Annotated in this window: 54 protein-coding genes and 1 other RNA gene (1 of these 55 running past the window's edge); 23 read left to right on the forward strand and 32 right to left on the reverse strand. The window is 45.2% G+C overall.

Annotation, left to right across the window (positions count from 1 at the left end):
* Positions 1-344: 344 nt before the first annotated feature.
* On the reverse strand, positions 345-1,937 hold the full coding sequence (locus LGT40_RS10240; RefSeq protein ID WP_226070574.1) for a tetratricopeptide repeat protein: 1,593 nt from the start codon (positions 1,935-1,937) through the stop codon (positions 345-347).
* Positions 1,938-2,113: 176 nt separating this feature from the next.
* On the opposite strand from LGT40_RS10240, the gene LGT40_RS10245 reads away from it, so the two are divergent.
* Positions 2,114-3,139 (forward strand): metal-dependent hydrolase, encoded by a 1,026-nt coding sequence (locus LGT40_RS10245; RefSeq protein WP_226070576.1) that lies wholly within the window; start codon positions 2,114-2,116, stop codon positions 3,137-3,139.
* A gap of 41 nt (positions 3,140-3,180) precedes the next feature.
* On the opposite strand, the gene LGT40_RS10250 is transcribed toward LGT40_RS10245, so the two are convergent.
* Complete coding sequence (locus LGT40_RS10250; protein ID WP_226070578.1) at positions 3,181-4,545, reverse strand: ATP-binding protein; 1,365 nt, start codon at positions 4,543-4,545, stop codon at positions 3,181-3,183.
* Positions 4,532-5,203 carry a response regulator gene (locus LGT40_RS10255; protein WP_226070580.1) on the reverse strand — a complete coding sequence of 224 codons (672 nt, stop codon included), beginning with the start codon at positions 5,201-5,203 and terminating at the stop codon, positions 4,532-4,534. Before LGT40_RS10255 ends, LGT40_RS10250 begins: the two co-directional genes overlap by 14 nt.
* Positions 5,204-5,412: 209 nt before the next feature.
* Between LGT40_RS10255 and LGT40_RS10260 the strand changes: the two genes are divergently transcribed.
* Both LGT40_RS10260 and LGT40_RS10265 read left to right on the forward strand, forming a co-directional pair.
* Entirely contained in the window at positions 5,413-8,568 is a 3,156-nt protein-coding gene (locus LGT40_RS10260; RefSeq protein WP_226070582.1) for an efflux RND transporter permease subunit, read from the forward strand.
* A 10-nt stretch (positions 8,569-8,578) separates the two neighbouring features.
* Positions 8,579-9,685: an efflux RND transporter periplasmic adaptor subunit gene (locus tag LGT40_RS10265; RefSeq protein WP_226070583.1), complete on the forward strand. Its 1,107-nt coding sequence runs from the start codon at positions 8,579-8,581 to the stop codon at positions 9,683-9,685.
* A gap of 76 nt (positions 9,686-9,761) precedes the next feature.
* Here LGT40_RS10265 and LGT40_RS10270 read toward each other — a convergent pair whose 3' ends face one another.
* On the reverse strand, positions 9,762-10,481 hold the full coding sequence (locus LGT40_RS10270) for a Crp/Fnr family transcriptional regulator (RefSeq protein ID WP_226070585.1): 720 nt from the start codon (positions 10,479-10,481) through the stop codon (positions 9,762-9,764).
* 401 nt (positions 10,482-10,882) lie between these two features.
* Between LGT40_RS10270 and LGT40_RS10275 the strand changes: the two genes are divergently transcribed.
* Positions 10,883-12,280: a diguanylate cyclase domain-containing protein gene (locus LGT40_RS10275; RefSeq protein ID WP_226070587.1), complete on the forward strand. Its 1,398-nt coding sequence runs from the start codon at positions 10,883-10,885 to the stop codon at positions 12,278-12,280.
* Positions 12,281-12,444: 164 nt separating this feature from the next.
* Here LGT40_RS10275 and LGT40_RS10280 read toward each other — a convergent pair whose 3' ends face one another.
* From LGT40_RS10280 to LGT40_RS10295, 4 genes are all read right to left on the reverse strand, one after another.
* Positions 12,445-13,686 (reverse strand): SLC13 family permease, encoded by a 1,242-nt coding sequence (locus tag LGT40_RS10280; protein ID WP_226070588.1) that lies wholly within the window; start codon positions 13,684-13,686, stop codon positions 12,445-12,447.
* A 120-nt stretch (positions 13,687-13,806) separates the two neighbouring features.
* The gene (locus tag LGT40_RS10285) at positions 13,807-15,084 is read right to left on the reverse strand and encodes a Y-family DNA polymerase (RefSeq protein ID WP_226070590.1); all 1,278 of its coding nucleotides are present in this window, start codon (positions 15,082-15,084) and stop codon (positions 13,807-13,809) included.
* A complete protein-coding gene (locus LGT40_RS10290; RefSeq protein ID WP_226070592.1) occupies positions 15,084-15,692 on the reverse strand; it encodes a LexA family protein in 609 nt (202 codons plus the stop codon). The genes LGT40_RS10285 and LGT40_RS10290 overlap by 1 nt, the downstream gene beginning before the upstream one ends.
* 71 nt (positions 15,693-15,763) lie before the next feature.
* On the reverse strand, positions 15,764-16,339 hold the full coding sequence (locus tag LGT40_RS10295; protein WP_226070594.1) for a YqaA family protein: 576 nt from the start codon (positions 16,337-16,339) through the stop codon (positions 15,764-15,766).
* 171 nt (positions 16,340-16,510) lie between these two features.
* On the opposite strand from LGT40_RS10295, the gene LGT40_RS10300 reads away from it, so the two are divergent.
* Together LGT40_RS10300 and LGT40_RS10305 are read left to right on the forward strand one after the other, a co-directional pair.
* Positions 16,511-17,827 carry a mechanosensitive ion channel family protein gene (locus LGT40_RS10300; RefSeq protein WP_226070596.1) on the forward strand — a complete coding sequence of 439 codons (1,317 nt, stop codon included), beginning with the start codon at positions 16,511-16,513 and terminating at the stop codon, positions 17,825-17,827.
* A gap of 192 nt (positions 17,828-18,019) precedes the next feature.
* Positions 18,020-19,162, forward strand: a complete 1,143-nt coding sequence (locus LGT40_RS10305; RefSeq protein ID WP_226070598.1) for a baeRF3 domain-containing protein — start codon at positions 18,020-18,022, stop codon at positions 19,160-19,162.
* Positions 19,163-19,223: 61 nt separating this feature from the next.
* Here LGT40_RS10305 and LGT40_RS10310 read toward each other — a convergent pair whose 3' ends face one another.
* From LGT40_RS10310 to LGT40_RS10320, 3 genes are all read right to left on the reverse strand, one after another.
* Entirely contained in the window at positions 19,224-19,781 is a 558-nt protein-coding gene (locus LGT40_RS10310; protein ID WP_226070600.1) for a hypothetical protein, read from the reverse strand.
* Between the two features lie 150 nt (positions 19,782-19,931).
* Complete coding sequence (locus LGT40_RS10315; RefSeq protein WP_226070602.1) at positions 19,932-20,123, reverse strand: hypothetical protein; 192 nt, start codon at positions 20,121-20,123, stop codon at positions 19,932-19,934.
* A 163-nt stretch (positions 20,124-20,286) separates the two neighbouring features.
* Positions 20,287-21,609, reverse strand: a complete 1,323-nt coding sequence (locus LGT40_RS10320; RefSeq protein WP_226070604.1) for a PQQ-dependent sugar dehydrogenase — start codon at positions 21,607-21,609, stop codon at positions 20,287-20,289.
* 219 nt (positions 21,610-21,828) lie between these two features.
* Here LGT40_RS10320 and LGT40_RS10325 point away from each other — a divergent pair, with 219 nt between their 5' ends.
* From LGT40_RS10325 to msrA, 4 genes are all read left to right on the forward strand, one after another.
* A complete protein-coding gene (locus LGT40_RS10325; protein WP_226070606.1) occupies positions 21,829-22,146 on the forward strand; it encodes an HPF/RaiA family ribosome-associated protein in 318 nt (105 codons plus the stop codon).
* 325 nt (positions 22,147-22,471) lie between these two features.
* Positions 22,472-22,927, forward strand: coding sequence for a hypothetical protein (locus LGT40_RS10330; RefSeq protein WP_226070608.1), 456 nt, complete (start codon positions 22,472-22,474; stop codon positions 22,925-22,927).
* Positions 22,928-23,114: 187 nt separating this feature from the next.
* Positions 23,115-23,576, forward strand: coding sequence for a peptide-methionine (R)-S-oxide reductase MsrB (gene msrB, locus LGT40_RS10335; RefSeq protein ID WP_226070610.1), 462 nt, complete (start codon positions 23,115-23,117; stop codon positions 23,574-23,576).
* Positions 23,573-24,079: a peptide-methionine (S)-S-oxide reductase MsrA gene (msrA, locus tag LGT40_RS10340; protein WP_226070612.1), complete on the forward strand. Its 507-nt coding sequence runs from the start codon at positions 23,573-23,575 to the stop codon at positions 24,077-24,079. The genes msrB and msrA overlap by 4 nt, the downstream gene beginning before the upstream one ends.
* 96 nt (positions 24,080-24,175) lie before the next feature.
* On the opposite strand, the gene LGT40_RS10345 is transcribed toward msrA, so the two are convergent.
* From LGT40_RS10345 to smpB, 3 genes are all read right to left on the reverse strand, one after another.
* On the reverse strand, positions 24,176-24,316 hold the full coding sequence (locus LGT40_RS10345; RefSeq protein ID WP_226070615.1) for a hypothetical protein: 141 nt from the start codon (positions 24,314-24,316) through the stop codon (positions 24,176-24,178).
* Between the two features lie 641 nt (positions 24,317-24,957).
* Positions 24,958-25,318, reverse strand: a transfer-messenger RNA (tmRNA) gene (ssrA, locus tag LGT40_RS10350).
* Between the two features lie 54 nt (positions 25,319-25,372).
* Positions 25,373-25,864 (reverse strand): SsrA-binding protein SmpB, encoded by a 492-nt coding sequence (gene smpB / locus LGT40_RS10355; protein ID WP_226070617.1) that lies wholly within the window; start codon positions 25,862-25,864, stop codon positions 25,373-25,375.
* A gap of 77 nt (positions 25,865-25,941) precedes the next feature.
* Here smpB and LGT40_RS10360 point away from each other — a divergent pair, with 77 nt between their 5' ends.
* From LGT40_RS10360 to LGT40_RS10370, 3 genes are read left to right on the forward strand one after another with little or no spacing between them, the layout of a single operon-like run.
* The gene (locus LGT40_RS10360) at positions 25,942-27,318 is read left to right on the forward strand and encodes a sodium-dependent transporter (RefSeq protein WP_226070620.1); all 1,377 of its coding nucleotides are present in this window, start codon (positions 25,942-25,944) and stop codon (positions 27,316-27,318) included.
* A 32-nt stretch (positions 27,319-27,350) separates the two neighbouring features.
* Complete coding sequence (locus LGT40_RS10365) at positions 27,351-27,791, forward strand: type II toxin-antitoxin system RatA family toxin (protein ID WP_226070622.1); 441 nt, start codon at positions 27,351-27,353, stop codon at positions 27,789-27,791.
* The gene (locus tag LGT40_RS10370) at positions 27,778-28,104 is read left to right on the forward strand and encodes an RnfH family protein (RefSeq protein ID WP_226070624.1); all 327 of its coding nucleotides are present in this window, start codon (positions 27,778-27,780) and stop codon (positions 28,102-28,104) included. Before LGT40_RS10365 ends, LGT40_RS10370 begins: the two co-directional genes overlap by 14 nt.
* On the opposite strand, the gene LGT40_RS10375 is transcribed toward LGT40_RS10370, so the two are convergent.
* Both LGT40_RS10375 and LGT40_RS10380 read right to left on the reverse strand, forming a co-directional pair.
* Entirely contained in the window at positions 28,101-28,913 is an 813-nt protein-coding gene (locus LGT40_RS10375) for a ferritin-like domain-containing protein (RefSeq protein WP_226070626.1), read from the reverse strand. The two genes, LGT40_RS10370 and LGT40_RS10375, sit on opposite strands and share 4 nt — an antisense overlap.
* Positions 28,906-29,886 (reverse strand): ABC transporter permease, encoded by a 981-nt coding sequence (locus tag LGT40_RS10380; protein ID WP_226070697.1) that lies wholly within the window; start codon positions 29,884-29,886, stop codon positions 28,906-28,908. The genes LGT40_RS10375 and LGT40_RS10380 overlap by 8 nt, the downstream gene beginning before the upstream one ends.
* A gap of 222 nt (positions 29,887-30,108) precedes the next feature.
* On the opposite strand from LGT40_RS10380, the gene LGT40_RS10385 reads away from it, so the two are divergent.
* The 4 genes from LGT40_RS10385 to LGT40_RS10400 all read left to right on the forward strand — a co-directional run bounded on the left by LGT40_RS10385 (position 30,109) and on the right by LGT40_RS10400 (position 32,907).
* Positions 30,109-30,465 carry a rhodanese-like domain-containing protein gene (locus tag LGT40_RS10385; RefSeq protein ID WP_226070628.1) on the forward strand — a complete coding sequence of 119 codons (357 nt, stop codon included), beginning with the start codon at positions 30,109-30,111 and terminating at the stop codon, positions 30,463-30,465.
* A 42-nt stretch (positions 30,466-30,507) separates the two neighbouring features.
* Positions 30,508-31,257 carry a hypothetical protein gene (locus LGT40_RS10390; protein ID WP_226070630.1) on the forward strand — a complete coding sequence of 250 codons (750 nt, stop codon included), beginning with the start codon at positions 30,508-30,510 and terminating at the stop codon, positions 31,255-31,257.
* 74 nt (positions 31,258-31,331) lie between these two features.
* A complete protein-coding gene (locus LGT40_RS10395) occupies positions 31,332-32,180 on the forward strand; it encodes an HvfB family MNIO-type RiPP peptide maturase (protein ID WP_226070632.1) in 849 nt (282 codons plus the stop codon).
* Positions 32,164-32,907 (forward strand): HvfC family RiPP maturation protein, encoded by a 744-nt coding sequence (locus LGT40_RS10400; RefSeq protein ID WP_226070634.1) that lies wholly within the window; start codon positions 32,164-32,166, stop codon positions 32,905-32,907. Before LGT40_RS10395 ends, LGT40_RS10400 begins: the two co-directional genes overlap by 17 nt.
* 58 nt (positions 32,908-32,965) lie before the next feature.
* Here the strand turns inward: LGT40_RS10400 and LGT40_RS10405 are convergent, their stop codons facing one another.
* Both LGT40_RS10405 and edd read right to left on the reverse strand, forming a co-directional pair.
* A complete protein-coding gene (locus LGT40_RS10405; RefSeq protein ID WP_014707368.1) occupies positions 32,966-33,598 on the reverse strand; it encodes a bifunctional 4-hydroxy-2-oxoglutarate aldolase/2-dehydro-3-deoxy-phosphogluconate aldolase in 633 nt (210 codons plus the stop codon).
* 32 nt (positions 33,599-33,630) lie between these two features.
* Positions 33,631-35,454 (reverse strand): phosphogluconate dehydratase, encoded by a 1,824-nt coding sequence (gene edd / locus LGT40_RS10410; protein ID WP_226070636.1) that lies wholly within the window; start codon positions 35,452-35,454, stop codon positions 33,631-33,633.
* A gap of 144 nt (positions 35,455-35,598) precedes the next feature.
* Here edd and LGT40_RS10415 point away from each other — a divergent pair, with 144 nt between their 5' ends.
* From LGT40_RS10415 to LGT40_RS10430, 4 genes are all read left to right on the forward strand, one after another.
* A complete protein-coding gene (locus LGT40_RS10415) occupies positions 35,599-35,886 on the forward strand; it encodes a hypothetical protein (protein ID WP_226070637.1) in 288 nt (95 codons plus the stop codon).
* The gene (gene trmB, locus LGT40_RS10420) at positions 35,879-36,565 is read left to right on the forward strand and encodes a tRNA (guanosine(46)-N7)-methyltransferase TrmB (RefSeq protein ID WP_226070638.1); all 687 of its coding nucleotides are present in this window, start codon (positions 35,879-35,881) and stop codon (positions 36,563-36,565) included. The genes LGT40_RS10415 and trmB overlap by 8 nt, the downstream gene beginning before the upstream one ends.
* A gap of 79 nt (positions 36,566-36,644) precedes the next feature.
* A complete protein-coding gene (locus LGT40_RS10425; protein WP_226343200.1) occupies positions 36,645-37,937 on the forward strand; it encodes an OmpP1/FadL family transporter in 1,293 nt (430 codons plus the stop codon).
* A 2-nt stretch (positions 37,938-37,939) separates the two neighbouring features.
* Positions 37,940-39,745, forward strand: a complete 1,806-nt coding sequence (locus LGT40_RS10430) for an AMP-dependent synthetase/ligase (protein WP_226070640.1) — start codon at positions 37,940-37,942, stop codon at positions 39,743-39,745.
* Here LGT40_RS10430 and folC read toward each other — a convergent pair.
* The 13 genes from folC to LGT40_RS10495 form a co-directional block, all read right to left on the reverse strand.
* A complete protein-coding gene (gene folC, locus LGT40_RS10435) occupies positions 39,737-41,041 on the reverse strand; it encodes a bifunctional tetrahydrofolate synthase/dihydrofolate synthase (RefSeq protein ID WP_226070641.1) in 1,305 nt (434 codons plus the stop codon). The genes LGT40_RS10430 and folC overlap by 9 nt on opposite strands.
* Positions 41,042-41,051: 10 nt before the next feature.
* A complete protein-coding gene (accD, locus tag LGT40_RS10440) occupies positions 41,052-41,909 on the reverse strand; it encodes an acetyl-CoA carboxylase, carboxyltransferase subunit beta (RefSeq protein ID WP_226070642.1) in 858 nt (285 codons plus the stop codon).
* Positions 41,910-41,928: 19 nt separating this feature from the next.
* Positions 41,929-42,756, reverse strand: coding sequence for a tryptophan synthase subunit alpha (trpA, locus tag LGT40_RS10445; RefSeq protein WP_226070644.1), 828 nt, complete (start codon positions 42,754-42,756; stop codon positions 41,929-41,931).
* Positions 42,757-42,766: 10 nt separating this feature from the next.
* Positions 42,767-43,987 (reverse strand): tryptophan synthase subunit beta, encoded by a 1,221-nt coding sequence (gene trpB, locus LGT40_RS10450; RefSeq protein WP_226070646.1) that lies wholly within the window; start codon positions 43,985-43,987, stop codon positions 42,767-42,769.
* The gene (locus LGT40_RS10455) at positions 43,980-44,594 is read right to left on the reverse strand and encodes a phosphoribosylanthranilate isomerase (protein ID WP_226070648.1); all 615 of its coding nucleotides are present in this window, start codon (positions 44,592-44,594) and stop codon (positions 43,980-43,982) included. The genes trpB and LGT40_RS10455 overlap by 8 nt, the downstream gene beginning before the upstream one ends.
* Positions 44,595-44,632: 38 nt before the next feature.
* On the reverse strand, positions 44,633-45,412 hold the full coding sequence (gene truA, locus LGT40_RS10460) for a tRNA pseudouridine(38-40) synthase TruA (protein ID WP_226070650.1): 780 nt from the start codon (positions 45,410-45,412) through the stop codon (positions 44,633-44,635).
* Positions 45,413-45,423: 11 nt separating this feature from the next.
* The gene (locus LGT40_RS10465) at positions 45,424-48,279 is read right to left on the reverse strand and encodes a FimV/HubP family polar landmark protein (RefSeq protein WP_226070651.1); all 2,856 of its coding nucleotides are present in this window, start codon (positions 48,277-48,279) and stop codon (positions 45,424-45,426) included.
* 33 nt (positions 48,280-48,312) lie between these two features.
* Complete coding sequence (locus LGT40_RS10470) at positions 48,313-49,335, reverse strand: aspartate-semialdehyde dehydrogenase (RefSeq protein WP_226070652.1); 1,023 nt, start codon at positions 49,333-49,335, stop codon at positions 48,313-48,315.
* Positions 49,336-49,355: 20 nt separating this feature from the next.
* Positions 49,356-50,426 (reverse strand): 3-isopropylmalate dehydrogenase, encoded by a 1,071-nt coding sequence (leuB, locus tag LGT40_RS10475; RefSeq protein WP_226070653.1) that lies wholly within the window; start codon positions 50,424-50,426, stop codon positions 49,356-49,358.
* A 32-nt stretch (positions 50,427-50,458) separates the two neighbouring features.
* Positions 50,459-51,097, reverse strand: a complete 639-nt coding sequence (gene leuD, locus LGT40_RS10480) for a 3-isopropylmalate dehydratase small subunit (RefSeq protein WP_226070654.1) — start codon at positions 51,095-51,097, stop codon at positions 50,459-50,461.
* 205 nt (positions 51,098-51,302) lie between these two features.
* Positions 51,303-52,199 (reverse strand): MotB family protein, encoded by an 897-nt coding sequence (locus LGT40_RS10485; RefSeq protein WP_226070655.1) that lies wholly within the window; start codon positions 52,197-52,199, stop codon positions 51,303-51,305.
* A 23-nt stretch (positions 52,200-52,222) separates the two neighbouring features.
* Positions 52,223-52,996 carry a flagellar motor protein PomA gene (gene pomA, locus LGT40_RS10490; protein ID WP_226070656.1) on the reverse strand — a complete coding sequence of 258 codons (774 nt, stop codon included), beginning with the start codon at positions 52,994-52,996 and terminating at the stop codon, positions 52,223-52,225.
* Positions 52,997-53,084: 88 nt separating this feature from the next.
* Positions 53,085-55,241 (reverse strand): ABC transporter substrate-binding protein, encoded by a 2,157-nt coding sequence (locus tag LGT40_RS10495; RefSeq protein ID WP_226070658.1) that lies wholly within the window; start codon positions 55,239-55,241, stop codon positions 53,085-53,087.
* Positions 55,242-55,361: 120 nt separating this feature from the next.
* Between LGT40_RS10495 and LGT40_RS10500 the strand changes: the two genes are divergently transcribed.
* Both LGT40_RS10500 and LGT40_RS10505 read left to right on the forward strand, forming a co-directional pair.
* On the forward strand, positions 55,362-56,150 hold the full coding sequence (locus LGT40_RS10500; RefSeq protein ID WP_226070660.1) for an enoyl-ACP reductase FabI: 789 nt from the start codon (positions 55,362-55,364) through the stop codon (positions 56,148-56,150).
* Between the two features lie 72 nt (positions 56,151-56,222).
* Positions 56,223-57,440, forward strand: coding sequence for a dicarboxylate/amino acid:cation symporter (locus LGT40_RS10505; RefSeq protein ID WP_226070662.1), 1,218 nt, complete (start codon positions 56,223-56,225; stop codon positions 57,438-57,440).
* A gap of 45 nt (positions 57,441-57,485) precedes the next feature.
* Here the strand turns inward: LGT40_RS10505 and LGT40_RS10510 are convergent, their stop codons facing one another.
* A protein-coding gene (locus LGT40_RS10510) for a SurA N-terminal domain-containing protein (protein ID WP_226070664.1) crosses the window boundary here: on the reverse strand, positions 57,486-57,671 show its 3' end. It continues 1,707 nt past the right edge of the window; only the last 186 of its 1,893 coding nucleotides appear in the window; its start codon lies beyond the right edge, outside the window; the stop codon is at positions 57,486-57,488.

A 57,671-nucleotide genomic window follows, 5' to 3' on the forward strand; every position in this document is an offset into this window, starting at 1 on the left:
TTACAATCATGTCCGGCCACATAGCTCACTGAATTACATGTCGCCAGTTGAATATGCAAAACAGGCCGCATAAAGTAACCAAATCTCATCAAGGGATTAGTACTAACTCAGGGGAAAGGTCATTCGCAGTACTTTCCTGATTGATACCGATGGCAAACTGATTCATGAGTGGCGTAATGTGAAAGTTAAACAGCATCTTGATGAAGTGCTGGAAGTGGTTAAAAGCCTCTAATGTAAAAACGAAAGATAACAACGCATCATTTTTAACAATTTTCTATTTCGTAAGACACCGCATTACTCAGTGCGGTGTCTTTTTTGCTTCAACTGGACTCTACTAATTTTGCTCAGGCTGGTTTCAGATCAAATGCTATGCAGATCCGTTCCTCATCCGAAGTAAAGGGGATAGTGCGGTGAAATACTGAAGATGGAAACATGACAATATCCCCAACTTCCGGTGCAATCGTTTTGCTGGGGAAATTGTCATGTTGTTTGGGATAGTCATCACCATGCGTACTCAGTTCAATACTGCCCTCGTCCGGGTGACTTTTTTGTTTGGGCAAAGCCAGATAAAGCGCGCCACTTACCCAGCCTTCTTCATGAATATGTGATGTCAAATGCCCGCCGGTTTTCATTTTCACGTACCAGGAACTGGCAAATACCGTTTGCTTAGGAAAGCTTTTGGCAAAAATACCGGTTTCACCTTTGAGCGTTTGTCGATAATCATCGATAGCCCGGGCGACAAGTTTGGCAATTTGCTGAAAACTGGCTTCCGAACGTTTAAACAGATTTCCGGCAGATTGCACTCCATTATGCAAGCGGCCCTGACTTTTCTCTTCAATATCGGCCTGCTCGATGTCAGCCAGCAATTGTTTCAATAATTCGCTATCACCTTTTAATTCCGGAACCTGAACGTGGCAAACCAGATCCAGAGGATTTTTACAAAAATTATAGTCATTGACTGTGCCAAAATTTTCAGCGTAATGCCCTGCCAATGTCGCGAGAAATGGTGAATTGTGCCGGGCTTTTTTCAGTTGATCCAAACCCTGTTTGAATTCATCAAAACAGCCGGTTTTATAGAGACAATACAATGAGCGTTCCTGCCAGTCAGCATATTGAGAGCGCTGAAAATACTGCAATGCCTGTGCTAAATCGCCACTATCGTATAAATAGACTGCCAAACTGTAGTTTGCCAAAGGCAAACTGGGGTCGAGCTCTAATGCACATTTGTAGGCGGCCACTGACTCCTCGTAACGCCCTTGATCACGTAATACTTCACCAATATTGCTATGTACCTCAGCATAATCTGGCTTAAGCTCTAAAGCCTGATTATAGATAGTGATCGCTTCAGCCAGTTTTCCCTGATTTTTGACTGCTGTGGCCAGATTGAAATACAACTTGGCATCTTTGGAAATCGTCAACGCTCTCTGATAAACCGCTACAGCTTCATCTAACCTCCCTTGTTCTTGCAAACAAACGCCTAGATTAGCAATAGCTTCGAGAAAGTTTGGTTGTTGTTCAATCGCTTTTTGATAGTACTCCCCCGCTTGTGCAAAACGGTTTTGGGATTGCAATGCATAGCCCAGGTTATATAAGGCATCCGTGAGCTCTGGTTTCAATCTCAGTACTTTTTTATAACTATTAATGGCTTCATCAACCCGGTTAAGGTTGGTCAGCAAAATCCCCATATTGAAGTATATCTCGGGTACATTAGGGTCAATTTCAGTTGCTTTGCGAAAAATGCTGACGGCATCTTTGTATTTGTTTTGGGCCGCCAAAGCATTGCCATACAGATTTAAAACCGGAAAAGATCGCGGGTAGGATTTCAGTAATTTTTTGGCTGCAGATTCAGCAAAGCCGACCTGTCCCGTATTCAAGGCATGGATAATAGATTGTAAATCGGCCTGTCCCGGCGTTGGGCTTGGCTGTGGGTGCTTCATAGTGGTTCATCCAATAAATCAGGAGGTATTTCCTGCAATTTACAGGACTAATTCCTATATGCGCAAGATATCTTCCTGAAATTTTATTGCTGTGTATAACTCAAGTTGACCATTGAACCTTCAGGACACTATTAAAGTCTGCTTAGCATTCGTTTACAAAGGATTTATCAAACTTCATGGATACACTTACCCAGGCACTACTTGGTGGCGCAGTTGGTTACTGCGTAGCAGGACGTAAAGCTCCGCGAGCCTCTGTTTTATACGGAGCAGCTTTAGCCATTTTACCCGATTTGGATGTTTTCATTCCTTACGCCAATGATTTGGACGCGATGACCCTGCACCGCAGTTGGAGTCATTCATGGATTGTGCAAAGTTTACTCGCCCCTCTAGTGGCCTGGTTAATAAGTAAAGCGGATCGTCGATTAACCTTCTCATGTTGGCTGACTCTGATTTGGCTGGCCTGGGTCACCCATAGCGGACTCGATGCCATGACCGTTTATGGGACACAATTATTCTGGCCATTTATGCCACCACCTGTCTCGATTGGTAGTGTGTTTATCATCGATCCGTTATACAGTCTGCCGCTTGCCACGGGTTTTCTGGCGATACTGATCGCTGCAAGGCAAAAATGGAGTCAGCTGATCATGCTGGGTGGATTAATCTTTAGCACAAGCTATCTTCTCTGGAGTGTGGGTGCGCAATTCTGGATAACACAACAAACGCAACAAGCCTTATCAACACAACAGATTCAATATGAACATCTGAAAATCACTCCAGCCCCGTTAAATACGCTGTTATGGCGAATCGTGGTTATTGACAATGACGTGTATTACGAAGCGTTTCGCTCGGTATTTGATGGCGATGCGCCCATTGAATTTGCCCGATTTCAGCGAGGCACGAAACTTCAGGACATGCTTTCCGACCAAACCTCTATTGAGCGCATAAGCTGGTTTACCCGAGATAATTTTAAACTTGAACTCTTCAACGACAGTCTTATAGCAACTGATTTACGTATGGGCATGGAGCCCAATTATTTCTTTCGTTTTCAACTTGCCGAAATTCGCGATGGCGAGGCGATGACTTTAGTCCCGCATCAGTTGAAGATGCCACGCAATGTCAAGGCAGGATTGCATTGGGTCTGGCAGCGTATATGGACACCACGGCCAGGTCCGCTGATGGTCAGTGAAACACTGAATAATTAGACTCTGGAGCAGTCAACCTCTCACCTGCTGATTGCTGACAGTTATTTCAAAGAAGATGGCAGAGGAATTTTGATGGTGACTCGCAGCCCTTTTGTCGTACCATTTTCAATGTTCAGTTGCCCTTTAAAACGTCTGACAATCGCATCCACTATGGCCAGCCCCAAACCACTTCCATCACTGTGATGCCCGTGGACAAACCGTCGAGTAAGTTCAGTAAGCAGTTTTTCGGACACGCCCGGGCCCTCGTCTTCGACTGTCCAGCATAAGTGGTGCTCATCCAAGATCACTGACAGGGTCACCACGCTATTCTCTGGAGCATGGCGGATGGCATTTTCCAGCAGATTCCGTAACGCAGCTGATAAGAGTATGGCGGAAGCCTGAACCTTTTCATCCACCTCTTCATTGCAGCGTAATGTGACGTGATGTTGTCTTGCCAGATGTTGCACGTCACTTAATGCCATATTGTTAATTTCAGCAACGGGTAAACAGGTACTTTCGGCTAATTGACTGTCCCCTTCGACCCTGGCCAGTAATAACAACTGATCCAGAGTGCGTTGTAATCGGTCCGTAGCTTTTTCAGCCTGCAGCAGGGCATGCATGGCCTGTCCACCCTGCGTTAACCTGGCAACCTGTAGCTGAGTTTTAATGCCCGCTAATGGTGTACGTAACTCATGTGCCACATCACCGGTAAATCGCCGCTCGCGCAGCAACGATTGCTGCATGCGTTGCAGCAAACGATTGATCTCATCCACCAGCGGACGTACTTCAGCAGGACGTTGCTCCCAAACCAAAGCCGTGAGATCTTCAGTATTACGTCTTGCCATATTCTGACTCAGGCTGTGTAGTGGTTTAAAACCATGCAATATGCCAAACCAGACCACGGCCAGTGTTCCTGCCAAACTGATAAAAAAAGGTACTCCGGCGGCAATAACCACCGAACGCATTAATGTATCTCTGGTTTCCAGTCGCTCAGCGGTGGTAATGGTTAATCCTGCTTGAGACAGATTAAACACCCGCCAAGGCTCACCATCCTGCATACGATTTTGATAACCCTGCACAGTGGTGGTCAGAGCACTTTCCGGCGCATCATGTGAAACAGCAATAATATCCCCGGCCACGTTAGCGACCTTGCAAGCTAATGTAGCAGGTAAATCCGGATTTTGAGCCGGATCAAATAATGCATTGCGCTGACCACCATTCACCAAGGGATCCAAGTCATACTGCGACATCAAAGACATCAGCATCTTGGCAGAAGCCGCCAGGCGATTGTCCAATGTATTTTGCATTTCTTTCTGCACGCTCAGCAGCAGCCATGGTGCCAATAACAGCCACATCAACAACACGGAAATACCAATACGCCAAAGTAACTGCCAGCGTAAATAATCTTTGGCTTTAGCGGGATTCATTCACCGCTCCCAATCGATAGCCCATGCCCCGTACTGTTTCAATCCATTCATCGCCGAGTTTACGGCGTAAGTTATGAATATGAACAGCTACAGCGTTACTTTCGATACCTTCTGCCCAACCATATAAGCGATCTTGTAATTGTGCAGCCGTAACCACCCTTCCCGGCTGCTGTAACAATGATTCCAATACCGTGATTTCACGACGTGACAAATTTAAAGGCTTATTATTCAAAGTAACTTGTAATGTAGCCGGATCAAACTGCAAATTGCCATGCTGAATGGTCTGCGTGGAGCGACCAGCTGCCCTACGGCTAAGTGAATGCAGGCGAGCAGCAAGTTCGGTCAAGTCAAAGGGCTTGCTCATATAGTCATCTGCACCAGCCTGCAAGCCACTTACCCGGTCAGGAACCGCATCACGTGCGGTTAAAATTAATACCGGTAAATTATTACCACGCTCGCGCCAACGGCTGAGCAAATGCATACCATCTTCATCTGGTAGTCCGAGATCCAATACCACAGCATCAAAACTTGCCGTAGCCATGGCTGTTTCAGCACCTCCGGCATTTCTGACCCACTCGGCCTGAATGCCCAATGCGGTCAGTCCGGCCTGGATGCCCTCGCCCATTAATGCATCGTCTTCCACAATCAGTACGTACATTGCCCACTACCCGAAATAAAAACAACATAGTCATTTATTTGAATTAAGACAACGTTAACATTCTCTTAATTTTGTCGCTTCACTCTAAGCAGGGTCTGTTTCTTTCAGAGGCGGCTCTGAAAGATAAATAGACACTGAAAGAAAAACTGATTAAGTATCGTCGCTGCAGTCAGTCACCCCAACCCAACAATTAACACGAGAAGCTATTTATGTGGCTGGTCCGTTACGCCTTAACCCGACCCTATTCTGTAGCAGCTTTAAGCTTGCTCATTTTTGCAGCCGGGCTTATCAGTTATATGAGACTGCCAGTGGATGTTCTGCCAAGTGTGAATATTCCATCAATAAAAGTAGTTTGGACATACAACGGTCTCAATACCAATGAAATGGCATCGAAAATCACCACTTTCAGTGAAGTGGCGATTATGAATAACGTTGATAACCTTAAGGAAATACGATCTCAAACCCTTAATGGCGTATCGGTTATTCATATCGATTTTCATCCTGAAGTCGATATTGCAAACGCGATGGCACAGGTAACGGGCGTGTCACAAACCATTCGACGAAGAATGCCGGAAGGTACTTCCCCGCCTTTAGTAGCGGAATACAACCAATCCAGCACCCCCATTATTCAACTGGTTATGTCTTCGGACACTCTGACGGATGGTCAATTGGCTGACTTTGCCCGTTTACAGTTGCGTGGCATGGTGCAATCCATTAATGGTATTCGTATGACACTGCCTTACGGTGGTGCCACAAGACAAATTATGGTGGATCTGGATCCCGAGGCGTTATTCGCTCAAGGCTTAACCGCTAGTGATGTGACCCGTGCGATTAATGAGCAAAACCTCACGCTGCCCTCAGGGAGCATTCGTGAAGCACAGAATGAACTGCAAATCACGGTAAACGCCAGTCCACAAGCCGTGGCCGACTTTGAAGACCTGCCCATTCGTTCCCGCGATGGCGAGCTCATATTACTGAGAGATGTGGCAGATGTGCGTGATGGCACGGCTTTGCAGACAAATATTGCAAGGGTAAACGGCGAAAATGCAGTGATGGTCTCGCTGATAAAACTCGGTGGTGCATCCACCGTGGACATTATAAATGAGTTAATGGAGCGCTTACCTTCGATTCAGGCTGCTGCCCCTGAAGGCATTACCATTTCACCTATTTTCGATCAGTCAGTGTTTGTCAGTACGGCCCTGCATCATATCGAGATGGAAATTATTATTGTCGGCTCTTTGGTCGCGTTAATGGTTTTACTATTTCTGGGCTCATCACGCGCCACGCTAATCGTACTGACCTCGATACCGCTCTCCTTGCTGACAGCAGTGTTTGTCTTAAATCTCACAGGCAATACGCTGAATCTGATGAGTCTCGGCGGACTGGCATTAGCGATCGGTATTCTGGTCGATAATGCCTTGGTGGAAATCGAAAATATCAAACGACATTTGGCTGATGGAATGGAACCCAGCCGTGCCATTCTCACCAGTGCCAGTGAAGTCGCCTTTCCGGAATTTGTTTCCACCCTCTCCACCTGTATTGTCTTTTCACCGATATTTTTATTAACCGGTGTTGCAGGCTTTATTTTCCAGCCTATGGCGATTGTGGTCATAGCTTGTTTGGCCGCCTCGTACTTATTATCTCGAACCGTTGTACCGACTCTGGCAAAGTTATTACTGGGCAATGAAAAAGTATTAAGCAAACAGTCTAAAAATCCTTTGGTACATTTACATCTTGGACTGGAGCAACGCCTGCACAAGGGCCAACAACATTTGCAAAATACAATTGGCCGACTGCAACGACATGTGTTGATTGCACCGCTGATAGGTATTGTGATTGTGACGGCTGCCGGCTTTGCCTTACAAGAGATTGGCCGCGATTTCTTTCCCAAAACTGATGCGGGCTTGATGCGCTTTTACATGCGGGTGGATACCGGTTCACGAATCGAACAGACAGCCGAGAAATTTGCCCAAATTCAGCAGGAAATACGCAAAATCATTCCAGAAGATGAGCTGGATTTTGTGTTTGAAAATATTGGTATGCCAGACTCGATAAACCGTGCCTGGATAGAAAGTTTTACCATTGGTACTTACGATGGTGAGTTGCAAATCCAATTGGCTAAAGGCCATCAGCCGAGCAGTCAATATGAGTCGGCCATCCGGCAAATGCTCAAAGAGAAATTCCCCGAAGTGACGTTATTCTCACAAGCGGCAGATACCACTAATCAAACGCTTTCCGGCAGCACGCCAACCGCATTGGACGTCAGGTTTACTGGACGTAATTTGCCCGCCAGCATTGCCAAGGCCGAAACCCTGATTGAAAAAATGCAAAATGTCGAAGGCGCAGTGGATATCGGCTTTCAACAGGTCTTTGCATTGCCTGAATACTACGTCAATCTGGATCGCAAACGGGCGGCAGAACTAGGCGTGACGACTCAGGCAGCGATAAACAGCCTGCTGGGCGCATTGGGTTCGGCAGGCACTGTCTCCCCAAGTTTTTGGTCAGATCCGGTGTTTGGTTTTTCTTATGAAGTACAAACCCGTACACCTTTACACAAATTAAGCAGTACGGATGATTTGATGAATCTGCAGGTGCAAACGGACGATCCCGATATCACCGTACCTCTGGCCAGTATCGCCAGTATTACCCCTCGCAATGTCGCGGGCAGCATTGGTCGAACGATGCTCAAACCTACGGTAAACGTGTTAATCAATACCGAAAACACCGACTTGGGCTCGGTTTATCAGGCCACGCAGCAGATTGTGGATGAACTGAAACAAGACATGGTTCCAGGCAATGATATTGAAATCATGGGTCAGGCCGCCGCCATGGATGAAGCTTATCAAGATCTGTTATTTGGCTTCTTACTGGCTATATTCTTTATCTACATCATCATGCTGTTTAACTTTGCCTCATGGATATTGCCTTTGGTCGCTTTATCCGGCGCACCTATAGCCATTTCGGGTGCCATTATTGGCTTAATGCTGACAGGCACTACCATCAGCGTGCCCGCGTTAATGGGGTTCATCATGGTCATTGGCGTATCGACGGCCAATAGCGTTTTGGTGACAACATTTGCCCGTGATCAATGGGTGGCCGGTAAATCGGCATTTGAAGCCGCTCGCGAAGCTGCATCGACACGGCTGAGACCAGTCTTAATGACTGCCTTGACCATGATTATCGGTTTATTACCAATGGCCTTGGCGCTGGGCGAAGGCGGTGAACAAAATGCACCGCTGGCCCGAACCGTTATTGGCGGCTTGATGCTGGGCACATTTGCTTCCCTGTTTTTAGTGCCCTGGACTTTCAGCATGATCATGCAATTTATTAAACGTCCGCAGCCCGTGAAGCTGCCGGCTATTTGAGGAACTCACCATGTCAAATGTAACCAAGACAATTTTAGTTGCTGCAGTAATCGCTGTCCCTGCATGGTTTTTTATTCAACCTCAAAGCGAAGCGAATATGAAACAAGCAACAACCTCTAACACACCTGAAGTCCTTTCAGTACGTGTGGCTCAACCCAGGCCGTTGTCCGATTATCAACCTTTGGTTTTCAATGCCCGTATTGAGGCCATCGAGCAATCCGATATTTTTGCCCGTGCTGATGGTTATGTGGAAAGTCGCTATGTCGATATTGGTGATGCGGTGAAACAAGGTGATTTGTTAGCCAGGCTATCCTCGCCCGAATTGGAGCAGGAAATTCTGCAAGCCAAAGCGGAAATCAATCGACAAAAAGCCATGCTGGATTTAACCGAGAAAGTCGCCAAGCGTTACACCAATCTGCGCGATTCCGGTGCGGTAAACGCAACCGAGGTCGATGAGCGCGAAGCAGAGTTGGCTGTAGCCAAAGCGACCTTGGCAACTTATCAGGCCCGTCTGGAGCAGTTGGAAAATGAATTTGCCTACACCGAAATTGTCGCTCCCTTTGACGGTATTATCACCCGTCGACAGGCGGAACGTGGCAATCGTATTACCCGAAGTGATGTTACCCCATTATTCCGTATCAGTCGTAGCGATAAACTAAGAGTGATTGTGGATATACCACAGACGCAGTTATTTAGTATTGATCAGCAAAAACCTGCCCGGTTAACCTTGCCCGATATAGCCAATAAACAAATCGAAGTGCCTATTTCTCGTACTTCCGGTGAAGTTAATCGCGAAACTGGCACCATGCGGGTGGAATATCTATTAGACAACGCCGAGCTGGGTTTACCAGCCGGTTTAAGTGGTGAATTGGCGATCCAGGTGCAGAAAAAAGCCGAGGCAGTGCACATTCCTGTCAATGCGCTGAAAACCATTCAAGGCAAGCCATCAGTGATGCTGGTTAATGACGAGAGTCAGGTTGAAATCAAAACTGTGCGTGTAGGTCGGCTCGATAACAGTGAAGTTGAGATTTTATCGGGTCTTATCATTGATGACAGAGTAATTCTTAATCCTAATGCCAGATTGACTGAAGGCAAAAATGTGAGCGTGCTTGAGTAGTTAGCCGATGTGATGAGTTGCTAGGAGGCGTGATTGCAAATATTCGACGACCATTAATAACAAAGATATCGGCTATTTAATTTTTGTATGCATTATTCATTATTCGGTCCGTTTCATTAACTACTGTGCGATAACACTCACAAACACGTTTCTCTAAGCCAGCTCTATCCAAGACAGTTATTCTACCCCGGGAATAACGAATCAGTCCTTCTCGTTGGATTGCTCCAGCAGCCTCGGTCACGCCCTCGCGCCTTACACCGAGCATATTGGCAATAAGTTCCTGGGTCATATTTAGCTGATTATCTGGTAAACGATCAATATTCAATAACAGCCAACGGCATAACTGCTGACTGAGCGTGTGGTGACGATTACATACTGCGGTTTGGGAAATCTGCGCCATGAGAGTCTGTGCATAACAGAGCAGTAGATGTTGAAACGTTCCGCTGCGGGCAAATTCTTTCTTCAGAATGTGTCTTGAAAGGCGATATGCATATCCTGCACTTTGCACAACGGCCCAGTTACTAGAAATTTTAGTGCCCATAAACAAAGGTACACCGGCTATTCCTTCTTTTCCTATTAACCCCAGCTCAGTGGTCGCACCGTTTTCCATAACATGGAGCAGCGACACGATCATGGAGGTCGGGAAGTAAGCGTATTGAATTTGCTTGAAGGGAGCATAGATAGGGACTTCGAGAGACATTTCGACTAGTTGCAGATGCGGTAGTAAACGTACCCGTTCAGCTGGAGCCAATGCGGCTAATAGCTGGTTTTCAATTGGGTCGTGCTTTAAGCTCATAATTCTCGCCATATTGATTATGCTGAAAGGCGGTCTTTTTTGAGCTTTTTGGTAGCCACAACTTTTTATCGTTAGTGATTCAACTCAACAATCCTTTGGTATTTATTAACGCATAAACAATTGTCGGTTGTTTGTACGGATCCGCACATAACTCGTTTATCAATCACATTACACTTATTTCCTAAGCGTTATTGGTTTTAATGATTTAGATAAGCCAACTGAGCTAAAAATCATACACAGCAATAACCTATCCTCCCCAGCACCGAACGCTCTATAAAAGGAACTTCCATGATTAGCACCCAAATTATTTCTTGTGAATCTCCTGTTTTATTTAACAAACCCGTTATGAATAGTGATGAAACTAAACTTTTTCCGAAACTTTTTTATCAAGGAGGAACTGAATGATGGGATCAATGAATAGACGAGCTACCGATAAACAATTTATGGGTCAGGCCATCTCCCAAGAGAATGTTGAGAACTTTGGCTTTGGAGATTTAAAAAATTTGTGCGATGGCTTTCCGCTTGGAATTATCTTTTGTGACGATGAAAATCGTTGTCTCTATTCCAACCAGGCGTACCATAAAATAACAGGCTGTGATGCCCAAAAATTACTGGGACAAACCTGGTATCACAATGTGTATGCAGAAGACAGGCAAGAACTGAGTAGCAATTGGAAATCCTCTATAGAGAATCACACGTTTCTGCAGCAGGATGTTCGTTTGATCCGCGCCAATGGTCAGGTTATCTGGGTGCGTATTCGCGCCATGATAATGGAGGACTTGAGCCAACCCTCCTTTAACAGCAGTTTGCTTATGATTGAGGATATTTCAAAGAATCAAGCCATTCAAAATACTCTATCCGAGATGGAAAAAACCTTACTGGAAGAAAAGCAACGCAGCCTTATTACACTGGATCATATCGGTGATGGAGTTATTACCACCGATTTAGATGGCAATATTGTAACGATCAATCTTGAAGCCGAACACTTAACTGCATGGGATCGCGAGGAAGCTATCGGTAAACCCGCATCAATCGTGTTCAATGTCATAGATAGTGAAACACGGGAAAAAATCAATCCTGCCGCCATCGCTATCAACGAAAATCGATGTGTGGCTCTGTCTATTGGAAGCGTTTTAATCACGCATGATGGTACCGAAATTGAAATTGAAGACTCGGCTTATCCGCTGCATAACCAGCAAAACGAAATGATTGGTGCCGCGATTATCTTTCACCATGTTTCCAAATCATCCACAATGATTGAAAAGACCAGTCGCTTAGCCTGGTATGACCATCTAACCGGTTTACCTAATCTTGCGATGTTCAACGAATGCATATCGCAATCCATTAGCATGGCCACACGGCATTCCAAACGCATTGCATTGCTATTTCTCGATATGGATGATTTCAAAGCGGTCAATGATACTTTTGGTCATCTATTTGGAGACAAAATATTACAATCCGTTGCACTTCGTCTCACCACATGTATACGCGCTTCAGACATAGTTTGTCGTCGTAGTGGCGATGAGTTTCTAATCTTGCTTGGCGAAATAGAACGGGCTGAAGACGCTATTCTGGTTGCTCAGGAAATTCTCAAATCTATTTCAGCCCCACACAAGATCCAAGGTGTGACAATATTGGTTTCTGCCAGCATTGGTATTAGCGTTTTTCCTGAAGATGCTCAGAATGTCACTTCATTGATGAAATATGCCGACACTGCCATGTACGTCGCTAAACAAAGTGGACCAAATCAATATTATTGTACAAATGGTAGTCTCAATGAAAAGAATGAGAGTCATTGAAGGGATACAAGCGACTAACATTTAAGTAAAAATCGCTGTGAATAAAGAGCAGGGATTAACTTTTTATGGTGTTGTCAGTTTATTCGAGATGAATGGTGCGGTCGTCATTACTTAATATACCTTCGGATAAAATCTGTTAAAAACATGATACAGGTGAAATAAACTTACCAACGCATTCCAGTCGCCCAGCTGAACCAGAGGGCGGCTGGGATCATGCTCAGTAAAGTGATGGGCACACCAACCCGCATAAAATCCATAAAGCCAAGTTTTATTCCCTGACTGGCAGCACGTTCGGCAACAATGATATTGGCCAGACTGCCGGTTAATAGAAGATTCCCGGCCAGCGTTGAAAATAACGCAAGTCCTTGTAAGGTCGTGACTGAAAGGTTTTCGGTCACGCCCAGCAGCAACATGACAGCTGGTACATTGCCAATCGTATTGCTGGCAATTAGTGAAAATGGAATTAATACGGCCAACCTATCCGGCAACCAGCCCAGCGTTTCCAGATAACTCACCGCTGAGCCTGTCATCGGTAAAGCGCTAAAAGCGGCTGTCACCACAAATAACGACGCAATTAATACCAATAACGGCAAATCGACCTCGCTCAGTAATCTCTCGGTTTTAATCACCCGGCCGAGTAATAAAAACAACACCACACCTAACGCTATCTGATAACGATAGTCAGAAAATAAAATCAGCAAGCCAATGAGCCCCAATGTAGCCAGCAGGCTTTTAATCAATAACCAGCGGTCTGCTGAATGCGTTTCTTGCCAGTAGTGAACGTTGGTGGCTTGTTGTAACTGATGTTGCCATACCCGGTAAACCACCATATAAACCACACCAAGAGCAATCAGCACCGGGATGATAGTCAGCAGAAAATAGGTATGAATAGAAAGCTCTCCCACACTTCCGATGAGAATATTTTGTGGGTTACCGATCAGACTGACGGCCGAACCGGCATTGGCAGCTCCGGCCAACCCGAGCAAATATGGTCGTGGATCCAACCCCTGGCGTGTTAAGGCCAGACACAATACCGGAGTAAACGCGAACACCACGATATCATTCACCAGAACCATCGACAGCACACCGCTACTGAGCACCACCCCGGCTAATAAGAGTTTGGGTCGATCAGCGCGGTAACTTAACCATTGGCTCAACACATTAAAGCTATTGGCTGCAGCAAAATGGGCCGCTAATAACATTAAAACAAACAGCATTAATAAGGTTGGAAACTCAATGATTTCCGCTAATGCGTTTACTTTTACGACCCCCACAGCCACCAATGCGAATGCCCCGGCCATGGCAATACCCGTGCGGTCGGCACTCAGGCCCGGTAATTTGCCAACCGCCATCACGTAATAAACGATTAAAAAAACGGTTAACACCACAATCTCTATTAATGGCATTTTGCTTCCTTCGAGCCTTATGCAGCCAGCATCCACACATTATGTCGTTCGCCTGGCAAGCTTATTATTTATCGCCATCATTTTTGTTTCAATGAATTGTGATAAAAGTCGTTCGCCTGCTTAGTTGACCGATAACACTTCTTTCCAATTGGTCGTATAACTCGGGCTTTTGCTGTCCTGCTTCATGGCCCAGGGGCGTTTAAATCCCTGTCTAGCCAGCCTTAACGTCTCTCTTCCCATGCTGCCATTAATGACATCCATCACAATCATTAACTGATCGGACTTAACACTATCCTCTTGCGCAGCAAACATATCCGGTTGATATCCATTTTTAGGTTGAATAGCTGTGAGCATCACGCCTGCTTTGGCATAGTAAAAACCAGGACGATATATCTGCTGCAACGCCATCAATGCGCTCTTTGTCAGCACTCGAGTGTCATCCGTTGCATTGGGCAAAGGCACGGTATAGCTGTTGCTGTAAAAGTTCTTGCCGGTGCGATAACGGCTGGTTTGGATATAAACATGCACCATCCCAGCTACCGATTGCTGTTGACGCAGCTTGACGGCTGCCCGGCTAATATAAAAACTGACAGCTTCAGTGAGGCTATGAATATCCGTCACTGGAATACCAAAACTTCGAGAGTTAATGATCTGTTTTTTGGCGAGGCCCGGTTCTTCCAGCTCAATACAGGCAATACCGTTCAGTTCTCGAATAGTTTTTTCAATTACGACACTGTAAACACGACGCAACGTATCAGGATTGGCCTGTTTTAAATCCAGCGCAGTGTGAATGTTGCGATCATTCTTTAGTTTAGCGGCCAGTTTACGACCAATACCCCATACATTCTGAACCTCTAAGCTGGATAACAAACGGTTTAATTGCGTCGAATTGAGCTGGTTAAAGTTGCATACACCGGCAAACTCAGCATTTTTCTTGGCACAGTGATTGGCAAGTTTAGCGAGCGTTTTACTGGCACCAATCCCCACACTGACGGGCAGTCCAGTTGACTTTCCGATCCGCAGGCGGATTTGTTGGCCGTAATCCAGTAAATCTATCCGTTTAAAACTACTGAGATCTAGAAAACATTCGTCGATCGAATAGATTTCCTGCTCCAGTGAAAACTGATTCAGAATCCGCATCACCCGATTACTCATATCCGCATATAAAGCATAATTGGACGACAGAGCAGTAATATCATGCTGTTTGGCAAAGTCTTTATACTTAAACCATGATGCGCCCATTGGAATATCATCTTTGGCTTCGTTGCTTCTGGAAATCACACAGCCATCATTATTACTGAGCACCACCACTGGCTTACCAACTAATTTCGGATTAAATACCCGCTCGCAGGACACATAGAAGTTATTGACGTCAATTAGGGCGATACTGCGTGACATTATTTGAACCGCCGAAAAGAACCTGTGACCACACCCCATATTTCAAACTGCATTTCCTCCTTGATTTCAATCGGCCGATATTCACCTGACTGATTGGCGGGCAATAATCGTGGCCTACCCTGCGGCGTTTTAGCCAATAGCTTAATCGTAAACTCACCATCAACGACCGCCAGCACAATATCACCCACATGGGCATTTTTGGAACGATCCACCACCGCTTTGTCACCAGGTAGTAACCCACTATCAATCATTGAATAACCTTGAATGGTGACAAAAAACGTGGCCTCTTCATCATCAATCAGAAACTCATTGGGGTCCAACCTTCTTTCGACATGTTCATCGGCAGGTGAAGGAAAGCCAGCCGCGACTTTAGTACCGAACAGGGGCCAATCGCGTTTGGCAGGCACAACAGCAGGTCGCTCAAAAACGCTGGGCTGCTCCTGCTGTGGAATAGATTGACCACGGCGATAGGCTGCCAAAAAGTCGGCAATCACCGGTTTCTGACTTTCAGGAATGCGCATGACCGTGGTGGGTTCTTTGATCACCGTGCCTTTTTTACGCCCGGCACCGGGGCGGCGGCCACCATGAGAATTTGAACGGGTTGTCATAGATTACTTGATTAATTGAAACAGTTAATCAAGTGTACGAATCACTTCCCTAACAGGCAAGGAAAAATTCACTAGCTAAACAGCAACACACTCCAGATAAGCCCTATCAACACAGTGATAAAAATCGATGCGCCGATTTTGTGTTCTTCAAATATGTTTTGCGCCTGATTGCCAAAAAGACAGACCAGCAATCCCAGTCCAAAATAACGTATTCCCCGAGAGATAATGGTTGCCAGCATATACAACAAAAATGCATATCCCGTCGCGCCTGCCGCTAACATGGCAATCTGGAATGGAATCGGCGTAATACCGACGCTTAATACATACCAGAAACCATGCAAGTGGATTTGCTGGCGAATCGATTCAAACTGTTCTGGTGTAGAGAGCATGGCGATTAATTGATCACCCAACAGATCAAACACAAAAAATCCCAGCCCATATCCCAGCGCGGCACCGATTCCGCAGCCGAGTAATGCCATTGCACTAATCGCCCACAGCTTTTCCCGGCGCGCCTGCATCAAGGGGATAAGAATCGCTTCCAGCGGTATGGGCACAATCAGTGACTCCATAAAAGAAGCAAATGCGACGCCCCAAAGCATGTGCTTTGAATTCACCAATCGAGCACCCAACTGTTTGAATCTGTTCAAACTGATTTCTTTCCTTATTCAAGGTCAGTATGCTCAATATAAAACACACTGGACACGCCATAGCCGACATGAAAAATTCCGCTTATCCTCATTGAAATTGGTGCGTCTGTAAATAACGATGACTTTTTGCTACTACCTCGCTGTAACTCAAAATCCAGGCAGGAGAGATAAATGAATTACCACTTGATGTTATTGATAACCACCCTGCTATGGCTGCCCGCAGTGTACAGCGAAACATTAGTTGAAGCCGGCGCTGCAATACAGGTCACCGATGCACCCGCGGATCAAGCAATCAAAAACCGGTTAAGCGAGATTCTCAATGTTATAGAAAGTTATCAAGATGTTGAAATTACGGTAGAGGCTGGCGTGGTCAGTCTTAGCGGTAGTGTCGCCAGTGCCCGCGCCGGACGTGATCTGGTTGCACTGGCGAGTCGGGTCGAAGGCGTTATTTATGTGCAGAATCGACTCAACGAGCAAATGGATATCGCCACTCGCGTGCAACCCACTACGCAAAAAGTCCAGGAAATGATTTCCTCACTCATCCGCAGCCTGCCAATCGTATTGGTCGCCATCATCACTATTATTATTTTTTGGCTGATTGGTCGCTGGGCCGGCAACCGCGGTGCCTGGCTGCATCGGCTTGGTCTTACCGAACTGGCAGCAGATTTGGGTGAACGGATTATTCGTATCCTGATCACCGGTATCGGTATTTTGCTGGCGTTACAGATCCTGGATGCTACCGCATTGGTGGGTGCTCTGCTTGGTGTCGCGGGTGTTTTCGGGCTGGCTGTCGGTTTCGCTTTTCGCAATATCGTGGAAAATTATCTGGCTGGTGTTTTACTCAGTGCCCGTAATCCTTTCAATATCGGCGATGCGATTCAGATTGGTGAATTTACCGGCAATGTCGTTCGTCTCACATCACGCGATACCGTATTGATGACAGGAGATGGCAATCATTTACGCATCCCCAACAGTACGATGATCACCTCGGTGATGACCAATTATTCACGTAATCCACTGCGTCGTTTTGAGTTTAAGCTGACTATCTCCGCCGATGTTGATCTCACCCAAACACGTCAATTGGGTTTGAGCATTCTGCAACAAATGCCCGGCTTATTGGCAGAACCGGCGCCCCAAGTGTTAATCAGTGATTTAAACAATAACATGGTCGAGCTGGATTTTATGGCGTGGATTAATCAGCATGAAAGCGATTTTGCCAAGGCACGTAGTGAAGCCATTCGCCTGGTAAAAAACGGATTCAGTGAAGCCAACATTACAATGTTGCCTCCTGTTCAGCGTATTCAGTTAACTAAGCCATATAGCAAACAAACGACAGAAACTGTCCCGATTCATCGCGCTGAAAAACCGGTTTATCAACAGTCTGACCCAGCCAGCGCAACCCCGGTGGATATCGCCACCGATCCTACGCTATCCAAACAGCTTGCACAGGAGATAAACACATCAACAGAAGAAAACTTACTTAAATAACAACTCATTAAATAACTTATCTCGAATAATTTTTAACTGACTATTTGTTCTATTAGACGTATTTTTTTCTGTTGCTGAGCCTGTCCGCTCTTGTTAGGATGGACTCAACTTACTGGCTTTCGCCAAGTTTCTAAGTTGTGCAATCTCTGCGTTTCAGACCTACACCTATATCACTCAGTATTAGGAGAAGTCATGACCGATAGACTCACTGTAGAATCCTTATCAGAGTTAACAGCATCACACGATGCGCCCTGTTTATCTCTTTATCAACCCACCCATCGCTCCACACCGGACAACCAGCAAGATCCCATCCGGTTTCGAAATTTACTCAAGCAACTGGATAAATCCTTGCAACAACGTTATTCCTCAACAGAAATTAAACAGCTGCTCGAACCCTTTGAAAAATTAGCTCGTGATCCCCTGTTTTGGAATTACAGCCAGGATGGCTTGGCTGTCTTTGCTGCACCCCATTTTTTCCGCGTCTATCGACTGCAGCAAACCATGCCAGAGTTAGCAATTGCTGCCGATAGTTTTCATATCAAACCGTTACGCCGCTTTTTACAGGCCATCGATCGTTATCAGGTATTAGCATTAAGTCGTGACAAATTCCGACTGTTTGAAGGTAATCGCGACACGCTGGACGAAATCTTTCTGCCGAAATCTATTCCGCACACCATTGATGAAGCGCTGGGCAACGATTTAACCGAATCCCGTCATTCGGTTTCTTCATACGGTGGTGTAGGCGCAATGCACCACGGTCACGGTGGCCGCAAAGAAGCTCTGGATGTGGATGACGAACGTTTTTTCCGCTTCGTTGATCGTCAAGTTTACGAACACTTTTCTAAAAAATCGCGGTTGCCACTGATTCTGGCGTCAGTCAAAGAGCATCATCATTTGTTTCATAAGATCAGCCACAACTCTTTGTTGATGGAACATGGTCTGACTGCGAATCCGGAAGGATTCAAGCTGGATGAATTACGCAAACGCATCTGGGAAATTGTCGAAACGCAACATCAACAGCGTCAATCAGAGCTGGCAGAAGCTTTTGCTGAGGCCAAAGCACATCAGCTGGGTGAAGATGATCTAAAACAAGTGGCGGCCGCCGCCGCTTGTGGACGAGTTGATACCTTGATCATTGAAGAAGGCCATCATATTGAAGGTAGACTGAACCCTGAGACAGGTATAGTAGAAACCGCCGAGCTCAGTCATCCCGAAGTTGATGATGTGTTGGATGATTTGGGTGAACTGGTAGAAAAAATGGGGGGTGAAGTCTGGATCATGCCTCCGGAACAAATGCCCGGCAAAACCGGCGTGGCAGCTATTTACCGACATTAATCGTGTGCAGAAAATCAGGAACGCTGCTGTTTTTTTAAGTCGCAGCGTTCCTCTTTTCTGATTAATTCAATGGATATTCGTGTTCGGCATAAAATTGCTGATAGACAATTTCAATCCGCAGCCTATCACCCGCCTCGATAAACTGTAATGGCTGACTGACATCCTCAATCCATTGCTGTGCCTGTTCGGCTTTAATAAAGCTGCATATATCGCCAATTGGCCAGTGAAAATATACTTCGCGTTGTTGTTTTTCAGCTAACACGTCTGGATCATTGGTATCGGGTAATGGAATATACGAACTGAAAATTTCTAAACCGCCCTGCTGTTCAGGATCACCAGCGTTATATTCCAGTGAGATATCCCAGCCACGCACCAATCCATTCTCAGCATCACCACGCTCAAAACTGAAACCGTACATTGCCAGAATATCCTCCTCGACTTCCGGCAATTTTTGCAATGCCTGCTGCACGGCTTTAATCGCGGTTTTGTCTTGCTCGGTAAGGTTTTCCAGACTAAGCAGCCAATCTCCCAACTGGATGGCGGCCTGGATAATGGGAGGATGGGTTTTGTCGAGCAAAATGTGTGACATAGGTGGACTATCAATAGTTAGAGCTGACACATCATATCAAACTGGGTTGAATAACCCCATGCAGGAGCTTAATCGCTAACAGGTGTGATTAAAAATTTCTATCACGTACAGATAAAATAACGTTCCCACGCCGGAGCGTGGGAACGGATATTACTGGGATTAGATAACTAAAAAATCAGCTTATTTTTTTGGCGTCTGCTTGCTTAATACCAAATCATTTTGTTTGAGATCTGTTTGCTGACTATCAACAAAGCTGGTAGCCAAATGGTCTGCTTTTTTGTGTTCAAACTCTTTCGTTTCAGCCACAGCGACACTCACCGAACTGGCCAGACTCAAGGCACTGATTGAGAGAAATGTATTTAATCTGTTCATCGGGTAACTCCTTTAGCTCAAAATCACAGTTTCAGTTATAGACCTGGCAAACTGAACTTTGGCTGAACAAACTTAAGAAGTTAACGGTTTAATTATTGATGATCATCATCATCAACCAGTGTGGCATTCCCATGCAGCTGCATGGGAATGCTATCCCACCTTATTATTCAGTGTTTGGTGTGACACGCCAAATCGTATTACCCACATCATCTGCAACCAATAAACCACCCTGGTTATCGACAACAACTCCCACTGGACGTCCCATGGCGTCACCCTTGCCATCAACGAACCCAGTTAAAACATCCTGTGGTTTACCAGACGGTTCGCCATTAGAGAAAGGCACAAAAATCACTTTGTAACCGCTTAATGGCTTTCTATTCCATGAACCATGCTGACCTATAAAAGCACCATGTTGATATTTCTCAGCCAGTAAATCCGCTTCATAAAATGCCAGACCAAGTGAGGCAGTATGCGCACCAAGCGCATAATCCGGTTTAATGGCTTTTTCCACTAAATCAGGGCGTTGCGGTTCAACACGCTCATCAACATGTTGACCATAATAACTGTAAGGCCAGCCATAAAATCCGCCTTCCTGTACCGAGGTCATATAATCCGGCACCAAGTCACTACCTATTTCATCGCGTTCATTTACCGTGGTCCACAGTTCACCACTATCGGGATGCCAGGCCAAGCCATTGGGATTGCGTAACCCCGAGGCATACAGACGTTTTTCACCGGTTTCCGGATTAACCTCCAAAATTGCGGCACGGTTTTCTTCAACTTCCATGCCGTACTCAGCGACATTACTATTTGAACCAACTGTGGCATAAAGCAAAGTGCCATCTTCATTGGCAATAATATTTTTGGTCCAATGATGATTGATTGGCCCGCCAGGTAAATCCGTTACATGCTCGGGTTCGGCAGTAATTTGAGTCTGCCCTTCTTCATAGGGAAAACGTACGATGGCATCGGCATTGGCAACATAGAAATCATTACCAATCAGCTCCATACCAAACGGTGAATATAAATCTTCAAGGAACACATGGCGGGTCTCGGCAACGCCATCTCCGTCTTCATCGCGTAACAAGGTAATGCGATCTGCACTGGGTACCGCAGCCCCTGCTTTTTTCATTACCAGGCCTTTGATCCAATCTTTAATGCCCGTGTCAGGTTTCTCGCTTTTCGGGCCATTGCTTTCAGCCACCAGCACATCACCGTTGGGTAAAACATATAACCAACGAGGATGATCCAAATCCATGGCAAACCGATTCACGCTAAGCCCTTCGGCTGCCAGCGGTTTACCATCAATAGGCCAGCCCACTGCAGGGGCGATATTCAATGTTGGGATTAAGGTTTTGGCGGGTGCGGTCAATACCGGGTCCGGACCAAAATCCGATTGCGGAGGAATTTTAGCGGTATCACCACAGCCATGTAGACTAACAGTCAAGACGCCAATAGCGGCGCTGAACAGATAAGGATGCTGCATATTGTTACTCCTGAATTAAATTGTAACCAAGCTTTTTCTGACCGGGATTAATACCTGAGTCTAACAAGCTTCATAGAAAGTTCGGCTTGCTCTGAGTTAAAGGCGATTAAAGTTATTCTCTTTATAGTGATTTCAGCGTTCATGATGTGACAGCGGAATATTTCATTAACGATGTTGTCACAGCATCAAGAACGTTTTATTTCACTCAATGGAGGTTGCATGCAAATTCAGGTGAATACTGATCGTCATATTCCTGGCGACGATACGCTGACTGAATCTATTCGTGAGGAACTACAGCATTCTCTCAAACGATTCGATGACCACGTCACTCGTATAGAAGTACATTTAAGTGATCAAAACAGTGAAAACCGAGGCGGTGCCGATGATATCCGCTGCCTGATCGAAGCCCGAATAGAAGGCCACCAACCCAATGTGGTCACCCATGACGCCGCGACCATCAAACAAGCGTTTACCGGTGCGATAGATAAAATGAAACGTGTACTGACCACCACGATTGAGCGGATGCAGTCGCACTAAACTCTGCTCTTCTGGTCGGCTTACTGGTTCCCACGGTCCTCCGTGGGAATCAACTTTCACACGGAATTGCCATGGGAACAAACCTAAAAAAGTGGTCCAGCTCTCCCTGCTTCTCGTATATTTCGGGTAAAGTCTGCAAACATTGTTTCGGATAAGGAAAGGACATGGAGTCAATCAGTATCGCGTTTTCGATTTTTCTCAGTAGCTCACCAGTAGGGTGTAGCTACGTGTTTTCGATGTAGGTGGCGAGATTATTTTGTTTTTCCCCATGTGAACGGTAAGCTACCCGATACTACGTTCTTAATTCGCATCATCGGGCAATATAATGAATAACAAGTTAGTTTTAGCAATTGGATTGGTTTTGCTCATCGGCGTTATTGTGCTGGCAGCAAATTTAATCAGTGATCCATCAACACCCTCTTTAGCGACCGAACAACAGCAACCATTGGATGAAGTGTCTATTGAAGAAGGCTTTTTGGAAGCTGAAAAATTAATTAACTCTCGTGCTCCCATCAAAATTGATGATGAAACTCGTCTGAATAAAGCCTTGGCGGGCCCGGGTGATTTGATGACGTATTTTTATTCATTGACCAATGTCACTGTGAACAATGTAAATCCGACGGAGGTACTGGAAGATATCAAACCCAAATTGCTTGCGAGCCTGTGCAGCAACCCGGATATGCAGCCCGTGTTAGAAGCTGGTGCCAGACTGGTTTACGTGTATTCCGATAAGAATGGTCAGGATGTGGGCCGTATTGAAGTGGTGTCGGCAGACTGCTAGCTCTTCCATAAGCTAATAATGAAGTTTATTTCCCGATACGAGAGTTCCTATGATCATGTGTGGAACGACTGTCTTGTTGATGAGTCAGTATGTGATTAATAAAGCGTAATTTTCATAATTACTGATAGCTATTAATGTTTAATCATGTGCATTATCGCTCTTAATCTTTCTTAAGGATTTGATGGTCATGTCTAAATACAAAAAAGCAGCAGAAGTAGTTGAAAAACTGACCCCTGAACAACATTACGTCACCCAGCAATGTGGCACTGAGCCGCCGTTTGACAATGCCTATTGGGACAATCACGAAGCCGGACTTTATGTGGATGTCGTCTCCGGTGAGCCATTGTTTGCATCAGTTGATAAGTTTGATAGCGGAACTGGCTGGCCAAGTTTTACCCGTCCTGTTCAAACTGAGAACATTAATGAAAACTTTGACGACAGCCTGGGCATGCGCCGTGTTGAAGTGCGTTCTGTTCATGGCGACAGTCACTTAGGTCATGTGTTCCCTGATGGCCCGGAAGAAGCCGGAGGCATGCGTTATTGCATCAACTCTGCCTCTCTACGATTTATTCCCGTTGAAGAGCTTGAAACTGAAGGCTATGGCGAATTTAGAAACCTTTTTTCAGAAACATCTGGAGAGGCAAAATGAGCGAGACAAAAACCGAACGTGCCGTACTGGCTGGTGGCTGCTTCTGGGGTATGCAGGATTTACTTCGTAAATTACCAGGCGTTATCTCGTCGCGGGTCGGCTATACCGGTGGCGATATTCCAAATGCCACTTATCCAAACCACGGTACACATGCCGAAGCAATTGAAATTATCTTTGATCCCGAACAGATTAGCTTCCGACAGTTACTCGAATCCTTCTTTCAGATCCACGACCCGACCACACCAAATCAACAAGGTAACGATCGAGGCATGAGTTATCGCTCTGCGATTTATTACACCAGCGATGAACAGGCTGAGATTGCTAAACAGACTATTGAAGAGATCAATCAATCAGGGTTATGGCCCGGCAAAGTCGTCACAGAAGTGGAACCCGTCGGTGATTTCTGGGAAGCCGAACCCGAACATCAGGATTATCTGCAACATTATCCAACCGGCTACACCTGTCATTACATTCGGCCGGGTTGGAAATTGCCGAAAAGCTGAGTCACATTCCCACGCAGGAGCGTGGAAACGAGATTGCATCTCCACCATTCTAGTTCCCACGGTCCTCCGTGGGAACCTCAGCCAGTTATCTCAATTTTACCATTCATAACAAATCTCCAATAGACCATCCATTCCTGCATAATTTCTTGCACTGGAATAGCGCCAATGAATAGCTTCGTCCACGTAGCCACCTTTGACTGGGTTATGATGAATATAATCAATTTTTTGACACATCATTGTCTCACCCTGTATCAGTTCTGGATGAACACCTTCCTGCCAGAATTGATGTAGCCGATCATATTTGTGGGCTTTTTTTATGAGAATCCAACTCTTTCAGAATAGTATGAATCCGATTAGCTGAAGGTAGCTAATTAGGCGACGCGCAGTAAAAGATTTAAATCGAGCAATATCTTTATCCAGTTGCTCGCTTTGGGCAATAAGATGCAGGTGATTTTCAAGAATTACGTAGGCATATATATTCATCCCCTCATTCATCATGAATCGAAAAGAGTCGAATAAAATATTGACGGTGTCTGGCCGGGTGAAAACGGGTATCCAATTTAATACCGTTAAGGTCATAAAGTGTGGTTGGGTTGGATCAGTAAATATATAGCGGCTTCGGCCCATGCCTTATAATCCTTTACGTAGCATTGCTTAAGTTAAAGCATAGCACACAGGCGTTCCCACGCGGGAGCGTGGGAACTAGGAAATGCTCATCCGCTATCCTGGTTCCCACGGTCCTCCGTGGAAATCTACCAAGCGACATTCATAAGCGTCGACATCGGAACGAGATTTCAACTCTCAGTGTTCAAGTGAACATTTAATTTGAGTAAATTTCAGGCACAAAAAAACCACCCAAAGGTGGTTTATTTTTGTTTTGGTGGAGGCGGCGGGAATCGAACCCGCGTCCGCGAATCCTCTGCCTTCAGCTCTACATGCTTATTTCATCTATTAATTTAACTTCAAGCTACCCGATGAACAGGGAAAACATGAAGCGATCTTGTTAGGTTTTAGTCTATCAGTACCAAGCATACGTCAAGACGATCTTGTGAGAGTCGACGCCCGATACCAGACGCACAAGCACGGATCTGGTCGGACGGCATTCACTGGTTATTAAGCAGCTAGTGCGTAGTTGTTATCGTTAGCAACTATATTTTTCCAATCTTTTTTACGAGAAGAACTGGAGTACTCGGCATGCACCTTAGGTTTCGTAACCCACGTCGAAGCCAGGTCGCCCCCAAAGGTTTGTAGTACGTTAGTCATTATACGGATTTTAAAGTTCCGTGACGATCTTTAAATATTTTTAAACAGTCGTTCTTTATCACGTTGCCAATCACGCTCTTTCATGGTGGCCCGCTTATCATGCATTTGCTTACCTTTAGCCAAGGCAATTTCGATCTTGGCTTTGCCTCGCTTCCAATACATATTAAGCGGGATTAAGGTGTAACCTTTGCGCTCAACAGCGCCAATCAGCTTATTTAACTCGTTACGATTAAGCAGCAGTTTACGGTCGCGTTGTGGTTCGGGGACCACGTGGGTGGAAGCCGTTTTTAATGCCGTGATTAAGGCATTGGCTAACCAGGCTTCGCCATGACGGATCAGCACATAGCTGTCACTCAGCTGTGCTTTGCCTTCGCGTAAGCTTTTGACTTCCCAGCCTTCCAGCACTAAGCCCGCTTCGAATTTTTCTTCTATAAAAAATTCGTGGCGCGCTTTCCGGTTACGGGCGATAGTATTATCTGTTTGTTGAGGTTTATTCTTTGTGGCCATGGCGGCATTATACATGTGCATATTGCTGCTTGGCTTGAGCATTTTAGGAATTTCGCCCAGAATCGAGGCTATTTATCTCTTATGAGTGCGATATGGATAGACCGTTAAAGTCGGTTCATGGTGAGTGGACTTCTCGTTGGGCCTTTATTCTTGCTGCTACTGGTGCGGCGGTTGGCCTGGGAAATATCTGGAAATTCCCCTATATCACTGGTGAATATGGCGGTGGGGCTTTTGTATTAATTTACCTGGCTTGTATCTTTGCCATCGGTATTCCCATCATGATGGCGGAAATTCTCATTGGTCGGCGCGGCCGACAAAATCCTTTTAACAGTCTTGCTAGCCTGGCGGAAGAAGAAAAAGCCTCTTCACTTTGGAAATACCTTGGTTTTGCTGGAGTATTAGCCGGTTTTTTAATCCTGTCGTATTACAGTGTGATTGCCGGTCAGGCAATGGCGTATGTTCCCCGTTTGTTATTCAATGTATTTGAAGGGGTGACACCCGATGGTGCGCGAAACTTGCATCTGGCTTTCATTAAAGACCCTGAGAAACTGCTGGCCTGGCATACCATTTTTATGATGCTGACCATGTTGATTGTGAGCCGTGGGGTTCAAAGAGGGCTGGAAAAATCTGTGCGGTTTTTAATGCCAGCATTATTTCTGATTTTGCTGGCATTGGTGGCTTATGCTTATCAGACAGGTGTGTATTTTGATCAGGCTGTAAATTTTCTGTTTAAGCCGGATTTCTCCCGGTTGACCACAGAAGGTGTATTGGCGGCCATGGGGCATGCATTTTTCACGCTGAGTCTGGGAATGGGCGCCATAATGGTATACGGCTCCTATTTACCTAAACGTACCTCTATTTTTAAAGTTTCGCTCGCCATTTCTTTTATGGATACAGCGGTAGCCATTCTGGCTGGACTGGCTATTTTCCCATTGGTCTTTGCCAATAATATGGAACCGGGCGCGGGACCGAGTTTAATTTTTGAAACGCTGCCGATTGCCTTTGGCCATATGGAAAATGGCGCAATTTTTGGTGGGCTGTTCTTTTTGCTGTTGGTTTTTGCTGCCTTGAGTTCGGCGATTGCTTTGGTTGAGCCTGTGGTGACCTGGTTAGTCGAAAATTTTGAGATAAAGCGGCTTAATGCCTGCATTTGGGTCGGTATCTTGGTATGGTTACTTGGCCTGTTGAGTTTGTTCTCTTTCAATGTGCTAAAAGACTGGACTTGGCTTGATATGACGGCCTTTGAGTTGCTGGATTTTCTCACTGCCAATATTATGTTGCCTTTGGGTGGTATGTTAATTGCCATCTTTGCCGGATGGATCATGTCGCAACGCAGTACTCAGGAAGAGCTGGGGATAAAATCCAACCTGATTTATCACGAATGGCGCTTTTTAGTTCGCTATGTTACGCCAATAGCGATTTTTGTTGTATTTGTGAGTTTGACAGGTGTATTGGATTTCATCTTTTGATTATTTTCATTAGAGGTCAATAGAAACACTAAATGACGACTATTACACGCAGTTCACTGGTGATGTATACGCCGGATCAGATGTTTGATCTGGTGAACGATGTTGAAGCTTATCCCAGTTTTCTCCCCTGGTGCCGCGGCAGTAAAATTATCAGTAAGAATGATAGGGTTATATGTGCCACTTTGGATATAGCCAAAGGAGGGATCCATCATGAGTTTTCTACACGAAATACCCTGCAGCATGGTGAATCTATTCGTATTGAGTTGATTGATGGTCCATTCCGACATTTAGAAGGTTTTTGGCAATTCAGTCCGATTGGTGACAACGAGGGTTGCCGAGTTCAGCTGGATATGGATTTTGAGTTTTCTACTCGATTGTTGGATTTAGCTTTAGGACCTGTATTTACCCAAATCTCCGGTTCATTAGTCGAAGCATTTTGTGTCCGTGCCAAGGAAATTTATGGAAGCCGCTAATACAAAATTGATTACTGTTGAAGTCGCCTACGCGCTGCCTGATGAACAGGTAATTTTGTCATTGGAGGTGCCTGAAAATACCCCGGTTGAACAAGCCATCAAACGCTCAGGCATTTTAGAGCGTTATCCACAAATCAATATGGACAGCGATAAAGTCGGTATTTTTGGCAAGATTTGTAAGCTCGATGCCACGCTCAACCACAAAGATCGGATTGAAATTTATCGGCCTTTAATTGCCGATCCCAAAGAGTCACGTCGTCAAAAAGCCGAGATGGAAAAGAAACATAAAGCCGCGGAAGCTGCTAACGATTAATTCTGCTCAGCAGACTCTAACCACTCCAACTCTGCATCAGTAAAGCCCGCCTTTTTGCGGGCTTCAATATGAAATGGCCCACGGATCTCACCATTAAAATAAGTTTTTAATAATGTGGTGAAGGTGGAAGTAGGTTCCAGATCACGTTGCTCGCATAGATAATTAAACCAGCGTGTGCCGATTGATACATGACCTACCTCTTCGCGCAAAATCACTTCGAGAATTTCTACTGCAGCCAAATCACCACTGGCCCGCAATTTATTCATCATACCCGGCGTCACATCCAGTCCCCTCGCCTCTAATACCCTCGGCACCAGTGCCATGCGAATCAAAGGATCATGATGAGTTTTTTGCGCCATTTCCCATAAACCGTCATGGGCGGGAAAATCGCCATATGCATAACCGGCTTGTTGTAAATGTGCCGACAGCATGGAAAAATGTTTCGCCTCTTCATCTGCCACTTGTAACCAGTCACGATAATAATCGTCAGGCATATTGATAAATCGTGCAATCGCATCAAGCGCTAAATTAATCGCGTTAAACTCAATATGACAGATAGCATGGATGAGAGTGGTATGCCCGGTCTTTTGATTGTTTCGACGTCGCGGTAAATCCCGGGGAGACACAAGTTCTGGCTTCGCAGGTCTGCCGGGAATGGCAGGTACATTCAACGGTTGATGTTGAACCAGATAGCCATGTTGATAACATTCGGCGGCGAGTTGCCGGGTTCTCAGCGCTTTTTCAGCCGCATTGCTCACCAGTAGACATTGTAAAGCCTGCTGACGTAAATCTATTTTGGAATCAACCATCCATTCGTACTCTAGGATCAACAAAGGTGTAAGAAATATCTGTCAGCAGCAGGCCGAGAATATATAAAACAGAGCCGAGAAAAACCATGGCTCGAACAATGGCAAAATCCTGGGCATGAATGGCGTCGATGGTATAACTGCCCAGTCCCGGAATACCAAAAAATGATTCCAGAATCAGACTGCCCATAAATAAGGTGGGAATTACCACGACCGCGCCGGTCAATATTGGAATCATCGCGTTTTTCAACACATGTTGAAACAACACGCGAATTTCGGATAAACCCTTTGCTCTGGCCGTACGCACATAATCCTTGGAGATTTCTTCTAAAAATAAAGTGCGGTACCAGCGCGACCCCGATCCGATGCCCGAGACAATACCAATAGCAACCGGTAATAACAAAAACTTGAGTGTATGGATCCCTTCGCCAAAACCGGATATCGGTACTAACAGCATGATTTTACCGATTAAAAACTGTCCGGCAATGATATAAAACAAACTGGAGACCGACATCAAAATAACGCATAACACGACACCACCCAGATCGACATAGGTTGCCCTAAAAAACACCATCATCAAGGCAAAGGTAATATTGACCAGCAACCCGACAATAAAAACCGGAATTGCAATGGCCAGACTGGGCCACATACGGGTTTTGATATCCTGACCAATATCACGACCATCATCTGCCTGACCAAATTGAAAACTGAATAATGCTATCGTTTTGTCAAAAAAAATCGTATCACTGAGCTTGGCAAAACCTTCCGCGGATTCATTCCATAATAAATCACGGTCATATCCCCGCTCCTGCTTCCATGTTGTAATCGCCTGCTCGGTAATATAGCGCTCCCCCAACTGCATTCTTGCCATATCATCCGGTGTATTCACCATAAAAAACAAGGCAAATGTCAGCGCATTTACGCCCAATAAAATGGGAAAAGCATACAAAATACGGCGGATAATATAAGCCAGCATAGTCGTCTCAGAAACTGCCATTACATTCTGCTTCGAGCCAGGAGTGTCAACTCATTGAGGTGGATGTTATGGATCAGTTGGGTTTACAGGAATTAAAGTAAAACATTGTAACAGTGCAGCTCTAGGTTTGGTTATCAAGCAATTACTAATATTGTAGGTTTATTCGACAACTATTAATGATTACTATGGTCACAATCTTACGTAATCCACCGGGAGTAAAAGATGGCAAAAACAGCAATGGATCTTGTTCAGGCAGCTAAAGCCGCTATTCAGCAAATCAGTGTCTCTCAGGCACAACAGATGCTGGAAGAAGACAGTATCGCTCTGGATGTCCGCGAATCTGAAGAACTGGGCACCGGACAGATTGCTGACGCCAGACATATTCCACGTGGGATTCTCGAATTTACTATTGAAAGCCACCCGGATTTTAAGGATAAGACACGGCCTATTGTGGTGTATTGCAAATCAGGGGGACGAAGTGCATTGGCTACGGCAACATTACAACAGCTTGGTTATACCAATGTATATTCGTTAATTGGAGGCTATGATGCGTGGAGTGCCGCATTAGCAGACAATTAATATAACTACTAATAAAGAGCATCAGTCTGGAGGGGGAAAGACATGTTTACACGCTTTTGGATAATTGTCGCTTTGATGATGATCAGCCTGTCAGCTATCGCTGCCGAAACCCAGATTATGGTTCGGGCTAAAGCAGTTGATTCGAAATTTATTGGGACCAGTGTCGGAGGTATTCGCACCATAGTGGAAGATGCTGAGACCGGCGAAATACTCGATGAAGGCTGGATCAATGGTGGCACTGGCGATACCGCGGTTTTAATGGAAAATCCGATAAAACGTGGAGAACCACTGACTGATGAAAATACCGCAGGTTTTTTGGCCACAGTGGATATTGATGCACCCCGCTTATTAAGATTCAAACTGATTGGACCCTACGGCTATCAACAAGCCTATCAGGAAGCCAGTGTGACCAGTTGGGTCATCCCGGGTAAAGACATACTGGGTGATGGCATCATGATTACTATGACAGGCTTTATCGTTGATGCATGGACTCGTGTACTGGAAGGTGGTCAGGTCGATATTTATACCAAAGCCTCCTTGCTCTGTGGCTGCCCTATCACCAAAGATGGGCTCTGGAAGGCAGATAATTACGAAGCCAAAGCCATTATCATGCAGGATGAAAAAAATATTGATGAAGTCACACTCGACTTTACCGGGCCAGCCGGCATGTTTAGTGGCAAAACCACGATTACTGAGCCGGGACACTATAAAGCCGTTATTTATTTGTTTGATGCGAAAACCGGCAATGTTGGCGTGGACCGAGCAATGTTTGAAATTCCCAAAGCGCCGTGAATCATCCCGTTGAGTTGTAACAAACTGCCTGGCAATGCGTCTCTTTACACAAATGCCATTAAAAGAGTAGCAGCATGAGAATACAAAATTATGCCGTTGAAGGAGCCGGACTTGGCTTAAGACGCAGCTTTATTGATGAGATCATGCAATTGGAGCAACCACCTATCGACTTTATCGAAGTGGCTCCTGAAAACTGGATGGAAATGGGTGGCCGACTGGGCAAAAAACTGCGTGCCTTCAGTGAACGGTTTCCGATGTTATGTCATGGTCTCTCATTGTCTATTGGCAGTCCTGCACCGCTGGATGAGGCTTTTGTAAAACGTATTAGACAATTTCTGGATGAGCACCGGGTTCGGCTGTATAGCGAACATTTGAGCTATTGCAGTGATGATGGTCACCTGTATGATTTAATGCCCATTCCCTTTACTGATCAAGCTGTTAGCTATGTGGCGGATCGCATCAGTCGGGTGCAGGATATTTTGCAGCGTAAACTGGTGATAGAAAATGTTTCGTATTACGCCGCTCCCGGACAACAGGTTGAAGAAATTGACTTTATTAATGCCATCTTGCAACGCGCAGATTGTGAGTTGTTACTGGATGTGAATAACGTCTATGTAAACAGCATTAATCATGGCTATGACGCCAAGAGTTATATTAAAGCGGTCAATAGCAAGCGCATCGCTTACCTGCATATCGCCGGTCATTTTAATGAAGCTGAAGATTTGATCATCGATACCCACGGGGCTGATGTGATTGATCCGGTATGGCAATTGTTACATTACACCTATCAGCAACATGGCGTTATTCCCACCCTGCTCGAACGTGACTTTAATATTCCATCGCTCAACACACTGTTTGATGAAGTTGGGCAGATCCGTCATATCCAGTCGCAATATCGATCTGATCATGTCGCAAGCGCCTGACTTTATAACTACTCAGCAACAGTTTACTGCGCACCTTCGGGATCCTGAGACAGCGCCTGAACCGGCAGATGTGGAATCACGCCGTATGGCGATATACAGACGCTTGGTATATAACAATATAGAAAGTTTTTTAAGCAGCGCCTGCCCGATATCCAAACAGATCCTTGGCGATACTGCATGGCATGATTTAGTAAGGGATTTCATTCGTCAGCATCGTTGTGCTTCCCCGTTATTCAGTGATATTGCCCGTGAATTTGTCAGTTACCTTGAAGAACAACCTCAGCAAGATCTGCCAATGCCATTTATTGCGGAGTTGGCACATTATGAATGGGTTGAATTAGCGTTAGGTATTGCCAGTGCAGACTTTGTAAAACGCGAGCTGGATGAACATCAGGATATCCTGCAACTCAATCTGCAACGCTCTCCACTGAGCTGGAGTTATGCCTATAACTATCCAGTGCACCAAATCTCTGCAGACAATTTGCCTGACAAACCAGCAGAAACACCCTATTTTCTTTTGCTTTATCGTAATGATGAAGATCAGGTGAAGTTTATTGAATTAAATGCTGTGAGTGCGCGTCTATTGGATTTGCTCGAGGCGGGACAGACGGGTCAGCAAGCCGCGCAAGCGATTGCCGAAGCATTACAGCACCCTCAACCAGATATTGTCCTGCAAGGCGCAAAACAATTAATTGAAGATTGGTTACAACGCGGTATTGTGATCTAGAGGCATAAAAAAACCGGGCTAGTAAACTAGCCCGGTTTTTTTGATTGCTACGATGCTATTAGTTGGTCGCTAATTCAATCGCTTCAGCAGCCAAACGGGTAATTTCATCCCAGTTTTCAGCTTCGACCAGATTCGCGGCACACATCCATGAACCACCAACACAACCTACGTTCGGCAGACTGTAATAATTTTTAACATTCTTCTGGCTGACACCACCAGTTGGGCAGAATAAAATTTGTGGAATCGGCGCACCAATGGATTTCAGCATTGGAACACCACCTGCCGCTTCAGCCGGAAAGAATTTCATCGCCGTAATACCACGTTCCAGCAATCGCATCGCTTCACTTGGATTAGCAACGCCCGGTAATAATGGCACGCCTGTTTTTAATGCTGCTTCAATCAATGTGTCTGTTGTACCAGGGCTGACAATAAATTCTGCGCCGGCATCAATTGCTGCATTCAACGTTTCAATGTTAATAATGGTGCCTGCCCCAACAATCGCATCGGGCACTTCAGCTTTAATGCGCCGAATTGACTCCAATGCTGCATCAGTACGCAAGGTGATTTCCAGAACTTTCAGGCCACCTTTAACCAATGCATTGGCTAACGGTACAGCATGTTCAACATTGTTGATCACCATCACCGGGACAATCGGTGACACTTGCATAATTTCGTGAATCGTTTTGCTCATATAAAAAATATCCTAAATTTTCTGTTGGACAGTTATTCAACGTTGAACATATTGATAGCGCCTTCTTCTGCTGAAGAAACGCCGGCCCGGAAACTGTCAAACAGTTCACGGCCACTACCATAATGATGTTCGGTATTGGCCATCATGCAAGACAAGCGAGCATTAAACTCTTCATCATCAACCAGCACATTCATAATGCCATTTTCGGTATCAAGATGAATAATGTCGCCATCTTTGATTCTGGTCAGAGGACCACCATCAGCTGATTCCGGACACATCTGAATAGCAGATGGGACTTTACCTGACGCACCAGACATACGACCATCAGTAACCAAAGCAACTTTGAAACCACGATCTTGTAATACACCAAGCGGTGAGCTCAGTTTGTGCAGTTCAGGCATGCCGTTAGATTTTGGTCCCTGGAAGCGTAATACGACGATCACGTCTCTTTCCAATTCACCATTTTTGAATGCAGCTACCGCATCATCCTGGTCATCAAAAACCATGGCCGGTGCTTCAACAACACGATGTTGTGGATCAACTGCTGATACTTTAGATACACCACGACCCAAATTACCCTGGATAAGATGAACACCACCGGATTTTGCAAATGGCTCATCAACTGTACCGATAACCTCTTTATCCAGTGAAGATTTCGGTCCTTCCTGCCAGATAAGTTTGCCATCAATGATTTTTGGCTCTTGACTGTACTGTTTCAAACCTTTTTCATTACCGACCGTAATAATGTCTTCGTGCAATAAGCCGTGAGAGATCAATTCCTGAATCAATACGCCCATCCCACCAGCAGCCTGGAAGTGATTTACATCCGCGCTGCCGTTTGGATAGACCCTGCTTAATAATGGAACGATATGTGATAGGCGATCAAAATCATCCCAGTTAATTAAGATACCGGCAGCACGAGCAACGGCTACAATATGCATGGTGTGGTTAGTTGAACCACCGGTTGCCAGCAGACCGATAATGGCATTAAGAATCGCTTTTTCATCGATCATATGACCGATAGGACGGTAATCATCACCCATTGCAGTAAACTTCAATACCTGACGTGCTGCTTCTTTGGTTAATTCATCTCGCAATGGCGTATTTGGATTAATAAACGTACCACCCGGCAAATGCAGCCCCATGATTTCGACCATCATCTGGTTGCTGTTCGCTGTACCGTAAAAAGTACAGGTGCCGGGACTGTGGTATGACTCTGATTCCGCTTTTAATAATTCTTCGCGACCGACTTTGCCTTCGGCAAACAGTTGGCGGATGCGGACTTTCTCTTTGTTAGGTAAACCGCTCGGCATTGGGCCAGCCGGGACGAAAATAGTCGGCAAATGTCCAAAGCTCAGCGCACCAATTAACAAACCTGGAACGATCTTATCGCAAACGCCCAACATCAAAGCCGCATCAAACATGTTATGGCTGAGACCTACTGCAGTGGACATAGCAATAACGTCACGACTGAAAAGTGACAAATCCATGCCTGGGAAGCCTTGGGTAATCCCATCACACATTGCCGGTACACCACCCGCAAACTGTGCAACACCACCTGCTTCTTTCGCCGCTTGTTTAATTAATGGCGGAAAATCTTTGTAAGGTTCGTGCGCAGACAACATGTCATTGTAGGCAGAGATAATGCCGATGTTGGCTTTTTTGTCACCAGCCAAATCGCTTTTTTCCGTCGCGGCACAAGCAGCAAAACCATGAGCCAAATTGCCACAACCTAATGTGAGACGATGAGGACCTTGGCCTGCAGCTTCGTCAATACGAGCAAGATATGCCGTGCGAGATTTTTTACTTCGTTCGATCACTTCGTTGGTGAGCGAGTCTAAAACCGGATGAACCATAAAATAAGTCTCTCTTTCGTTTACTTGTAATGTCGAAGTAGCGGGATTCGAGGCCGCGTGATTGCAGCAGCGTTAATCCATCAGAACTAATATTCAGACAGAGCATTATATTCCTTATCACTCTTTTTCGCACTGTTTCTGGGCATGCGTCTGCCAGTAATCAAATTCATGGTTTACAAAATCTTCATTCACTATCCTGCAAATCGCGGAATGCCTGAGTTTGGCAGAATGAATATCTGGTCTGTGCAGGGACAACTTCCCAGCCAGGTTATCAAGCATAACAATAATTTGCTTGCCGAGGAGGTAAATTGTGCGGCAATAAAACAGTACAATAACAGGATTTTCCAACGTACCTTCGGTATGATGTCACGCTATTTTTCATCGATATTTCGATGTCTTGTTGCTCAATTATTAGGTGATAAAAATGACTGAAGTTAAACGCCTCCGTCAGGTAAAAAGCTTTGTCAAACGCGAAGGACGCTTAACGCCCGGCCAACAAAAAGCATTAGATTTGTTGTGGCCAAAATTCGGTATTGAAGCTGATGGCAAGTTGATTGATATGCAAAATTTGTTTGGTCGCCAGGCGCCTGTTGTCTTTGAAATTGGCTTTGGCAATGGGGCTTCGCTTATTGAAATGGCCATACAACAACCCGAGAGCGATTTTATTGGTGTCGAAGTACATCGTCCAGGGGTTGGTCAGCTATTAAAAGCCATCGAAGAGAACCGGCTGACGAATGTGCGCGTGGCCTGCACGGATGCGGTGGAACTGCTGAAGAAACAAATTTCAGATAATGCCCTGCAGCGTGTTCAGCTTTATTTCCCGGACCCCTGGCATAAAAAACGTCATCACAAACGTCGTATCATTCAGCCTGCCTTTGTCACGGTACTGGCACAAAAGATCGTTTCAGGTGGCTTTTTACATATGGCTACCGATTGGCAGGATTATGCGGAGCAAATGCTGCAGGACTTATCCGCCAGTGACACTTTTATAAACACCAGTGCATCAGGTGATTTTATCCCTCGTCCGGACTTCAGACCCCTCACCAAGTTTGAACAACGGGGTCATCGCCTTGGCCACGGCGTGTGGGATTTACTGTTTCAACGAAATTAATTATTACAAACTTGCTTCATTTGCACGCTTGAGCTAGTTTTGCGCCTTATATCTCTGACTTTTAACAGGTGACGCAGCCATGCCCATGTCTCGTGCAACGCAATTCGGTTTTTATTTTATGTTCGGGGCAGTTAGCAATTCTGTTATGGCAGCTGGCTATGCCCTGATTGAACAGAGTATCACCGGCCTGGGTCGTGCTTTTTCAGGAAGTGCCGCTGTAGCAGATGATGCAAGCACTATCTTTTTCAATCCGGCAGGCTTGACCAACTTAACCCGTAAAGAAATGAACATGGGGTTAAATCTGATCGCGCCACGAGCCGAATTCTCTGATAGGGGTTCGAATGCCAATGGCATACCATTAACCGGTGGTGATGGCAGTAATGCGGGCGAAATGGCCGCGGTTCCTAATTTTTACTATGCACAGCCATTAAATGAGAAAACAGTCGTGGGTATCGGCGTAGGGGCACCTTATGGCCTGGTCACCGACTACGGTGATAGCTGGCAAGGGCGTTACCATGCGATTCGATCTGACTTATTAACGGTCAATATCAACCCCAGCATAGCGTTTAAACCGACAGAAAAACTGTCATTGGGCTTTGGGGTGAACCTGCAATATATTGATCTGGAACTCACTCAGGCAGCAAACTTTGGTGTCTTATCTGGTACCCCCCAACAAAATGATGGTCGGGTAAGGTTAACGGCAGATGACTGGAGCTGGGGCTATAACCTTGGTATGACCTATCAGTTCACCGAAACCACACGCATGGGATTAAGTTATCGTTCTAAAATCACCCATGACTTAACTGGTGAGGGTGAGTTTCGCACTCCACCAAACGTTAGTGCTAGCGCTACTGCACTGGGCTTTAGGGATGGTGATATTAATGGTCGGGTGACTTTACCTGAATCCGCCTCAATCGCTTTACATCATCAACTCAATCCAAAATGGGCTGTCATGGCAGATGCCAGTTGGACCCGTTGGAATCGCTTTGAAGAATTACGGATCAACTCAGACGTACAGAGACTTAATTCTGTTAAAGAAGAAGACTGGGAAAACTCCATGCGATATGGGCTGGGTCTGGAATATCGGGCGAATGACCGTTGGTCATGGCGGGCAGGCATTGCTTACGATGAAACACCCATCCCTAACGCGCAACGTCGAACTCCCCGCATCCCAGACAGTGACCGCACATGGCTGGCTTTTGGAGCAAGTTATTACTATAGCGATAACATTATCCTCGATGCTGCTTATAGCCATATCTTTATGAAAGATACCAATATTGATGATACGGATGCCAATGGCAATCAATTGCTGGGTCGTTATAAAAATTCGGTCGATATCGTTGGTGTTCAGTTACGCTGGTTTTTTGATTAATCATGACCTCACAGGATTATATTTCACCTGACAAAGCGCAGACGCTCTATGGATTATTTTGTGAACGGGTGAAGCGCAGCCCTGACAACGAGGCTTATGGCTATTTTGATAATGAGAGCAAACAGTGGCAAACACTGAGTTGGCAGAATGTGGCAGATCAGGTTTATTTATGGCAACAGGCTTTGCAACAGGAAAATCTGCGTAAAGGGGATCGGGTTGCACTGAATTTACGAAATAGCAAAGAGTGGATATTTTTTGACTTGGCTGCCTTGAGTCTGGGGTTAGTGGTAGTCCCTCTTTATCCTGATGATCGTCCCGATAATGTTGCTTATATTCTGCAGGATGCTGATGTCCGTTTGTTGTTATTAAATAACCTCAAACAGTGGCAAGCGATTAAAGCCGTATTGCCAGAGGAGCATAGTCTTAATCGTATTATTATCCTCCATGACGAGTCTGCCGAGAACGAGTTGCCTTTGACCACCTTAGCTGACTGGCTTACACAAACTGATAATGATATTGCTCTCTCTCCTGCTGCACCGGATCAGTTAGCCTCCATTATTTATACCTCAGGCACTACTGGACGATCCAAAGGTGTGATGCTCAGTCATCAAAATATGCTTTCTGTCGCCTATGGTTCACTACAATTTTTTGAAATTTTACCGAACGACATTTTCTTATCCTTTCTGCCTTTGTCACATACTCTGGAACGTACTGGTGGATACTATCTGCCAATGATGGCCGGCTCGAAAGTAGTGTTTTCTCGCAGCATCCCTCTGCTGGCCGATGATATGCGGCAAGTAAAACCCACCATCATGATTGCCGTGCCCAGGATTTTTGAACGGATTTATGATCGAGTCCACAAACAACTCTCAGAAAGCAGCTGGATCAGACGTTTAATTTTTAAAGCTGCAGTAAATGTCGGCTGGAAGCGTTTTCAGTACCAGCAAGGTCGAAAATACTGGTTTCCTTCCATCTTGTTGTGGCCATTATTAAATAAACTGGTGGTGCGCAGGTTTCATCAACGGCTTGGCGGGAACCTGCGCTTAGCCGTTACTGGAGGTGCCGCCCTGCCTTCCTACGCTGCTAAGATGTTTATCGGCTTGAACCTAACCCTACTCCAAGGCTACGGGCTTACTGAAACCAGTCCGGTTATCAGTGTGAACGACCCATCAAGCAATGATCCAGCAAGTGTGGGTCGTCCAATCAAAGGCGTGGAAGTTCGTATCGGTCAACAAGACGAACTCGAAGTTAAAGGCCCAGGCAATATGCTGGGCTATTGGAATAATCATAAAGCCACGTCCCAGGTCATTGATGCAGATGGTTGGTTGCATACCGGAGATAAAGCTCGAATCAGTGAAAGCGGGCATATTTATATTGTGGGCCGCATTAAAGATATTCTGGTGCTTAATAACGGTGAGAAAGTCCCGCCGGGTGACATAGAAGCAGCAATTATCAGCAATGGTCTGATTGAGCAGGCTTTGGTGTTAGGTGAGGGGCGGCCCTATCTTGCGGCATTATTAGTTATAAATGGCGAAAAATGGCCGCAGATTGCGCAACAACTTGGTTTGGATCCTTTGTTAATGGATAGCTTAGATAGCAAAGTACTTCAGCACTATTTTATTAAGTTATTAAGACAATGGTTATTTGAATTTCCGGCCTATGCCCGAATTCGGCGGGTGTATCTGACATTGCAACCATGGACGCTCGAAAACGGTTTGCTCACTCCCACATTAAAGGTTAAGCGAGCTTTGGTACTGGAAAAATTTGATAGGCAAATCCAGGCACTTTATAGCGACGCATCAGGCTGATACGGATAAAGGCTCATTAATAAATTCTGGAATATGCCGCATAATGGCTTCAACGGTATGAAATGATCCAAAAATCAGAATACGGTCACCTGTGACTGCGTATTCTGCAGCGGTGTTATAGGCCTGTTCTACTGTGTCTTGAAGATGAACCCTGTCATTAGCAATTTTTCCTTGTAAACCTGCAGCTAGATCCTCAGCAGACTGCCCCCGATCTCCTGTCAGCCCTCCGATAAACCAGTTATCGATAACAGGAAGCAAGGCATCAAAAACGGCCCGACTGTCTTTGTCTCGTAACATGGCAATAACAGCATGGGTTTTACCTTCACAGGAGATTTCTCGTAACAGTTTTGCCAGATTTTCAGCACCTTGCTGATTATGCGTAACATCAAAAATGTGTGTAACTGGTCCGTCAATCTTTTGAAAACGCCCTGCCAGTCTGACTTGTTGCAAACCATTGCGGATGGCCGTTTCTGTAATTTTTGTCATGCCACTGTCTTTCAACAAGCTAATGACCTGTAATACGGCAGCACTATTTTGAAACTGGTAACACCCCAACAGTGCGGGGTGAGGTAGAGCATCAAATTGGTACTGTTTATTTTGCCAATGCCAGACATCACTCTGACTTTGATAAGTGAAATCTTTAGCTGCAATATACGCTGGCGCAGCGAGTTGATGGGCAATTTCAATCACGGTAGACGGTGGAGAGCTTTCGCTGCAGACGACCGGATGTTGCGCTCGCATTATGCCCGCTTTTTCAATACCGATAAGCTCACGGGTATCGCCTAACCAGACCGTATGATCCAAGCCAATCGGGGTGATTAATGCAATATCCGCATCAAACAGATTTACCGCATCCAGGCGTCCTCCCATACCGACTTCAAGTATGGCGATATCGATATCCTGACGACAGAAGATATCCGCCGCAGCCAAAGTAGCGAATTCAAAATAACTCAGTGAGACATCACCACGAGCTGTATCAATACGGTCAAAGGCTTCACAAATCTGTAGATCTGTTGCCGGTTGTCCATCGACCACAATACGTTCGTTATAGCGTAATAAATGCGGCGACGTATAACAGGCCGTACGATAACCGGCAGCCGATAGAATAGAAGCTAATAAGGCAACAGACGATCCTTTACCATTGGTTCCGGCGACTGTCACCACGCGAAAAGGCAATTTTTTGTCAGCATACATTTGCTGCCAAACTGCTCGAATCCGATCCAAGCCGGGATCTATCTCAGTGAAATGAAGCTTTTCCTGCCATGCCAGCCACTGCGGCAAGCTATTAAATCGCATAAACTGGATGTTAAACAGCGATACGATTTTGCATCATGGTCAACAAATTATTGAGACGATCACGCATTTCGCGACGGTCAATAATCATGTCAATAGCACCATGTTCCAACAAGAACTCACTGCGCTGAAAGCCCTCAGGTAACTTTTCACGAACAGTCTGTTCAATAACACGTGGTCCTGCAAAACCGATTAATGCTTTTGGCTCTGCCACATTTACATCACCAAGCATAGCTAAACTTGCAGAGACGCCACCCATAGTCGGATCAGTCATCACAGATATAAAAGGAATGCCAGCTTCTTCCAGTTGCGACAGAACAGCGCTGGTTTTAGCCATTTGCATTAGGGAAAATAACCCCTCCTGCATCCGCGCACCGCCACTGGCAGCAAAACAGATTAATGGTAATTTTTTGGCTAATGCCACTTTCGCTGCACGAACAAATTTTTCACCGACTACTGAGCCCATGGAACCGCCCATAAACCCAAAATCGAATGCAACGACGACAACGGGCAGACCTTTCAATGTGCCCTGCATCGCTAATAAAGCATCATTTTCACCCGTGGTTTTTTGTGCTTGGGTAATACGATCTTTATAACGTTTGCTATCTTTGAATTTAAGTGTATCGACAGGTTTTACTTCAGTTCCGATTTCCTGCCGATTGTTTTCATCCAGGAAGTTTCCCAATCGAACGCGGGCATTAATACGCTGATGATGATCGCATTTTGGACACACCATTTGATTACGTTCCAACTCTGCTCGGTAGAGAACGTTGTCACATGCAGGGCATTTACACCAGACACCTTCTGGTACCGAGCGGCTACGGCCACTGGTGCGGATTTTCGACGGTAATAATCTTTCAAACCAACTCATTGTGTCACCTTCACTCTATTTATGCCGAGACGCTGGCTAAGTCACGCGCATTAATTGCGTGACGCATTTCAGCTAATAAACTTGCCACTGCGGCAGGTAAATCCTGTGGACGATTGGCATGTTCTTCAATGCAACGAACCAATGTACTGCCCACGACCACGGCATCAGCAACCTGAGCAACAGCAGCAGCTGACTTGCCATCTCTGATACCAAAGCCGACACCAAGCGGTAAAGAAGTATATTTGCGAATCTCTTCCAGTTTGGCAGTCACTTCATTAATTTCCAGCGCAGCGGCCCCGGTCACACCTTTTATCGATACGTAATAAATAAAGCCTTTGGCATGTTGGGCAATTTTCTGCATTCGCTCTGCTGAGGTGGTAGGAGCAACGAGGAAAATCGTATCGATGTCATGTGAATTCATCAACTGCAGGAATTCTTCAGATTCTTCTGGTGGCATATCAACCGTTAACACACCATCGACGCCAACCGCTTTAGCTTTCCTGGCAAAGTTTTCGTAGCCCATGGCTTCCAAGGGATTGGCATATCCCATAAGCACAATGGGTGTCTCAGTATTTTTTTCTCTGAACTGTTTCACCATGTCCAGAATGGAGTTCAAGGTGACATCATTTTTTAATGCACGTTCGCAGGCCTTTTGAATGACAGGTCCATCTGACATTGGATCAGAGAATGGCACACCAAGCTCGATAATATCAGCACCGGCCTCAACCAAGGCATGTAGCAGCGGCACTGTTACCCATGGTTCCGGATCACCTGCCGTTACATACGGAATAAGTGCGGTTTGCCCATCTGCCTGAAGATTTTTAAAACATTCTTTAATACGACTCATTGTATATTCCTCAAAAATTCAGACCCGCCATGGCGGCGACGGTGTGCATATCTTTATCGCCACGTCCTGATACATTTATAAGGATACTTTGATCGGCTGACATTGTTGGCGCTAATTTTGAAGCATAGGCCAAAGCATGGCTGGTTTCTAACGCCGGAATAATACCTTCAGTACGCGTCAGCTCATGAAAGGCCTCTAAAGCTTCAGTATCTGTCACCGTCACATATTGTGCACGTCCAATATCTTTTAACCAGGCATGTTCAGGTCCCACACCAGGGTAATCCAAACCAGCCGAAATAGAATGTGTTTCGGTAATTTGCCCAGCAGTATCCTGAATCAGATAAGTACGATTGCCGTGTAATACGCCAGGGGTGCCTGCTGATAATGGAGCTGAATGCTGACCGGTTTGCAGGCCATGGCCCGCCCCTTCAACACCAATCATCGCAACGGATTTATCTTCAATAAACGGATAGAACAGTCCAATGGCATTAGAACCACCACCTATGCAGGCCACCAGCGCATCAGGGAGTTTCCCGGTGGTGTTCAGCATTTGCTGGCGGGCTTCACGACCAATAACGGATTGAAAGTCACGTACCATCGCCGGATAGGGATGAGGACCAGCTACCGTACCGATAATATAAAAAGTATCATCTACATTGGTGACCCAATCACGTAGGGCTTCATTCAATGCATCTTTCAGTGTTTTAGAACCGGATTGTACAGGCACCACTTCAGCACCTAACAGCTTCATCCGGTAAACATTCTGCGCCTGACGGGCAACATCTTCGGCTCCCATATAGACGACGCATTCCATTCCCAAACGAGCGGCTACTGTTGCCGTCGCGACGCCATGTTGGCCGGCTCCCGTTTCAGCAATGATACGGGTTTTGCCCATACGTTTGGCCAGCAGCGCCTGACCAATAGTGTTATTTACTTTGTGAGCGCCAGTATGATTGAGATCTTCACGTTTTAAATAAATCTGCGCACCACCGAGCTTGCGGGTCCAGTTATCAGCATGATAAATAGGAGAAGGACGACCAACAAAATCAGCAAGATCTTTATCCATCTCGGCTTGAAAGACCGGGTCATTTTTATACTGTTTATAAGCTTCTTCCAGCTCATAAATAGCACCCATGAGGGTTTCACCAACAAAACGCCCACCATAAGGACCAAAATGACCTAACTCATCGGGGTAATGTTTAAAGTAATCATCAATCTGTATCTCAGGCATTTGCCACCTCTCGCATGAATGCGCTTATTTTATTATTACTTTTAAGTCCTTTCGACTCTTCTACACCGCCACTCACATCAACTGCATAAGGCGATACCTGGCGAATAGCTTCGGCAACATTTTCAGTTGTCAGACCACCCGCGAGTATTAACGGCTTGTTAACCGCAGTAATCATTGACCAATCAAAAGTCTGACCGGTTCCCCCCGGCACGCCTTGTTGGTAGCTATCCAGCAATAAAGCTGATGCTTCAGAAAAATCTTCTGCAGCCTGTATTAAATCGGCTGCTGACTGCATGCGTATCGCTTTTATAAACGGTACGTTGAATTGAGTACAAAAATCTGCTGATTCATCGCCATGAAATTGCAATAAACTTAATGGAACCTGTTCGAGAATATGTCGTACCGTCTCTACAGACGCATTCACAAATAAGCCTACAGTCGAGACAAACGGGGGCAGCTGCGCAGTAATTGCCATTGCTTGAGACACGGTTACTGCTCGGGGACTTGGTTCATAAAAAACCAAACCTATCGCATCAGCCCCACTTTTTACAGCAAATTCAGCATCTTGGCGACGCGTAATGCCACATATTTTAACGCGGGTTCTCATTTTGAGATTATCAGCTTTCTAAAAGTTAGCCTGATACTTTACCAGAGCACTGGAAAACCTGACACTGCTGGCAGGAAAAATTCATCGGGATAAATAACGTCCGTGAGATAAAGACCCTGTGGTGGTGCCGTTACGCCCGCCAAGTTGCGATCCTGACTAAGCAAAACTTGTTTCGCCCAATCAACGGGTTGTTTGCCCTCGCCTACCGGCACCAGAACGCCTAATAAGTTTCGTACCATGTGATGTAAAAATGATCTGGCTTCAACATCAACTGCTATGCAATCATCCCGGCGTGTAACAATTAATTTATCAAGCGTTTTTATCGGACTTTTCGCCTGACATTCCTGCGCTCTAAAGGCTGAAAAATCATGCTGGCCAAGCAACAAGTTAGCGGCAAGTTGCATCTTGTTTTCATCGAGTGATTTGTAGACCCACCACATGCGTTGATGATGGACACTGGAACGACTGTCTCGATTGAGAATTAGGTAACGATAACGGCGCTTGACCGCACTAAAGCGCGCATTGAACTCTTCTGGAACAGATCTGACCCATTTCACACATACATCATGTGGAAGGTTGGAGTTCAATCCCAATAACCAGTTGCGCTGCTCGCGTATGGCATCAGTATCAAAATGTACTACCTGATTTAATGCATGAACACCGGTATCCGTGCGACCTGCAGCAAACACTTCTGTTGGGGAATTGGCAATCAGTGAAACGGCTTTTTGCAATTCGCCTTGAACGGTGCGCTGTCCCGGTTGAAATTGCCATCCGTGAAATTGACTGCCGTCATATTCGACACCTAATGCTAATCTCACAAGATAACTCGTTACGACAGAGAGTCGAGTAATTCTTGTGCTCGCCTCTTCTGATCATCAGTACCTTGCTCAAGTACTTCTTCCAGAATACCTCTGGCACCTTCCGGATCACCCATATCTGAATACGCTGCAGCCAGATCCAGTTTTGTCTCGGCCTCATCAATAGAATCAAAGTCGCTGAGATCAAAATCCAGCTCATCATCATCCATACTGCTATCGAGGTTCAGATAATCTTCAAAAACATCATCGGTTTTTTCTAGACTATCAGATTCAACATCAAATCCACTTATGTCTAATTCATCAGCCGACAAAGAATCGATTGTGGGAGATTTATCATCGCTAGTGGAGGTAAAACTAACACTGTCATCTTCCGATTCATCAATATCCAAATCCAGAACTTCCGGTGCAGAGGAATCCGGTTGCAGAACATTATCTTCTTCCAGGTCGATTCTTAAGTCGTCATCCTCAGCAAAATTCTCTGTTTCCAACTGGGTTTCAATACTTTCAATATCTTTTTCTTCAGATTGATAATTGGTATCAAACTGCAATAAATCTTCGTCATCACGTTGATAAACTTCTTCAGCCTGTCGGGTCTTGGTTGAATCCACTTGATAATCATCGAGATTGAATTCAATATGATCAGGTTGTTCTGCTTGCGCTGATGATTCATCATTATTTTCTAAGGCCGACTCATCTTCTTCATTGAAATCGACTTCCTCAGTTTCCGTCAAATCAGTTTCTTCGACTGATTCTATTTGTTCAGCAAACAACGGATTATGTGGCAGCAACTGACTGCCCCAAGCTCTGATTTCAGGCCATTGTGGATCTGTTTCATCAATACCTGAAGTATTGAGTACGGCGATGAAATCAGCAGATTTCTGTTGTTTGTAATAGACAAACATTAACTTAGCCGCGATATCTTTATCTTCAGGAGCTTGTTGGTGAGCCTGTTCAAGTGCACTTCCTGCCTGCACATAATCCGCATAACCAACAAACATGTCAGCTTGTTCAACTAACTCATCCACTGATTTTGTTTTAGTAGGTTTGGTATTGCTTTCTGCTGGAGCATTGCTGTCCTCTACCACCGGTGTAATGACGTTGACACTGCCGACTTCCGGCGTAGTTTTGGCCGATTTCTTATGGTTGATTTTACTGACAGCATCATCCCAGCTTACTTCACGCTGATTACGACGAATGATCATCCACAGAATGAGCAGCAATAACAGTACAGCAAGTAATGATTCAATTTTATGTGCTATTACAAAGGCCTGTACGCGCTGATAGAGTGAATCCATTTGCTGTTGATCAATATCAAGCACTTGGGCAGCGTCATCAATAGCGGCATTAACCTCTGCTGTAACAGACTCCAATTCAGCATTATCAGGATTTTCTGTATCTGACAGCTCGGTTTGTTCCGCTAAAGTGGTTTCAGAAAGTGTTTCATTATCAGCCTGCTGAGCTGAAAATTCGTCTGAAATGATTGTCTCATCATTCTCTTCATCAGCTTCTGCTGAATCCGTACTGTCAATTGGAACGGGTTCCCAAGCTTCAGACTCATCCGTTGTATCAGCAACTTCAGCAGCTTCAGTCTCCAAAGTCGCATCGACGGCTTTGCTATCTGCTTCACTTCCCTCTAATATCGCATTTGCTTCATCAACCAGTGTCGCCAGATCAATCTGGGTTTCGTCTTGCTCCAACAAACTTTGAAGGCGTGCCATATCGGCATCTTTCAAGGAAATAAGCCGCCGCATCGTATCCAGCTGACGCTCCATTGCATCCATTCGATTTTTAAAATCAATATTTTCCTGCGATTGAGCTTCAATCGTTTCCTGTGCCAGGGTTAACTGTTCGCTGATACGTTGTAAATCAGGATCGCCTGTAACATCAGGATCCGCTTCAAGCAAACTGTTCTCAGTTGCAGCAATTAACTTTAACCGAGCACTTTCTTCATCAGAAGCTGCAATATCATTTTCTGTTGATGGTACTTCACCATCACTCACACCGGGAGCCTCGGTTCCACTGTCAGTAACGGTAGAATTATTTGTTGCGTCTGTATCGTCAGTAGTCGTTTGTACAACGGGTGTTATCTGAGGAGCGTTTCGATTCTTCCATGCCGCGTTTTGTCGATCTACTTCAGATTTTGCTTCGCTAGCAGATAAACGGGTTATTTCATCGGTTGTTGGAATACGAAGCGTACTGTCTGCATACAGGCTATTTACATTATTTTGCTGAAAAGCCTGCGGATTGGCGTTGAGCAACCCAATCATCATTTGTTGCATTGAAATATTGCTATTCGGACGAGTTCTCTCAGCAATACTCCATAATGTATCTCGTGAGTGAACTTTATATTCTGTCAGGTTTTGTCTTGATGATGCCGTTGAAGTTGTCTGAGAACGGGACTGTGATGGCGCCGGCATTGTGGAATCATTTGTAGATGGACGCGACGCTACACGGTTACCATACAGCTCTTTTGGTGGATCCAAAAGCACCGTATATTCACGTAATAATTTCCCCTGTCCCGTGGTTGCCGCTAACAAAAACCCAAGAAATGGCTCTTTAATTGGCACGTCAGAACTGACCATGATTCGCGTTGAATTAGCTTCTTCAACAACTTCAAATGTCAGTTGGGTGAGCAAGAAACTACGCTCCAAGCCCGCGCGTTCAAAATCCTCAATTGAAGCCAGTTTGACTTCGAGATTACCTCGCTCATCATCTCGTAGGGCATTCACCGATATTTCGGCTTTAAAAGGCTCGTTCAGCGCTGAATAAAGTGTTATCTGTCCAAGCCCAAAAGCATAACCCGGTAAGGGAGTTAAGAAACCTAGTGCCGTAGCTACCGACAAACGGGTCAACGTTTTTTGTTTCATTTAACTCCCCTTCCTTGACACTCTCAGCTATGCCTAGAGGTATTTCTCGACCAAAAGCTCGGCGATTTGCACGCTGTTCAGTGCTGCCCCTTTACGGACATTGTCTGAGACAACCCATAAATTCAATCCGTTGGGATGAGAAATATCTTCACGGATACGGCCTACATATACAGGATCCTGACCAGATGAATCTGTGACCGCGGTTGGATAACCGCCATCTTTGTGCTCATCCAGCACCACAATGCCATCAAATGCCGCGAGTAAGGCTTTGGCTTTTTCTGCCGTAATTTTGTCACGCGTTTCAATATGGATCGCTTCTGAGTGACCAAAAAACACCGGCACTCTCACCGCTGTAGGATTTACCTGAATATCATTGTCGCCCATGATTTTGCGGGTTTCCCACACCATTTTCATTTCTTCTTTGGTGTAGCCGTTATCCATGAAAACATCAATTTGCGGGATCACATTAAAAGCTATTTGTTTTGGATAAACTTCTGCTTCAACCGGCCGTCCATTCAACAAAGCAGCTGTTTGCTTGGCCAACTCATCCATCGCTGGTTTACCGCTTCCAGAGACCGCCTGATAGGTGCAAACATTGATACGTTTAATTCCAACCGCATCATAGATAGGTTTTAAGGCCACCAGCATTTGAATGGTTGAGCAATTCGGGTTAGCGATAATGCCACGTTTTTTGTATCCCGCAACAGCATCTGGATTCACTTCCGGTACGATAAGCGGCACATCATCGTCATAACGGAACTGAGAAGTATTATCGATAACGATACAACCAGCAGCCGCTGCTTTTGGTGCATAGATTTCTGACACACTGGCGCCCGGTGAAAACAGACCAATTTGTACTTTGGAAAAATCAAAAGTAGCCAGGTCTTCCACCACTAACGATTTATTACCAAATTGTACGGTTGAACCAGCAGAACGTTCGCTGGCTAATGCATAAACTTTACCGACAGGAAATTTACGTTGATGCAGGATATCCAGCATCGCTTCACCTACCGCGCCAGTAGCCCCTACAACAGCAACATCAATTTGTTTAGTCACAATTCACCTAAATTCTTTTGTTACAGCGCTGCCACGACGGCATCGCCCATTTCAGCAGTGCTCACGCGAGTCATGCCCGCAGAGAAAATATCTGCTGTTCGTAAACCTTGATCCAACACCTTGCTCACCGCACTTTCTATACGATCAGCGAAATCCGGCTGGTCAAGCGTGTAACGTAACATCATAGCAGCTGACAATATCGTTGCCAGTGGATTCGCAATGTTTTGTCCAGCAATATCAGGAGCTGAACCATGAATCGGTTCATACATTCCCTTACCATTTTCGTCCAATGAGGCCGATGGCAACATTCCAATCGACCCCGTCAGCATTGAAGCGCAATCCGATAATATATCGCCAAACATATTGGTCGTCACCATGACATCAAACTGTTTTGGTGCGCGTACTAACTGCATTGCAGCGTTATCAACATACATGTGACTCAATTCAACATCAGCATACTCTTTGGATAATGTCGTCATCGTTTCACGCCATAACTCTGTGCATTCAAGCACATTGGCTTTATCCACAGAACACACACGGCTTTGTCGCTTACGAGCAATATCAAACGCCACACGGCCAATGCGATTGATTTCACTTTCGCGATAGACCAAGGTGTTGTAGCCCTCTTTCTCGCCATTTTCCAAGGTACGTATTCCCCGAGGCTGACCGAAATAAATGCCACCGGTTAATTCACGCACGATCATTAAATCCAAACCAGCAACCACTTCCGGTTTCAAGGTAGAAGCATCGGCTAATTGTGGATATAACAAGGCCGGACGTAAATTGGCAAATAGATTTAATTGTGAACGAATACCCAATAAACCTTTTTCTGGACGCACACTGATATCCAGTGACTCCCACTTATAGCCCCCTACAGCACCTAATAATATGGCATCAGCCTGCTTTGCCATCTCTAAGGTTGCTTCGGGTAGCGGGCTGCCAGTCTCATCATAGGCGGCACCACCAATCAACCCATGTTCCAGCTCAATATCCAAACCATCCTGTTTAAAGGCTTTTAACACTTTAACGGCTTCAGCCACAATTTCAGGTCCGATACCATCACCGGCCAATACTGCAATTTTTTTTGTCATGAATATTCTTACTTATAAATTTAGATAAAAAATCAGGAAAACAGCCACGGCGCCTCTTCGCGACGTCGGGCCTCATAGGCTTTAATATCATCCGTATGTTGCAAGGTCAGACCGATATCATCTAAGCCCTCAAGCAAACAATGCTTCTTAAAGCTGTCAATTTCAAAAGGAAATTTTTCACCATTCGGTAACAGAATAGTTTGCTCGGGTAAATCAACTGTAAGCTGGTAGCCCGGCGTGGCCTCTACTTGTTCAAATAACGTATCAACCTGTTTTTCATCGAGTTTGATGGTCAAGATGCCATTCTTACTGCTGTTACTAAAAAAGATATCAGCAAAACTTGGCGCAATAATGACTCGAATACCAAAGTCCTCCAGTGCCCACACCGCATGCTCTCGACTGGATCCGCAACCAAAATTTTCCCGGGCCAGCAAGATAGTGCCCCCCTGATAACGCGGTTGATTTAACTCAAAATCAGGATTCAATGGTCGATTGCTACTATCCTGCCCAGGCTCACCATGATCAAGATAGCGCCATTCATCAAACAGGTTCGGGCCAAAACCGCTACGCTTTATCGATTTCAAAAACTGTTTTGGAATAATGGCGTCTGTATCAACATTAGGTCGATCCAGTGGAATGACTATGCCGGTTTCCACGGAAATTTTTTGCATATTAACCTCTTAATTCTTATCGCAGCGTCTTTAAGCGACTAAATGCGCTATTTGCTGTATCAGCTGCTTTTCAACTCAAGACGAGTAAATCTTTTGAGTCTTATGCTTCTAAAGATACAACCAAAGGCATAAGACATATCAAAAACCTGCAAAATAATACCATTGTTTGCCATGGCATATTTTGTTGGTAACCATATCTTGAAGCCTAACGGACTTGTTGTATTTCGCTATCAATAGCGTCGTGCTGTTGAATCAACTCGTCAATCGACTTGGTTAAGTCACTATCTATTGAGCCTTTTAAGACAACGATTTCGACACGACGGTTGACTGCTCTGTTTTCGACGGAGTCATTAGGCGCTAACGGGCGGGTATCTGCATAACCTTCAAGCACAAACCGCTCTGGTGGAATCGTATTGTAATCAAGCAGTTCATGTACAACGGAGGTTGCCCGAGAAGTAGATAACTCCCAATTGGAACGATAGCGTGAGGTATTAATTGGCACATTATCGGTATGCCCGGCTACCGCAATTAAGCCATCAGTTTGAGTTAACACTTCATTAATTTTTTTCAGGATCGGGACAAAGTCCTGGTTTAACGTCGCATCTCCAGAAGGGAATGAACCACGCTCACGGATGCGGATAACAATACGGTTCAATTGATTTTCCACCACGATCAGACCTCTCTCGATTTCTGACTCTAGTGCTTCTTTGAACTCTTCCACTTCTTCTGCTACCTGCTTTGCCTGGGCTTCAGCAACAGCTTCTGCGTCCATCGTAACTTTTAGAACATCTCTGGTATCGTCTGTGGTTTCCTGTCTGACAATATTCAATGGAGTAGGCTTGGGTTCGCCAGGACTGAATTCCTGGGCAATGATACTGGTTCCTTTTGGGATCGCTTCATCAACCACTTCCCTTTGCACCCCAAATGCCTTTTCCAGGGACATGACAACCATTTTATATTTGATCGCATCAATTTCAGCAAAGGAAAGTAGTAAAACAAAGAAGCACATCAATAACGACATTAAATCAGCGAATGTCGCCATATAGGCAGGTAATCCTTTTTTCTGCTGTTTTTTGAAACCTTGCGTTTCGGATTCACTCATGATTTATGCCTTCTTTCAGCAGACTAAGCTTCAGCCGGTGCAACAGCTTCAACATCCCGCTGGGAAGAAGGCAGATAATTTTTCAATAACTCTTCCAATACTTTTGGATTTTGTCCTTCCTGAATACCCATGACACTCTCAATAATAATGCTTTTATTCATCAGCTCTTCATTACTGCGCAATGCCAGTTTATCGGCAATAGGTAAGGCAAACATATTGGCCAACATTGCTCCGTAAAGCGTCGTTAACAAGGCAACAGCCATGGCTGGGCCGATAGATTTAGGATCTGACATATTTGATAGCATCTGAACCAAACCTACCAAGGTACCGATCATTCCCATCGCAGGACCAGCGTCACCAATTTGCTGAAAAATTTGCTGGCCAATCGTATGCCGGTTAACGGTTTCATTCATTTCCGTGTTCAGGGCTTTTCTAACTACGGCAGGCTCATGACCATCAACGAGCATACGGATACCTAATGCGAGCGCCGGATTTTTAACTTCTTGTCTTTCCAGGGCTAACAAGCCTTCTTTGCGGGCGATACTGGCCAGCTGAACAACTCTACTGATAATTTCTGTGGGATTTTCGGATTTATGCAGGAAAGCTTTGGTGGCCGTTTTCATTGAGCCGATAAACTGTTTCATGGTAAAGCGCATCATGACGACGGCAAAGGTCCCGCCGATAACAATCATGAAAGAAGGTGTATTGAGAAAAGTACTTGCCGCAGCACCGAGGGCAATGGTGGCGATGATTAAACCCCAGGAAATCAAAAAACCCAGTAAGGTAGCCAAATCCACGTGCTTTTCTCCCTGATTGAATAATGCCTGAAGTTACTTAATAATTCTGGCACATAATTGTACCGGATGATATTCAAAATCAACTGTTTCAAGTATTCACAGCATGTTGATGTCTTTTTCGACGATAAATAATTATCGCTGGCGTCATTGCCAGGGCAATTAAAATTAACAGTAATACTAATGGCCAGATCGTAGGCTGATTCCATTTTGCTCGTAGCTGCTCACGTAGTAGCGGATCGATCCGGTGATACTTTAATGTATTGTTCGCCATCAAATTAGGTTTGATATTTTTATTCCAGGCATGGAACAAGGTTAACTCCTTGGGATGAAATCCCCACACCCAGGGCGCATCATACCTGACAATATCAACCATTTTGTCAATAATTTTTTGGCGTTCAGCATTATCTGGCATCACCCGCATTTGCTCAAATAATGAATCGAATTCCGGGTTTTGATAATTCGCACTATTTTCACCATTGTGAATCGCTTTAGCATTCGGCCCGTATAACAAAAACAGGAAATTCTCAGGATCCGGGTAATCGGCACTCCAGCCGACTTTAAATATCTGCGTTTGCCCACGACGCATCTTATCTTGAAAGCGATTGTAGTCAGTTGAACGAATCACCAGCTGAATATTAAGTTTCTGGAACTGTTTGCGCATCCAGTCTAATTGGGACTTGGCATCAGGTCCGACGGCTGAAATATCAAAATATAATGTTAATGGTTGTCCGGTTTCAGCGTCTCTCCCTTTAGGGTATCCAGCCTCAACCAGCAGATTTCTTGCATATTCAATTGATCTGGTTCGCACCGCGTTGTCACGCCACTCATATACATAAGGATCCAATCCTTCTTTGCCTTCGCGATATCCAAAAATGCCGGGAGGTATCGGGCCTTGTGCGGGTATGCCTCGACCGTTAAAAAAGATAGAAACAAATTCTTCTTGATCGATTGCAATCGCAATGGCTTGTCGTAATTTTCGTGCTCTTTCGCTGTATCCGCCAACGACCGAGTCAAGCATGTTAAAGCCAATATAATGTGTTGTAGTGCCAACCGCCGTTTGTAAATCTATGCCTTTTTTCATCATGTCATCGCTCAAACCGAAGGAACCTGCTGAAGAGACCTGAATTGCTTGCTCAAAACTATCTGAAGTTAATCCACTAATATCGTAATAGCCTTGAATAAATTTTCCCCAATAGGATGTGCTCTCTTTTTCCAGGGTATAAACAATTTTATCGATAAATGGCATGGGTTTGCCGGCATCATCCAGCAATCCTGCTGCTGCATCACCCGGGAGACCTTCCACGGGATAAACCTCACCGTGATAGTTGGGATTCTTGAGCATCACCATTCGCCGGTTGGGATCATTCTCAGTCATGTAATAAGCACCTGTGCCCACAGGATACCAATCCAAAGTGATATTTTTATCAATTAAAACGCTCTGCTGATAAAACGCATCAGCTTCCCATGGGATGGGAGCAAAAAAAGGCATGGCCAGCCAATATTTCAGCTGAGGATACTGGCCATAGACTGTTATCTGATATCGATAATCGTCGAGCAGTTTGACTCCGCTAATCTGCAAATTCCGGAGATCAATAGCTTGTTCTTGTAGCTGCATCTTTCCGAGCATAACGGCAAAGTCACCCAACCCCACAATGTGTTCGCTCATTAATCCGAGAATTGGGGAATGGACTTCTGGATGTGCCAGTCGTTTTATTTGATATACATAATCAGCCGCTTTCAATTCTCTTGTCGACTGTTGTGGAAAATCCATAATTGTCTTGATGTGGCTTGAAGTCTGTTCATTCAGTTCGTGATAAAGCCAACGTCCATTTTTGTCTTGTGCAAATGCCGGATGCGGTTGATAGGCAATCCCGGGACGAATGGTTATCGTATAGCGTGAAAAGGCGACATTTTCTGAAGTTTGTAGTGCTGCGGGCAGCGGCTTACCCTGTTTATCCAATAACTCAACTTGAGGCATCATCGCAGCAGTTAAAGGTTCTAAGGTATAGGGTCGTTTTAGATAATGATATTGAAGTGGCGGCTCATAAATTTGTGCCGTGATCAGACTTTCATTTGCTGAGTAGGATCGGGCAGGATCCAGATGTTTGGGTCGTAACATAAATGAACTGTAACTTACCGATATGTCACTTTGTGCTTCAGGGTAAGGTGAGTTAATCGCAGATAGATCACATCCTGCCAGCAATAAAAGTAGCAGGCCATGCAGTGACACACTTAATCGGGACATAACATTCCATAGCCGAGACCGTTCAAACGGTGAGTATAACGGGAATGCATACAGCTCGCCTCTTCCAGTACCTGCTAAAATCAGGTAAGTTTATCGGTTTTAAAATTTCTGGAGTGCTTCATGGGTTTCCTACAAGGTAAACGGGTATTGATTGTTGGCGTGGCCAGCTCGCGTTCTATCGCTGCCGGTATTGCGCATGCGATGGCGCGTGAAGGCGCAGAATTAGCTTTTACCTATCAAAATGACAAACTCAAATCACGCGTTGAAAAAATTGCTGAAGAATGTGGCTCCAATCCAGCGTTAATTTTCCCATGTGATGTTAGCAGTGACGAACAGATTACTGCTGTTTTCGATGCTTTGGCCCAACAATGGGATGGGCTTGACAGTATTATTCACTCAGTCGCGTTTGCACCTCGTGAACAACTACAAGGCAGTTTTGTTGACAGTGTGACGCGTGAGGGTTTTGCCGCTGCGCATGATATCAGTGCATACAGCTTTGCTGCATTGGCAAAAGCGGGTAAAGAATTAATGGCTGGCCGTAATGGTTCATTATTAACATTGAGCTATCTGGGTGCCGAACGTGCTATTGATAATTACAATGTTATGGGTGTTGCCAAAGCAGCTTTGGAAGCCACTGTCAGATATATGGCTTATTCACTTGGTCCAGAGGGTATTCGGGTCAATGCGGTTTCGGCCGGGCCTATTAAAACCCTTGCTGCCGCAGGTATTGGTGATTTTGGCAAGATGTTGGCCTACGGTGAGCGTAACGCGCCACTGCGTCGTAATGTCACTATTGAAGAAGTTGGCAATGTAGCTGCATTCTTGTGTTCAGATCTGGCATCTGGTGTTACCGGTGAAATAACCTATGTTGATGGTGGTTACAACATCGTTGGTATTGGCGATAAGTAGCATTAAACCGATGTTGATATAGTTAATAAAAACAGGGCTTAAAGCCCTGTTTTTGTATTAGAAGGAAACCCCATGCCTCACTCTCATGCCGTTCTATTATTAATATCAATTGTTCTGAGTGCTATCGGCGGCGTTCTACTTGGCTGGTTTTTCGGTGAATTATCAGTACAAATCGGCTGGCTTGGTGATTTGTTTCTCAATGCCCTGAAAATGGTCATAATCCCATTGATTGTGGCATCGGTAATAAGTGGTATAGGTGCACTAGGTGATATTCGTAAACTGGGTCGTTTAGGCGGCTCCACACTTCTCTATTATGCTCTGACAACGGCTACGGCTGTATTCATTGGTCTTATTGTGGTGAACATTATTCAGCCAGGCGCAGGAATAGATCTCGGTGATGCCACTGTTCCGGAGCGAATATTGGAAAAACAGGGCACTGGCGCAGCCGATATCGTTATGTCATTGATCTCACCAAACCTATTTGCTTCTGCAACACAAATGCAATTACTGCCCTTGATTGTTTTTGCCATATTATTTGCAATGGCATTGACCACCATTGGTGAACGTTCAAAACCCGTATTTGCGGTTTTTGATGGCATTAATGAAGCCATGATGAAGTTGGTGATTTGGATTATGTATTTTGCACCAATTGGTATTTTTGCCTTAATCGCTGCACGAATTGGTATCGCAGGTGGTGGTGAAGAACTACTTCGTGAAATTCAGGCTGTTGGCTGGCATGTTGTTACGGTACTTACTGGGCTATTTATCCATTTTTGTTTTTTATTTTTATTGTTACAACTGATCGCAGGTAAAAGCTTTAGCTATCTGCTCGGGATGAGTCGTGCTTTGTTCACTGGATTTGGCACCGCAAGTTCGACAGCTACTTTGCCTTTAACCATGGAAAATGCTCGTGAAAATAACGTCAGTGATAAAGCTATCAAATTTGTTTTACCACTTGGCAGTACGGTCAACATGGATGGCACGGCATTATATGAGGCTGCTGCAGTGTTATTTATTGCACAAGCCTATGGAATAGATTTAACCATGACCCAACAAGCCATTGTATTTATAACAGCCACGCTTGCTGCTATTGGGGCGGCAGGTATCCCTGAAGCGGGACTGGTCACGATGGTTATTGTACTAAGTGCCGTTGGGTTACCCTTGGATGGTATTGCCCTTTTGCTGGCTGTAGATTGGTTTCTGGACCGATTCCGGACGGTGATAAACATCTGGGGGGATAGTGTCGGTGCAAAAGTTATTGATACGTTAGTTATAAAAAAGGCGCTTTAAAGCGCCTTTTTTATTTCATGATGGTTAAGCAATACAACGAATTAATTATTCTTGCTCTGTCGAAGTAATACGCGATTCATAAATCTCGATTTTTGCTTCACTTCGTAATGCACTGATAAATGCCGCCATTTCCGCTCGACCATTCAAACGGGTCAAGTTTGAAACTAATCCATCACGGATTTCAGGCTCTATGTCATCTGTTGTGCCCTGTTTTACATCACTGACCGCGAC

Origin of the sequence: Methylophaga pinxianii, assembly GCF_020447225.1 — a bacterium.
Taxonomy (GTDB): domain Bacteria; phylum Pseudomonadota; class Gammaproteobacteria; order Nitrosococcales; family Methylophagaceae; genus Methylophaga; species Methylophaga pinxianii.

What these genes read in the sequence shown, in the direction of transcription:
- LGT40_RS10400 (WP_226070634.1), top strand. Translation starts at nt 32,164, where the DNA reads ATGTCGCAAGCGCCTGACTTTATAACTACTCAGCAACAGTTTACTGCG.
- LGT40_RS10415 (WP_226070637.1), top strand. Translation starts at nt 35,599, where the DNA reads ATGCGTCTGCCAGTAATCAAATTCATGGTTTACAAAATCTTCATTCAC.
- LGT40_RS10390 (WP_226070630.1), top strand. Translation starts at nt 30,508, where the DNA reads ATGTTTACACGCTTTTGGATAATTGTCGCTTTGATGATGATCAGCCTG.
- folC (WP_226070641.1), bottom strand. Translation starts at nt 41,041, where the DNA reads ATGCGATTTAATAGCTTGCCGCAGTGGCTGGCATGGCAGGAAAAGCTT.
- LGT40_RS10270 (WP_226070585.1), bottom strand. Translation starts at nt 10,481, where the DNA reads ATGAGCTTAAAGCACGACCCAATTGAAAACCAGCTATTAGCCGCATTG.
- LGT40_RS10320 (WP_226070604.1), bottom strand. Translation starts at nt 21,609, where the DNA reads ATGCAGCATCCTTATCTGTTCAGCGCCGCTATTGGCGTCTTGACTGTT.
- LGT40_RS10275 (WP_226070587.1), top strand. Translation starts at nt 10,883, where the DNA reads ATGATGGGATCAATGAATAGACGAGCTACCGATAAACAATTTATGGGT.
- msrB (WP_226070610.1), top strand. Translation starts at nt 23,115, where the DNA reads ATGTCTAAATACAAAAAAGCAGCAGAAGTAGTTGAAAAACTGACCCCT.
- LGT40_RS10505 (WP_226070662.1), top strand. Translation starts at nt 56,223, where the DNA reads ATGCCTCACTCTCATGCCGTTCTATTATTAATATCAATTGTTCTGAGT.
- LGT40_RS10455 (WP_226070648.1), bottom strand. Translation starts at nt 44,594, where the DNA reads ATGAGAACCCGCGTTAAAATATGTGGCATTACGCGTCGCCAAGATGCT.
- LGT40_RS10260 (WP_226070582.1), top strand. Translation starts at nt 5,413, where the DNA reads ATGTGGCTGGTCCGTTACGCCTTAACCCGACCCTATTCTGTAGCAGCT.
- LGT40_RS10315 (WP_226070602.1), bottom strand. Translation starts at nt 20,123, where the DNA reads ATGAACAGATTAAATACATTTCTCTCAATCAGTGCCTTGAGTCTGGCC.
- LGT40_RS10370 (WP_226070624.1), top strand. Translation starts at nt 27,778, where the DNA reads ATGGAAGCCGCTAATACAAAATTGATTACTGTTGAAGTCGCCTACGCG.
- LGT40_RS10240 (WP_226070574.1), bottom strand. Translation starts at nt 1,937, where the DNA reads ATGAAGCACCCACAGCCAAGCCCAACGCCGGGACAGGCCGATTTACAA.
- trmB (WP_226070638.1), top strand. Translation starts at nt 35,879, where the DNA reads ATGACTGAAGTTAAACGCCTCCGTCAGGTAAAAAGCTTTGTCAAACGC.
- edd (WP_226070636.1), bottom strand. Translation starts at nt 35,454, where the DNA reads ATGGTTCATCCGGTTTTAGACTCGCTCACCAACGAAGTGATCGAACGA.
- LGT40_RS10330 (WP_226070608.1), top strand. Translation starts at nt 22,472, where the DNA reads ATGAATAACAAGTTAGTTTTAGCAATTGGATTGGTTTTGCTCATCGGC.
- LGT40_RS10300 (WP_226070596.1), top strand. Translation starts at nt 16,511, where the DNA reads ATGAATTACCACTTGATGTTATTGATAACCACCCTGCTATGGCTGCCC.
- LGT40_RS10430 (WP_226070640.1), top strand. Translation starts at nt 37,940, where the DNA reads ATGACCTCACAGGATTATATTTCACCTGACAAAGCGCAGACGCTCTAT.
- LGT40_RS10290 (WP_226070592.1), bottom strand. Translation starts at nt 15,692, where the DNA reads ATGACAACCCGTTCAAATTCTCATGGTGGCCGCCGCCCCGGTGCCGGG.
- LGT40_RS10495 (WP_226070658.1), bottom strand. Translation starts at nt 55,241, where the DNA reads ATGTCCCGATTAAGTGTGTCACTGCATGGCCTGCTACTTTTATTGCTG.
- LGT40_RS10395 (WP_226070632.1), top strand. Translation starts at nt 31,332, where the DNA reads ATGAGAATACAAAATTATGCCGTTGAAGGAGCCGGACTTGGCTTAAGA.
- LGT40_RS10405 (WP_014707368.1), bottom strand. Translation starts at nt 33,598, where the DNA reads ATGAGCAAAACGATTCACGAAATTATGCAAGTGTCACCGATTGTCCCG.
- LGT40_RS10375 (WP_226070626.1), bottom strand. Translation starts at nt 28,913, where the DNA reads ATGGTTGATTCCAAAATAGATTTACGTCAGCAGGCTTTACAATGTCTA.
- LGT40_RS10255 (WP_226070580.1), bottom strand. Translation starts at nt 5,203, where the DNA reads ATGTACGTACTGATTGTGGAAGACGATGCATTAATGGGCGAGGGCATC.
- leuD (WP_226070654.1), bottom strand. Translation starts at nt 51,097, where the DNA reads ATGCAAAAAATTTCCGTGGAAACCGGCATAGTCATTCCACTGGATCGA.
- LGT40_RS10365 (WP_226070622.1), top strand. Translation starts at nt 27,351, where the DNA reads ATGACGACTATTACACGCAGTTCACTGGTGATGTATACGCCGGATCAG.
- LGT40_RS10465 (WP_226070651.1), bottom strand. Translation starts at nt 48,279, where the DNA reads ATGAAACAAAAAACGTTGACCCGTTTGTCGGTAGCTACGGCACTAGGT.
- leuB (WP_226070653.1), bottom strand. Translation starts at nt 50,426, where the DNA reads ATGACAAAAAAAATTGCAGTATTGGCCGGTGATGGTATCGGACCTGAA.
- LGT40_RS10380 (WP_226070697.1), bottom strand. Translation starts at nt 29,886, where the DNA reads ATGCTGGCTTATATTATCCGCCGTATTTTGTATGCTTTTCCCATTTTA.
- accD (WP_226070642.1), bottom strand. Translation starts at nt 41,909, where the DNA reads ATGAGTTGGTTTGAAAGATTATTACCGTCGAAAATCCGCACCAGTGGC.
- LGT40_RS10360 (WP_226070620.1), top strand. Translation starts at nt 25,942, where the DNA reads ATGGATAGACCGTTAAAGTCGGTTCATGGTGAGTGGACTTCTCGTTGG.
- LGT40_RS10385 (WP_226070628.1), top strand. Translation starts at nt 30,109, where the DNA reads ATGGCAAAAACAGCAATGGATCTTGTTCAGGCAGCTAAAGCCGCTATT.
- LGT40_RS10285 (WP_226070590.1), bottom strand. Translation starts at nt 15,084, where the DNA reads ATGTCACGCAGTATCGCCCTAATTGACGTCAATAACTTCTATGTGTCC.
- LGT40_RS10250 (WP_226070578.1), bottom strand. Translation starts at nt 4,545, where the DNA reads ATGAATCCCGCTAAAGCCAAAGATTATTTACGCTGGCAGTTACTTTGG.
- LGT40_RS10500 (WP_226070660.1), top strand. Translation starts at nt 55,362, where the DNA reads ATGGGTTTCCTACAAGGTAAACGGGTATTGATTGTTGGCGTGGCCAGC.
- trpA (WP_226070644.1), bottom strand. Translation starts at nt 42,756, where the DNA reads ATGAGTCGTATTAAAGAATGTTTTAAAAATCTTCAGGCAGATGGGCAA.
- LGT40_RS10485 (WP_226070655.1), bottom strand. Translation starts at nt 52,199, where the DNA reads ATGAGTGAATCCGAAACGCAAGGTTTCAAAAAACAGCAGAAAAAAGGA.
- LGT40_RS10325 (WP_226070606.1), top strand. Translation starts at nt 21,829, where the DNA reads ATGCAAATTCAGGTGAATACTGATCGTCATATTCCTGGCGACGATACG.
- msrA (WP_226070612.1), top strand. Translation starts at nt 23,573, where the DNA reads ATGAGCGAGACAAAAACCGAACGTGCCGTACTGGCTGGTGGCTGCTTC.
- LGT40_RS10245 (WP_226070576.1), top strand. Translation starts at nt 2,114, where the DNA reads ATGGATACACTTACCCAGGCACTACTTGGTGGCGCAGTTGGTTACTGC.
- LGT40_RS10280 (WP_226070588.1), bottom strand. Translation starts at nt 13,686, where the DNA reads ATGCCATTAATAGAGATTGTGGTGTTAACCGTTTTTTTAATCGTTTAT.
- LGT40_RS10425 (WP_226343200.1), top strand. Translation starts at nt 36,645, where the DNA reads ATGCCCATGTCTCGTGCAACGCAATTCGGTTTTTATTTTATGTTCGGG.
- LGT40_RS10305 (WP_226070598.1), top strand. Translation starts at nt 18,020, where the DNA reads ATGACCGATAGACTCACTGTAGAATCCTTATCAGAGTTAACAGCATCA.
- LGT40_RS10345 (WP_226070615.1), bottom strand. Translation starts at nt 24,316, where the DNA reads ATGATGTGTCAAAAAATTGATTATATTCATCATAACCCAGTCAAAGGT.
- LGT40_RS10265 (WP_226070583.1), top strand. Translation starts at nt 8,579, where the DNA reads ATGTCAAATGTAACCAAGACAATTTTAGTTGCTGCAGTAATCGCTGTC.
- smpB (WP_226070617.1), bottom strand. Translation starts at nt 25,864, where the DNA reads ATGTATAATGCCGCCATGGCCACAAAGAATAAACCTCAACAAACAGAT.
- trpB (WP_226070646.1), bottom strand. Translation starts at nt 43,987, where the DNA reads ATGCCTGAGATACAGATTGATGATTACTTTAAACATTACCCCGATGAG.